Here is a 57,671-nt window from a genome sequence, read left to right on the forward strand (position 1 = left end):
CGTGGTAGACACGGATGGTCTTGATCGACACTCCGACGTAGCCGGCCAGCTGCCCGATGGTGATCACCCGACCATCGTCCCACTTGACCTTTCCCCAGGGGCAAGGTCGCACCATGGCGTCATGGAGAACACGAACATCGATCGAGAGACCCTGCGCGAGCTGGCCGACGAGGGCAACGAGACCGCTCTGGATCGGCTGGCCGACCTGGCTGACAAGGCCGGCGACCTCGAAGAGCTGAGCGAACTGCTGGACGAGGGGTCCCTGCACGCGGGGTTCCTGCTCACCCGGCGGGCGGTTGCCGCCCAAGATCTGCGGGAGCTGCAGCGGATCTCCGATGCCGGGTATGACGAGGCCGGGGGCGAGCTGGAGCGGCTGTTGAAGGCTTCGGCTGTCGAGCACCGGGGCTGACCTGCGCATCGGTGTCAGGTGGCAGCCAGGCGCGGGAAGAACGGCGGGGATCTGTCAGCCATCCGCATCGACGAGGACTGCCTGGCGATCTCCGCGTACGCGGGGCCGCCGGCCAGTCCCAGCGCGATCTGCTGACGTTCGGGCTGAGTGAGTCCGCCTCCCGGCATCACGGTCGCCTTCGGCCTCCGTGGCGCCGCGAGCATAGCGTTCACCGGCAGTTCATTGCAACGAAACGAGGGAGGGTCGTTGCGTTAGATTCAGAACCGTTGCAATGAAATCTCGCAACTGACCTGCAATTATGGCTATTTCACGCAACTGGAGGCTTGCCGGTTCATTGAACGCAACGTAGCTTTTCCTTCATCGGAAACAGCGAGGCGAAGAAGCGCCCGCTACAGACGAAGGAGGAGCACCATGCAGAAGTTCGGCACAGCCGCCGCGATCGTCACCGTCCTCGCCGTCCCCGCGGGACGCATCCGGCTCATCGCCGCCGACCGGGCCGACACCACGGTCGAGATCCTGCCCGCCGACCCGTCCAAGAGCCGCGACGTGAAGACGGCCGAGCAGACCGAAGTCGCCTACGCCGACGGTGTCCTGCGGATCGAAGTCCCGAAGACGAAGAACGGGATCTTCGGAAACACCGGATCCATCGAGGTGACGGTCCAGCTGCCCGCCGGCTCCCGCGTCGAGGCCGAGGCCGCCGCCACCGAACTCCGCGGCGTCGGACGGCTCGGCGACGTGAGCTTCGAGGGCGCCTACGGCCAGATCAAGATCGACGAGGCCGCGAGCCTCCGCCTCACCGCGACCGACGGCGACGTCGAGGTCGGCCGGCTGGCCGGCTCCGCGGAGATCAGCACCGCGCGGGGCGACATCCGCATCGCCGAGGCGGTGGGTGGCACGGTCACCCTGAGCACCCAGAAGGGCGACATCTCGGTCGGCGCCGCCGCCGGCGTCTCCGCCTCCCTGGACGCCGGCACCGCCTACGGCCACATCAGCAACGCCCTCAAGAACGACGGCACCCCCGGTCTGAGCATCCAGGCCACCGCCGCGTACGGCGACATCACCGCCCGCAGCCTCTGACCCGCAACTCCTGACCCGCAGTCCCCGACCGTCAGCCTCTGAGGAGAGCTCATCATGACCAACCCGGCTATCGCGGCGAACGGGCTGCGCAAGTCGTACGGCGACAAGACCGTCCTCGACGGCATCGACCTGACCGTCCCCGAGGGAACGATCTTCGCCCTGCTGGGCCCGAACGGCGCGGGCAAGACGACCGCCGTGAAGATCCTGTCCACGCTCATCACCGCCGACGGCGGGCAGGCCCAGATCGCGGGCCACGACCTCGCCACCACCCCGCAGTCCGTGCGCGCCGCGATCGGTGTGACGGGGCAGTTCTCCGCAGTCGACGGCCTGATCACCGGCGAGGAGAACATGCTCCTCATGGCGGATCTGCACCACCTCTCCAAGCAGGAGGGGCGCCGGGTCACCGCCGAACTCCTGGAGCGCTTCGACCTGACGGAGGCCGCGTCGAAGCCGGCCTCCACCTACTCCGGGGGCATGAAGCGCCGTCTGGACATCGCCATGACCCTGGTCGGCAGCCCGCGGATCATCTTCCTCGACGAGCCCACCACCGGCCTGGACCCCCGCTCCCGCCACAACATGTGGCAGATCATCCGCGAGCTGGTCACCGGCGGGGTCACCGTCTTCCTCACCACCCAGTACCTCGAAGAAGCCGATCAGCTCGCCGACCGCATCGCCGTCCTCAACGACGGAAAGATCGCCGCCGAAGGCACCGCCGACGAGCTCAAGCGCCTCATCCCCGGCGGCCACATCCGCCTCCGCTTCACCGACCCGGACGCCTATCGCGCCGCAGCCACCAACCTCCACGACGCCACCAGCGACGACGAGGCCCTCGCGCTGCAGATCCCCAGCGACGGCAGCCAGCGCGACCTGCGCTCCATCCTCGACCGGCTCGACTCTGCCGGCATCGAGGCCGACGAGCTCACCGTCCACACCCCCGATCTCGACGACGTCTTCTTCGCCCTCACCGCCACCACCAACGTCCCCGCCCAGTCGAAGGAGTCCGTCCGATGAGCTCGCTGTCCCTCGCCGCCCGCGACACGTCCACGATGCTGCGCCGCAACCTCCTGCACGCCCGGCGCTACCCCTCCCTCACTCTGAACCTCCTGCTCACGCCGATCATGCTGCTCCTGCTCTTCGTCTACATCTTCGGCGACACGATGAGCGCCGGCATCGGCGGCGGCGACCGTTCCGACTACATCGCCTACCTGGTCCCCGGCCTGCTGCTGATGACGATCGGCTCCACCACGATCGGCACCGCGGTCTCCGTCTCCACCGACATGACCGAGGGCATCATCGCCCGCTTCCGCACCATGGCCATCCACCGCGGCTCCGTCATCACCGGCCACGTCATCGGCAGCGTCCTGCAGTCCGTCATCAGCGTCGTCCTCGTCGGCGCCGTCGGCGTCGCAATCGGCTTCCGCTCCACCGACGCCACCGCCCTGGAATGGCTCGCCGCCTTCGGACTCCTCACCCTCTTCGCCCTGGCCCTCACCTGGATCGCCGTCGGCATGGGCATGGTCAGCCCGAACGCCGAGGCCGCCAGCAACAACGCGATGCCGCTGATCTTCCTCCCGCTGATCTCCAGCACCTTCGTCCCCGTCGACCAGATGCCCGGCTGGTTCCAGCCCATCGCCCAGTACCAGCCCTTCACCCCCGCCATCGAAACCCTCCGCGGCCTGCTCCTGGGCACCGAGATCGGCCACAACGGCTGGCTCGCCGTCGCCTGGTGCCTCGGCCTCGCCGCCCTCGGCTACTTCTGGTCCAAGGCGGTGTTCAACCGCGACCCCAAGTAGGAGCCGTGAACACGCGGGCCACCACTCGCAACGCGTCCCACCCGAGGGCGGTGTACCCCCGACACCACGTCGGCGTACGCCGCCCCGTCCGCGTCCTCGGCCCCCGCAAGTCCACCGGCATCAGGTGGTCGCGCCGGCCGCGAGGTCCGGAACGGACGGCGGGGCCCCGGCGGCCATCCGCAGCGTGACCGTCATGGTCAGCCCGCCTCCGGGGGTGTCCTCCGCCGTGACCGTGCCTCCCATCGCCTCCACGAAGCCCCGCGCCACCGCCAGGCCGAGACCGACGCCCTCACCCCGCGGGGCGTCGCCGTACCGCTGGAAAGCGCCGAAAATGCGGTCCTTGGCTTCGTCGGGGACGCCGGGGCCGCGGTCGACGACTCGTAGTTCAACTCGGTCGGCCAGGGCGCTCGCCGAGACGAGGACGGGTTGCCCGGGCGGGCTGTACTTGACGGCGTTCTCGACGACGTTGGCGACCGCCCGTTCCAGCAGGCCGCGGTCGACCGCCACCATCGGGAGCGTCTCGGGGATGTCGAGTTCCACGCTGTCCTCGGGGACTCCGAGCAGGGCCATCGGGACGACCTCGTCGAGGTCGGTCTCCCGGATGACGGCGGTGACGGTCCCGGTCTCCAGGCGGGAGACATCCAGCAGGTTGCCGACGAGGTGGTCGAGGCGGTCGGCGCCGTCCTCGATGCCTTCGAGGAGTTCGGCCCGGTCGTCGTCCGACCACTCGACATCGTCGGAGCGCAGCGACGAGACCGACGCCTTGATGCCGGCGAGCGGTGTTCGCAGGTCGTGGCTGACGGCCGCGAGAAGCGACGTACGGATCTTGTTGCCCTCCGCGAGCTTCCGGGCCTCCTCCGCCTCGCCGACGAGCCGCTGCCGATCGAGGACGACCGCGGCCTGGGCGGCGAAGGCGCCGAGCACGCGCCGGTCCTCGGCTGGCAACACCCGGCCGGACAGGGCAAGGGCCAGGTGGTCACCGACGGGCATGTCCACATCCGCGTCCTCCGGGCGATCAGCCGGTCGGTGGCCGACGACGGCCACGCAGGACCACGGCTCCGTCTCCTCGGGACGTTCCAGGAGCGCGACCGACTCCATGGAGAAGGTCTCCCGGACACGTTCGAGGAGCGCTTCGAGCGTCGTCTCGCCCCGCAGGACGCTCCCGGCGAGGAAGGACAGGGTCTCCGACTCGGCCCGCAGGCGGGCGGCCTGGTGCGTCCGGCGCGCGGCCAGGTCCACGACCGAGGCCACCGAGATCGCCACCCCCACGAAGATCGCCAGGGCGACGATGTTGCGCGGGTCGGCGATGGTGAGCTGGTGTATCGGCGGGGTGAAGAACCAGTTCAGGAGCAGCGATCCGAAGGCCGCGGAGGCCAGGGCCGGCTTGAGCCCGCCCAGGAGCGCTGCCGCGACAGTAAGCGTGAGGTAGAGCAGGACGTCGTTGGCCAGTCCCACGTCGGGGGCGGCGGTGCTGAGGAGCAGAGTGAGCAGGGCCGGGCCGGCCAGGCCGACGAGCCAACCCCAGATGGTCCGTGACCGGCCGAGCCGGGCGCCCCCGGGACCGGGCAGCCGGCGGCCCTTCGCCGCCTCGTCGTGGGTGACGATGTGGACATCGAGGTCGGGCCCGGATTCGCGGGCGACCGTCCCGCTGACACCGGGGCCGAAGAGGTACTGCCAGGAACGGCGCCGGCTCACGCCGAGCACGATCTGGGTGGCGTTCACCCCGCGCGCGAATTCGAGCAGCCCCGCGGAGACGTCGTCACCGACGACATGGTGGAAGGTGCCGCCCAGATCCTCGACGAGGGTCCGCTGGACCGCCAGCTCCTTCGGGGAGGCTGAGGTCAGACCGTCGCTGCGCGAAATGTAGACGGCGAGGACCTCGCCACCCGCGCCCTTCTCGGCCAGCCGTACCGCGCGGCGTATCAAGGTCCGTCCCTCCGGGCCGCCGGTGAGGCCGACGACGATCCGCTCGCGGGATCCCCAGATCTTCGAGACGCGGTGCTCGGTCCGGTACTCCTGGAGGTACTCGTCGACCCGATCGGCCGTCCACAGCAGGGCCAGCTCACGCAGGGCAGTGAGGTTGCCGGGGCGGAAGTAGTTGGAGAGGGCCGCGTCGACCTTGTCCGACTTGTAGATGTTGCCGTGCGCCATGCGGCGGCGCAGCGCCTGGGGCGACATGTCGACCAGCTCGATCTGGTCGGCGCGCCGGACGATCTCGTCCGGGACGGTCTCCTTCTGCCGGATACCCGTGATGGCCTCGACGACGTCCCCGAGGGACTCCAGGTGCTGGATGTTGACCGTCGACACGACGTCGATACCAGCCGCGAGCAGCTCCTCGACGTCCTGCCAGCGCTTGGCGTTCCGCGAGCCCGGCACGTTCGTGTGCGGCAGTTCGTCGACGAGCGCGACGGCGGGCCGCCGGGCCAGGACGGCGTCCACGTCCATTTCCGTGAAGGAGGTGCCGCGGTACTCGATCGTCCGGCGCGGAATCATCTCCAGGCCGTGCAGCATGACCTCGGTCCGGGGCCGGTTGTGGTGCTCCACGAACGCGACGACACAGTCCGTGCCGCGCTCGACGCGCCGGTGCCCCTCGGAGAGCATGGAGTACGTCTTGCCGACTCCCGGCGCCGCTCCCAGGTAGATGCGCAGCTTTCCGCGTCCCATGTACTGCGTCTCTCCTACGGTTCGAACCGGTAGCCCATACCGGGTTCGGTGATCAGATAGCGAGGATGCGACGGGTCCACTTCCAGTTTGCGCCGCAGCTGGGCCATGTAGACCCGGAGATAGTTCGTCTTCGTGCGGTAGCTCGGGCCCCATACCTCCTGGAGCAGTCGGCGCTGGCTGATGAGCCGCCCCGGGTTGCAGATCAGTATTTCCAGCAGATGCCATTCGGTCGGGGTGAGCCTTACGTCCCGTTCCGCACGCCTCACCTTCTTGGCCACCAGATCGACGGTGAAGTCGTCGGTGCTGACCCGACCCCCCTCGACCCGGTCGGGCACGGGCGCCTCGGCCGTACGGCGGGTGGCGGCCCGCAGCCGGGCCAGGAGCTCGTCCATGCTGAAGGGCTTGGTCATGTAGTCGTCGGCGCCGGCGTCGAGGGCACGGATCTTGTCCTCGGAACCGCTGCGCGCCGAGAGGACGAGTACGGGCGAACGGCTCCAGCGGCGCAACGCCTTGATGACGTCGACGCCGTCCATGTCCGGCAGCCCAAGGTCGACGATCAGCACGTCCGGTGGTTCGGAAGCGGCGAGTGACAGTGCCGTGGCGCCGTCCGGCGCCGCGTCCACCACGTATCGGCGCGCTTGCAGGTTGATCACCAGCGCTCGTGCGAGCTGTGAATCGTCCTCGACCACCAGCACCCGCGTCATCGGCGTGCTGCCTTCCTCTTGTACGTGCGGTTCGTGTAGTCCAACGTGCTGCGGGAGCCGACGGGCCCGTGTCGTTCCCGGGGTCCGCCGGCTCCCATGCCGCTTCGATAAGGCCATCAGCCCTTGGTCAATTCCTTGAGTGCGATGTTGAGCTGGAGGACGTTGACGCGGGGCTCGCCGATGAAACCGAGGATGCGGTCGTCGGTGTGGTCGGCGACGAGCTTCTCCACCGCCGCGACGTCCAGCTTGTTCACCTCGGCGATCCGGTGGACCTGGATGGCCGCGTACTCCGGGGAGATGTGCGGGTCCAGGCCGGAGCCGGAGGAGGTGACCGCGTCGGCGGGCACGTCGGAGGGCTTGACGGTGTAGCCGTTCACCGAGTTGTCCTTGACCACGGCGGCCTTGGCGTCCTTGACCCAGGTGATCAGGTCCTCGTTGTCGCCGGAGCGGTTGGTCGCGCCGGAGAGGATGATCGAGTACTGGGTGTTGACGCTGTTGGAGCCCAGGCCGTTCGACGGGCGCGGCTGGAACCACTTCAGGTCCGGCGCCGCGGTCTCCTCCCCGTCCTTGAGGGGGAGGTTGTAGGTCTGGCCGATGAGTTCGGAGCCGACGACCTTGCCGTCCGCCTTGATCTCGGAGCCGTTCGCCTTGCCGGGGAAGGCCACTTGGGCGATCCCGGTGACGGCGAGCGGGTAGAGGACGCCGGTGATCACGGTCAGGACGAGGAGGGCGCGCAGGCCTGCCCAGAGCACGCGGCCGGTGTTCGCTGCTGAATTGTTCATCGCTGGTCAGCCGATTCCGGGGATGAGGGAGAGGAGCAGGTCGATGATCTTGATGCCGATGAACGGGGCGATCAGGCCGCCGAGCCCGTAGATCCCGAGATTGCGACGCAGCATCGAGTCCGCACTCGACGGCCGGTAGCGCACGCCCTTGAGGGCGAGCGGGACGAGGGCGATGATGATCAGCGCGTTGAAGATGACGGCCGAGAGGATCGCGGACTCCGGCGAGGTCAGGCCCATGATGTTGAGCCTGTCCAGGCTCGGGTAGGCGACCGCGAACATCGCGGGGATGATCGCGAAGTACTTCGCCACGTCGTTGGCGATCGAGAAGGTCGTCAACGCGCCTCGGGTGATGAGGAGTTGCTTGCCGATCTCGACGATCTCGATGAGCTTGGTCGGGTTGGAGTCGAGGTCGACCATGTTGCCGGCCTCCTTCGCGGCCGACGTTCCCGTGTTCATGGCCACGCCGACGTCCGCCTGGGCCAGCGCGGGCGCGTCGTTCGTCCCGTCGCCGGTCATCGCGACGAGCTTGCCGCCCGCCTGCTCCCGCTTGATGAGGGCCATCTTGTCCTCGGGGGTGGCCTCGGCCAGGAAGTCGTCGACACCCGCCTCCTCGGCGATGGCCTTCGCGGTCAGCGGGTTGTCGCCCGTGATCATGACCGTCTTGATGCCCATGCGGCGCAGCTCGTCGAACCGCTCCCGCATGCCCTCCTTCACGACGTCCTTGAGGTGGATGACGCCCAGGACGCGGGCGCCCTCACCGTCCTCCAGAGCCACCAGCAGCGGCGTGCCGCCGGCCTCGGAAATCCGGTCCGTGAGCGCCTGTGCGTCCTCGGAGACACTGCCGCCCCGCTCCTTCACCCATGCCACGACCGAACCGGTCGCGCCCTTGCGGACCTTGCGGCCGTCCACGTCGACGCCCGACATACGGGTCTGCGCGGTGAACGCGACCCACTCGGCGTGCGCCAGCTCGCCCTGGTGACGCTCGCGCAAGGCGTACCGCTCCTTGGCGAGGACGACGATCGAGCGGCCCTCGGGCGTCTCGTCGGCGAGGGACGACAGCTGGGCGGCGTCGGCGAGTTCGGCCTCGGTGGTGCCCTTGACGGGGACGAACTCGGAGGCCTGGCGGTTGCCGAGGGTGATGGTGCCGGTCTTGTCGAGCAGCAGCGTCGACACGTCGCCGGCGGCCTCGACCGCGCGGCCCGACATGGCGAGCACGTTGCGCTGCACGAGCCGGTCCATGCCGGCGATGCCGATCGCGGAGAGCAGGGCGCCGATGGTCGTCGGGATCAGGCAGACGAGAAGCGCCGCCAGGACGATCAGGGAGGTCTGCTCGTCGGCGCCCGCGTAGATCGCGAACGGCTTGAGGGTGACGACGGCGAGCAGGAAGACGATCGTGAGGGACGCCAGCAGGATGTTGAGCGCGATCTCGTTGGGGGTCTTCTGCCTCGCCGCGCCCTCGACCAGGTTGATCATCCGGTCGATGAAGGTCTCGCCGGGCTTCGTCGTGATCCTCACGACGATCCGGTCCGACAGCACCTTCGTACCGCCCGTCACCGCGCACCGGTCACCGCCGGACTCGCGGATGACCGGCGCCGACTCACCCGTGATGGCGGACTCGTCGACCGACGCGACGCCCTCGACGACGTCACCGTCGCCGGGGATGACGTCGCCCGCCTCACAGACCACCAGGTCACCGACGCGCAGTTCGGTGCCGGGCACCCGCTCTTCGTCCGAGCCGGTGATCCGGCGGGCGACGGTATCGGTCTTGGCCTTGCGCAGGGTGTCGGCCTGGGCCTTGCCCCGGCCCTCCGCGACCGCCTCCGCCAGGTTGGCGAAGATCGTGGTCAGCCACAGCCAGACGGTGATCGCCCAGCCGAACCAGTCGCCCGGGTTCCCGATCGCCAGCACGGTGGTGACCACCGAGCCGACCAACACCACGAACATCACGGGAGACTTGACCATCACGCGCGGGTCGAGCTTCCTGACCGCGTCGGGGAAGGACCTGACCAGCTGCTTCGGGTCGAACAGTCCCCCGCCGACGCGCCCGGGGGTGTGGTGCCCTGTGGGGACGTCCGGGTGCGGTGCCCGGGTGGGAGTGATGGTGCTCATGCTGCGAGCCCTTCGGCGAGCGGTCCCAGCGCGAGGGCCGGGAAGTAGGTGAGACCGGCGATGATCATGATCGTGCCGACCAGGAGGCCGGTGAAGAGCGGCTTCTCGGTCCGCAGGGTGCCCGCGGTCTCGGGCACCGGCGTCTGTTCGGCGAGCGAGCCGGCCAGGGCGAGCACGAACACCATCGGCAGGAACCGGCCCAGCAGCATCGCGATGCCGATGGTCGAGTTGAACCACTGCGTGTCGGCGTTCAGGCCGGCGAAGGCCGAGCCGTTGTTGTTGGCACCCGAGGTGTAGGCGTAGAGGATCTCGGAGAAGCCGTGCGCGCCGGAGTTCGTCATCGAGTCGCCCGGCGTCGGCAGGGCCATCGCCACCGCCGTGAAGCAGAGCACCAGCGCCGGGGTGACGAGGATGTAGCAGGCCGCGAACTTGATCTCACGGGTGCCGATCTTCTTGCCCAGGTACTCGGGCGTGCGGCCGACCATCAGACCGGCGAGGAACACCGCGATGACCGCCATGATCAACATGCCGTAGAGGCCGGAGCCGACGCCGCCGGGCGCGATCTCGCCGAGCTGCATGCCCAGCATGGTGATGCCGCCGCCGAAGCCGGTGTTCGAGGAGTGGAAGGAGTTCACCGCACCGGTCGACGTCAGTGTGGTGGCGACCGAGAAGATCGCCGACGCGCTGATGCCGAAGCGGGTCTCCTTGCCCTCCATCGCGCCGCCGGCCAGTTCGAACGCCGGGCCCTTGCCCGCGAATTCGGTCCACAGCATCAGGCCGGTGAAGACGAGCCAGATCGTCGCCATCGTGCCGAGGATCGCGTAACCCTGCTTGAGCGAACCGACCATGCGGCCGAAGGTGCGGGTGAGCGCGAAGGGGATGACGAGGATCAGGTAGATCTCGAAGAGGTTGGAGAGCCCGTTGGGGTTCTCGAAGGGGTGGGCCGAGTTGGCGTTGAAGTAACCGCCGCCGTTCGTGCCCAGCTCCTTGATGACCTCCTGCGAGGCCACCGCCCCGCCGTTCCACTGCTGGCTGCTCCCCATGAACTGGCCGACCTCGTGGATGCCGGCGAAGTTCTGGATCGCGCCGCAGGCGACAAGCACCAGCGCACCGATCACCGAGATCGGCAGCAGGATGCGGACGACACCACGGACCAGGTCGGACCAGAAGTTGCCCAGCTCACCAGTACGAGACCGGGCGAAGCCCCGTACGAGGGCGACCGCCACGGCGATGCCCACCGCCGCCGACACGAAGTTCTGCACCGCGAGGCCGCCGGTCTGCACGACGTGGCCCATGGCCTGCTCGCCGTAGTACGACTGCCAGTTGGTGTTGGCGACGAAGGACGCGGCCGTGTTGAAGGCCTGGTCCGGGTCGATCGAGACGAAGCCGAGCGAGCCGGGCAGCGAACCCTGCACCCGCTGAAGCAGGTAGAGGAAGAGAACGCTCACAGCGGAGAACGCGAGGACACCGCGCAGGTAAGCAGGCCAGCGCATCTCCGTGTCCGGGTTGGCGCCGATGCCCTTGTAGATCCACTTCTCGACCCGCAGGTGCTTCTCCGAGGAGTACACCCGGGCCATGTGGTCGCCCAGCGGGCGGTACGAGAGGCCCAGCGCGACGATCAGCGCGAGGAGCTGGAGAACCCCAGCAAGAACAGGACTCATGGTCGTGCCTCAGAACCTCTCCGGCTTGACGAGGGCGAGGACGAGATAGCCGAGGAGACCGGCGGCCACCAGCAGACCGATGATGTTTTCGGCACTCACAGCTTGGCCACCCCCTTGGCGATGAAGGCCACCAGCGCGAAGACCGCGACCGTGATGACGACGAAGGCCACGTCGGCCATCGTGAGCTCCCGGATGCAGGAAGAAGGAAGAACGGATTCTCGGACGAGACGAGAAAACCGCGTTTCAGCCAAGGAACGGCTCTCGTTAACGTCCCTCTTACGCCCCGCAGCGTGCTCTTGACGCGTCCCCTACGGCTTCATGGCTCCCGGCTCGGAACCAGGTCACTCCCCCGCCCCCTCGGCGCCCCGGAGGGTGCGGCTGTACCCCGGACATCAGCACGTCCAACCCCTGGCGGCTCGTCGCCATGACGACCCGGTCCCCGGCACGCAGTACCCTGCCGTGCACCGGCCGCCAGTCGAACCCGGGCATCCGGTCGAGGCGGAACCCTGCCAGGGTGTCCCCGGCTGGCGCCGGGGCACGGCCCCCGCCCCTACCGCGAGTACCCGCCACTCGTTCCCCCGGAACGCTTCGTGGACCGAGCGGCCCTCCAGCTCGGGGTGGCCGGCCACGTCGACGGCCGTGAAGAGCAGCGAACCGCGCTCGACCGGCATGACGCCCAGCACGTGGCGTCCCATCATCGCGGCGGCGAACGCCGGCGCCGCGAGGGCGGAGACGCTGCGGCTGCGGGTGAGCGCGCCGGGATACGAGGCGCGCATCGTGGCGGAGACCGTGGCGGCGAAGTCGTCGTCGTACAGCCGCACGACCACCGGATCGTCGGGTTGATCTCCCGGGCGGCCATCGCGATGTCGAGGTTCTCGCCGCGCGGGGCTCGTCGTGTTCGCGCAGCATGCGCATGACGGTGGCCGGGGCTGGGTGCTGGCCGCCCTTCTTGCCGGTTCGGATGACGAGGCGGGAGGCGATCTCGCGCAGCGAGAGGCGTTCGTCGTCGCGCATGCGCAGGGCGGCATGACCCGCTCAGTCGGTTTCGGATGTCTCTCGAGGGCGGGTGGAGTAGATCTTGTGCCAGTACTCGGCCGAGCGGACCAGGTCATCCATGACGTGGAGGAGGAACTGGCTCGTGTTGTGAAGTCGAGCGCCGGCGGGGGTGGTGGCGCCGAGTTTCCGGGCTCCGGTCGTGCAAGCCTCGGCGATCTGGGTCTGGTTGCGCGCGCTGGCCATGATCGATTGGAACACCACGTCGTCTTCGATGGCGTAGCGTTCGGCGCGACTGTGGGGGTCGCGTTCGCGTGTGACGAGTGCCTGGTTTTCCAGGTAGCCGATGGCCTTGGAGATGGAGGCGGGGCTGACGTGCAGGCGTCGCACGAGTTCCGCCGAGGTGAGGCTGCCGCTGTCGGTGGTGAAGAGCGCGGCGAGCACCTTGGCCATCATCGGCGGGAGCCCGGCCTGAACCATCAGTTCCACGCTCTGCGCGCCCACTTCGTCCACGAGCCGTGGATCGCGCCCGCCGAGGTCGACTCTTCCCGGTGAGGTTGTCGGCGCAGCGGTCCTGTCTTGACGCGCGTGTCGTGCGGCGGCTTGGTGGGCCGCCTCGGCGTGGTAACCGCGCGGCCCGCCGTTGCGCACCACCTCGCGGGTGACGGTCGAGGTCGGCCGCCCGATACGGCGGCCGATGGCGGCGTAGGTCAGCCCCTCGCGCAGTCCCGCGGTAATCTGCCGCCGGTCCTGGAGGGTGAGTCTGTCACCAGGCATCGAGTGTCCTCCGCTGTTGCCGTCGGAGCCAGCTAATGCAACGCAACCCGTTGCATTAGCTGCCATGCCTCATGCAACGATTTACCTCATCTACCTGGGAATATTCCGTTGCATCACGTTAACCTGATTAATGAGTTGATGTATGCAACGTAATTTTCACAGAGATGTGAAGGTCCGGAGCTCATCGACGGAAGCGAATCCCATGCCTACCGACCTCGTTCACGCCGCGCTCACGGCGGCCGCAGTACACAAGGCGTACGGCGACCACGTGGTGCTGAGCGGCATCGACCTCGACATCCCCGCAGGATCGGTCTTCGCGCTACTCGGCCCGAACGGCGCGGGCAAGACCACGATGGTGCAGATCCTGTCCACGCTCATCCGCGCCGACGCCGGGGAGATGCGGGTCGCCGGCCACGACGTGGTTCGGGATCCGGATGCGGTCCGTGCCGCGATCGGCGTCACCGGCCAGTTCTCCGCGGTCGACGGCTTCCTCACGGGCGAGGAGAACCTGCTGCTGATGGCCGACCTGCACCACCTTCCCCGCCGGGAACGACGGCAGTGCGTCACCGACCTGCTGGAGCGTTTCGACCTGGTGGACGCGGCCCGGAAGCCCGCGGCGACGTATTCCGGCGGGATGCGCCGCCGCCTGGACCTCGCGATGACGCTGGTCGGCCGACCCCGGGTGATCTTCCTCGACGAGCCGACCACCGGGCTGGACCCGCGCAGCAGGCAGACCATGTGGGAGATCATCCGCGGGCTGGTGACCGACGAAGGCGTCACGATCTTCCTCACCACCCAGTACCTCGACGAGGCCGACCAGCTCGCCGACCGGATCGCGGTGCTGCACCAGGGAAAGATCGTCGCCCAGGGCACGGCAGAGGAGCTCAAGCGGCAGGTGGGCGGCGGCCACGTCACGCCGCGTTTCGCCGATGCACGCGGCCACGACTGTGCGGCCCAGACCTTGGAGGTGGTGTCCCGCAACGATGAGGCTCTCACTCTGCAGGTCGCCAGCCAGGGCGACGTCCGGTCGTTGCGCGCACTCCTTGACTGGCTCGACCGCCACTCGATCGCCGTGAACGAACTCCAGGTCCACACCCCCGATCTCAACGACGTCTTCTTCGCGCTGACAGCCAACCCCGTCGCGGAAGCGGAACAGGAGCCCGCCCGATGAGCACCGCCACCCACGCGTTCACCGATTCGGCGACCATGCTTCGCCGCCAGTTGCGGCACATGCTGCGCTACCCGACGCTCACCCTCACCGCCGCCGGGGTCCCGGTGATCTTCCTGCTGCTGTTCGTCTACGTTCTCGGCGACATCCTCGGCAGCGGCCTCGGCGGGCCGTCGGGCGGCCGGGACACCTACGTGAACTACGTCGTCCCCGGCGTCATTCTGATGACCGCGGCCACCGCGGCCCAGGGCACGGCGATCTCGGTGGCCATGGACATGACCGAGGGCATCGTCGCCCGGTTCCGCACCATGGCCATCGCCAGGGTCTCGGTGCTCACCGGCCACGTACTGGGCAGCATGACCCAGACCCTGCTGAGCATGACCGTCGTCACCGGCGTCGCACTCCTGGTGGGCTTCGAGCCCACCGCGGACTTCGGCGAATGGCTCGGCGCGATCGGCATGCTCGTGCTCATCATCTTCGCGCTCACCTGGCTGTCGGTCGCGCTGGCCATCATGGCCAAGAGCGTCGCGGCCGCGAGCAACATGCTGACGCCATTGATGATCCTGCCGATGATGGGCAGCGGATTCGTCCCCACCGAATCGATGCCCGCCGGGCTCAAATGGTTCGCCGGCTACCAGCCGTTCACCCCCTTCATCGAGACCCTGCGCGGACTGCTGATGGGCACCCCGATCGGCAACAACGCGATTCTCACCATCGGCTGGTGCGCCCTGATCACCCTGGGCGGCTACCTGTGGGCCAAGAAGCTCTACAACCGCGAGCCCACCCCGTGAGCGGCTTAGTCGCCGGTTTTTGGACCACTTAGCCAGCCGAGACGAGTCCCCTTGGATACATGTGCGGGTGCTCCGGCTGTTGCCGGTGACCAGCGGCAGTCTCCGGTCTGCACGCCGACGCGACCGTCCCTTGTGGTCACGGTGAGCTGCACGACCGGCGTCATGCAGGCGGTAGGCACGAGGTCCGGCACCGCTGGCCCGGCATGCGCAGCACCCTTGCTCGCCACCAGGTCCCAGTCGCCGTCTACCAGCTTCCAGTTCGCCAACGGCTCTCTGGCGACCACTCTTGCTGCACGTGCTCCCCTTTGCCGCCGAACCTTGACCGCGCGTCATCGATCACCCGTTCCATGACCGTCTGCCGTCTCAGACGCGCAGGGCAGCGAGACGACCATGGTCAGTCCGCCGCCCGGGGTGTCCTCCGGGGTCAGCGTGCCGGACATGGCCTCGGTGAGGCCGCGAGCGAGGGCCAGGCCGAGGCCGACGCCCGTGGTGTTGTCCGTATCGCCCAGGCGCTGGAACGGCTCGAAGACCCGCTCCCGGTCACTCGGAGGGAGTCCGGGACCGCGGTCGACGACCCTCAGTTCCACCCGGCCGGCGAGGGCGCTCACGGTGAGCAGGACGGGGTGGGCGGTTGGGGCGTAGCGACTGGCGTTGCCCACCAGGTTGGCGATCACGCGTTCGAGTAGCGGTGGATCGGCGAAGACCGGCGGAGCCTGCTCGAAGCCGTGCAGGACGGGTCGGGGTGCGTCGGAGGGCAGGGTGTCGAGAGCGGCGGACAGGACTTCTTCCAGGGCCGTGGGGCGGAGTGAGAGGTTCAGGGCGCCCGCCTGGAGGCGGCTCATGTCGAGGAGGTTCTCGATGAGCCGGGCCAGTCGGGCCATGGCCTCGTCGGCGGTGGCGAGGAGTTCGTCGCGCTCGTCCGGGGTGAACTCGACGTCGGTGCTGCGCAGGGATGCGACGGCGGCCCAGCCGGCGGCGAGGGGGGTGCGCAGGTCGTGGCTGACGGCGGCGAGAAGGGCCGTACGCATCCGGTCGGCGGCCCGTACGGGCTCCACCTCGGCGGCGGCCTCGGCAAGCCGGGCGTGCTCGGCGGCCGCGGTGACGTGGGCGGCGAAGGCGGCGAGGACGCGGCGGTCCGAGGACGGCAGGGTCCGGCCGCGCAGGACGAGGAAGTGGCTGTCACCGACGGCGACCTGGCTGACGGCCGGCTCGCCCGCATGGGCTGCGGGAAGCTGTGCGGCCGGTACGAGTTCGGCGGACTCGGCGCCGAAGATCTCCCGGGTACGGGCGAGCAGATCGGACACCGTGTGGTCACCGCGTACCACCGACCCGGCGAGCGAGGAGAGGGTCTCGGCCTCGGCAGCGGCCCGGGCCGCGCGCCGGGACAGGCGCAGGGACCGGTCGACGGCGCCGGCCATGACGGCGGCGACGAGGACGAACACCGCGAGGGCGAGCATGTTGTCCGCGTCGGCGAAGGTGAAGGCGCCCACGGGTGGGATGAACCAGTAGTTGAGCAGGAGTGATGCGGTGACGGCGGCGACGAGCGCCGAAACGACCCCGCCGAGGCAGGCGACGCCGACGACGGTGACGAGGAACAGGAGCGCCTCGCTGGTCAGGTTGAACACGCCCCGCGTGTGGTCGAGGAGCACGGTGAGCAGGACCGGCAGGACGAGCCCGGCGAGCGGCCCGGCAACACGGCGCGAGACCGGCAGCGTATGGCGGCGGGAGGGCAGCAGTCGGCCGTGTCCCGCACGCTCGTGGGTGACCGTGTGGACGTCGATGTCGCCGGAGAGCGCGACGGTCGTCTCACCGATCCCCCGGCCCGTCAGGAAACGTTCGAGACGGCCGCGCCGACTGGTGCCGAGGATCAGCTGGGTGGCGTTCTCGGCCCGGGCGAACTCCACGAGGGCCGTGGGGACGTCGTCCCCGACGACGGTGTGGAAGGTGCCGCCGAGGCTCTCCGCGAGCTGCCGCTGACGGGCGAGGGCCGCGGACGAGGTGCCCGTCGCGAGGCCGTCGCTGCGGACGACGTGCACGGCGAGCAGCCGGCCCTGCGCGGTCCGGGCGGCGATGCGGCTCGCGCGCCGGATCAGGGTGTCGCCCTCGGGCCCGCCGGTGAGGGCGACGACGATCCGCTCGCGTATCTCCCACACGCCCCCGATGCCGCGCTCGGAACGGTACTTCCGCAGGGCCTCGTCGACCCGGTCGGCCACCCACAGGAGGGCCAGTTCTCGCAGCGCGATGAGGTTGCCCGTACGGAAGTAGCTGGCGAGGGCCGCATCGACGTCCTCGGGCGGGTGGATGTTGCCGTGGGCCATCCGGCGCCGCAGCTCCTGCGGATCCATGTCCACGAGCTCGATCTGGTCGGCACGGCGGACGACCGCGTCGGGCACTGTCTCGTCCTGCGGCACCCCGGTGATCTTCTCGACGACGTCGCTGAGCGACTCCAGGTGCTGGACGTTGACCGTGGTGACGACGTCGATGCCGGCCGCCAGCAGCTCCTCGACGTCCTGCCAGCGGTGGGCGTTGCGGTGGCCCGGCGCGTTGGTGCGGGCGAGGTCGTCGACGAGTATCAGGGCAGGTCTGCGACGCAGGGCCCGGTCGAGGTCCAGGTCGAGGTCGGAGCGGACACGGGCGTCAACGACGGCGCGGGACGGCACCAAGGCCTCCAGGCCGGCGAGCATCGCCTCGGTGTGCGGGCGGCGGTGGCAGTCGACGACGCCGACGACCACGTCGGCGCCGCGTGCGGCTCGGCGTCGGCCCTCGTCCAGCATCCGGTAGGTCTTTCCGACACCGGTGGCGGCACCGACAAAGACCTTGAGCCGCCCCGGACTGATCTCCGGGTCGGCGGACTCCGACGGTGCGGCACGGTTCAGAACTTCTCCGGACGGATCAGCGCGGCCACGAGATAGCCGACGAGGCAGACGGCGACGATCAGTCCGACGATCTTCTCCACGCTCACGAGCAACTCACTCCCTGGTGATTCCCGACGGGTGTCCTGCTGCGAGGAAACCCGGTGCGCGGCGCACGTACGAGCACCTTGACGGGTCCCTTGCGCCGTCCCAGCGGATGCTGACGGCGTCTTGTCGGATCCCTTGCGCGGAGCCGCTCGGTCACCGGAATTCGGCGAGGCGCGGTCGCAGCCCAGGACGGCCAGGACGGCGGCGGCGAGGAGGCAGGCCCGCCCAGGGCAGCCGCCCGGTGAGCGTGTCCCTGCCGTCGGCGGCGGCCGCGTCGAAGGCCCTGCTGTTGATGGCCGTGACCTCGTCGCGGGCTTTCATCCACGCGCCGAAATGGGCGTTGGACTTCCCCGGTTCCCAGCTGATGCAGAACGAGACGGCCTCCCGCTCCCTGCCGGCGGCGACCAGGGAGCGAATGGTGCGGTCGTCCCTCTGGTAGGCCGCGTACGCCTCGATGGTCCGCTCGGCGGCGGCCCGCTCACCGGGGAAGGTGATGTTGTCCAGATCCCGCCGGAACTCGCCGGTGAACCGCTTGTCCTCGTGGTCCTCCTGGTACGCCTTCCAGGTCTCGCCGAGCCGTGGCTCGTACGAGGGAAGGTCGGCACCCGTCATCCCGTACAGGCTCTGCGACTTGCCCAGGAACGCCGCCTCCTGGGCAACACGGCGGGCCCGGTCAAGGAGGTAGCGGCTCTCGTCGGCGTTGGCGTCGTAGGCGATCGCGCGAGCACGGGAGAGCGCGACGACCGAGTCGAAGGCGTCGCGGCGGGCCACCCTGAGCTGCTCGGAGGTGGCGGTGAGTGCCTGGGATCCGAGGAAGACGGCGAGGAGGGCGCAGGCGGTGGCAGCGACCAGGCCCGGGGTGAGGACGCGGCGGAAGCGGCGCGCGAGGTACCCCTGGAGCAGGGCGAGTACGGCGAGCACGGTGAGACCGAGGGCCAGGAGCAGGGGCACTTGTATGCCGAGGTCGGATCGTTCGGCCTCGTAGGCGTCCTCAAACTGACGGTTGGTGCCGTCGACGAGACTGCGGGCCTCGGGCAGCAACCGCTGGGTGAGCAGATCGTTGGCCGTGCGGTAGTTCTCGACGGCGTCCGGTTTGCCGCCGGTGCGGGTGTCGCTCTCCAGGGCGCGTCCGATGAACTCCTGGTACCGGGCGAAGTCGCCGGTGAGGCGTTCGACGGTGCGCTCGGCCCCGGCGTCGCCGTCCGCTGCCACGCCGAGGGTACGCAGGTCACGGCTGACGGCCTCGCGTGCCTCGTCGTACAGCTGGATGGCCTCGTCGTATGGGACGGTCATCCGGCCCTTGCCCGCGTCGCCGTTGGCGAGGAGGGAGTCGACGGCCTGGGCGTCCATGTCGTTGAGGGCGAGGTTGAGACCGGCGGCGCTCACGGTGCGCGGGGGCGTGCTGTCCGGTGACGGCGTCCCAGGTGTCGGAGGCGGCGAGTCCGGCCGTGATCATCAACCCGACGCAGGCTGCCGTGAGCAGCAGGATCGCCGTACGCACACGCAGCCGGGCGGGCAGCGTGCCCCACGAGCGGCGGCGCAGGGCCCGAAGGCGACTCCTCACGCGTTCGGGGGCGTTGCCGGCGGGGCTGGCGGACGGGCCGTCCGGGCCGCGACCCCCTCGTTGTCGCGGACCGGGACGGCCCACCGGTCGTCCAACCGTCGTGGGTGTGGTGGTGACGGTCCGGGCCGTCACGTCCGGACCGTGCGCGCTACCGGCAGTGGTGGCCACGCATCCCTCCCACCTCACACCTCGGACGGTTGTCCGATCCCCCGTGGTGAGGAGTCTGCGGTCGGTTCCGGCCACCGCCCGACGGCGTTGACGTGGCCCTGACGCTCCTTCGGTCCGATTTGACGTGGCCTTGACGGCGGCGGCCAACAGCCGTCAGAGAGGCGTCAATTCGGGTGTTCTGATGCGACTTCCGTCTCGTGGTGGGCCTAGCTTTCTTCTCGGTCGCTCACCGGCCGAGGACGTCAGTGGCCTGATCGTCCCGGACCGCGGGGGCGCGGCAGCCCACACCCATCCGGCCGCCGCGCCTCCGCTCCATGAGCGTCGCTGTCCGTCCGCAGCCACCCCGTGGGCGCCGGGAATTCCCCGTGCGCCCACGGGGCGCGGACGAGGACGGCCCGTGCTCTCCCGGCCTGCGCCGATCGGGCTGCCGGGCTTCATCAGAAGGTCTTCCGCGATGCATTCCCGCGCGCCCCAGCAGGCGCCTTCCGCTCCACCCATGTCGGCTCCGCCGTCCGCTCCGCCGCGCAACCCGGCCCCCGGGCCGAAGCGGCGGCGCTCCGCACGGAGCAGTGGCCTGCTCGATCCCGTACAGCTGGTGAAGTGTTTCCCCGAGGCCGTGCGCAAGCTGCATCCGCGGACTCTGGTGCGCAATCCCGTGCTGTTCGTCGTCGGGGTCGGTTCGGTGCTCACGACGCTGTCGGCGGTCTTCGACCCGTCCGTGTTCACCTGGGTGATCAGCGTCTGGCTGTGGCTGACGGTGATCTTCGCGAACCTCGCCGAGGCGGTGGCGGAGGGCCGCGGCAAGGCCCAGGCCGAGTCGCTGCGCCGGGCGCGTACGGACACGGTGGCGCTGCGGCTGCGCCACTGGCGGTACGGGACGGACCTCGACCGGGCGGAGACGGAGGCCGTCGCCGCCACCGACCTGAGGCTCTTCGACTTCGTGCTCGTCGAGGCGGGCGAGCTGATCCCGGCAGACGGTGACGTCGTCGACGGGGTCGCGGCGGTCGACGAGTCAGCCGTCACCGGAGAGTCCGCGCCCGTCATCCGTGAGTCCGGCGGCGACCGGACGGGAGTGACGGGCGGGACGACGGTCCTGTCGGACCGGATCGTCGTACGGGTCACCTCCCGCCCGGGCCACTCCTTCATGGACCGGATGATCGCCCTCGTCGAGGGTGCGTCCCGGCAGAAGACGCCGAACGAGATCGCGCTGCACATCCTGCTCGCCGCGCTCACCGTCGTCTTCGTCCTGGTGGTCGTCGCGATCCAGCCGATGGCCTCGTTCGCCGGCGCCGTCCCGTCCACCACCGTCCTCGTGGCCCTGCTCGTGACCCTGATCCCGACGACCATCGGCGCGCTGCTCTCGGCGATCGGCATCGCGGGTATGGACCGGCTCGTGCAGCGCAACGTCCTCGCCATGTCGGGGCGCGCGGTCGAGGCGGCGGGGGACATCACCACCCTGCTCCTCGACAAGACGGGGACCATCACCCTGGGGAACCGGGAAGCCGCCGACTTCGTGCCCCTGCCGGGGGTCGAGGAGGCGCAGCTCGCGAACGCCGCGCAGCTGGCCTCACTCGCCGACGAGACCCCGGAGGGCCGGTCCGTGGTGGTCCTGGCCAAGGTGCGGTACGGGCTGCGGGCTCCCGCCGAGGGCGAGTTGGCGAATGCCCGGTTCGTGGAGTTCAGCGCGCAGACCCGGATGAGCGGCGTCGACCTGCGCTGGGGCAACGGCGCCGCCTGCCACCTCCGCAAGGGCGCGACGGCGCAGGTCATCGCCTGGGTCGAGATGTACGGGGGCAAGGTGCCGGGCGAGGCGCGCGCCTGGAGCGACCAGATCTCGGGCGCCGGAGGCACCCCGCTCCTGGTGGCCGTCAACGACTGGGACGGGCCCCGGGTCCTCGGGATCGTCCACCTCAAGGACGTGGTGAAGGACGGCATCAAGGAGCGGTTCGCGGAACTGCGCCGGATGGGCATCCGTACGGTGATGATCACTGGCGACAACCCGCTGACCGCGCGCGCCATCGCCCACGAGGCCGGTGTCGACGACTACCTGGCCGAGGCGACCCCCGAGGACAAGCTCGCCCTCATCAAGAAGGAGCAAGAGGGGGGCAAGCTCGTCGCGATGACCGGCGACGGGACGAATGACGCCCCCGCGCTCGCGCAGGCCGACGTGGGCGTGGCGATGAACACGGGCACGTCGGCCGCGAAGGAGGCCGGCAACATGGTCGACCTCGACTCCAATCCGACCAAGCTCATCGAGATCGTCGAGATCGGCAAGCAACTCCTCATCACCCGAGGCGCCTTGACGACCTTCTCGATCACGAACGACGTGGCGAAGTACTTCGCCATCATCCCGGCCATGTTCACGGGCGCGTACCCGGGGCTCGAAGCACTGAACATCATGGGGCTGCACAGCCCCACGTCGGCGATCACCTCGGCCATCATCTTCAACGCCCTGATCATCGTGACGCTGATCCCCCTCGCGCTGCGCGGCGTCCGCTACCGGCCCGCCTCCGCGCACGACCTGCTGCGCCGCAATCTCCTGGTGTACGGCCTCGGCGGACTCGTCCTGCCCTTCCTCGGCATCAAGGTCATCGACCTGCTCGTCTCCACCGTCCCCGGCCTCGGGTGAACCTTCATCAGTAGGGCGTCAGGGAACCGTCGTTCGCCTTGTCCGAGACCTCCGGCGCGGGTTCGATGGGAACCATGAACAGCGCGTGGCTCCTGACCGACCGGCCGCCCCATCGGGCGCCCCGTCGTGAGCCCCGCTGTCCGGAGACGTCCGCCCGCCGCTGACGTACCTCCGCATCACCCCGGGGCGTCGTGACATCCCTTGTCCGGCGCCCCTTCTTCGTACCCGTACACACCTTTCACTCCCGAGGGACCGACCAGTCATGTCCGTATCCGATCTTTCCTCCCGCACCGTCCTGGTGACCGGCGCCACCTCCGGCATCGGCTACCAGACCGCGCGGCTCCTCGCCGAACGCGGCACGACGGTGCTCGTCCACGGCCGCACGGCCGAGGAGGCGCACGCCGCCACCGACCGGCTCGTCACCCTCGCCGACGTCGACGCGTCCCGACTGCGCGCGTTCGGCGCGGACTTCACCCGCCTGGAAGAGGTCGAGCAGCTCGCCGCCCGGATCCTCGCCGAACACCCGCACCTCGACGTCCTCGTCAACAACGCGGGCATGGCGGCGCCCGAGCGGCACACCGTCACGGCCGACGGCAACGAGATCGCGTTCCAGGTCAACTTCCTCGCGCACTACCTGCTCACCCACCTACTCGAACCGGCGCTGACCACCGGCCCCGGCGGCCGGGTCGTCAACGTCTCGTCCTCGCTGCACCGCACCGGCTCCATCGCGTGGAACGACCCCAACCGCGTGCGCCGCTACTCCCGTCTCGCCGCCTACGCCCAGTCGCAGCTCGCTCTGACGGTCTTCGCGGCCGACCCGCGCGTCACCGCCGTCTCCGTCCACCCCGGCATCTGCGCCACCAGCCTCCTCCCCCTGTACGCCCACGAGGGCGTCGCACCGGCCGAGGGCGCCGCGCACGTCGTGCGGCTCTGCGACCCGGCCGTCGAGATCGTCAACGGCGCCTACTACGACCGCGACCACCGGGTCGCCCCCGCGCCCGCCGCCTCCGAGGCCCGCACCGTCAAGCGCCTCACCAAGCTCGCCGACCTCCTCGTCGGCCAGAGCGCCTGACCGGCCCCGAAAGGACGACTCCTCATGTCGAAGCGCGCTCGTAAGCGGCGGGACCGCCGCAAGAAGAAGGCGAACCACGGCCGCAAGGCCGGACAGCGCTGACTCAAGGGGGGCGGCCCGCATCCGGGCCGCCTCCCTTCCCTTTCAGGCCGCTCCCCTTTCCCCTTCCCATACTTCCCGTACCAGGAGGTCCTGTGATCCCGCACCCGTCCCACCAGCCCCCCGCCTCCGTCCGCGCGTTCCTCTCCGGTGCCCCCGGTACGGCGGCTCTCGCCGAGCACGTCCTCGCCACGGGACACGGACGGTGGTGGACCGACCGGGCCGACCGTCCGCGCGTGGTGGCGGTCTCGTGCGGCGACCATGCCCTCCTGGCCGGCGATCCCACCGCCGTGACCCCGGCGGAGCTGGCCCCACTCGCCGGGCACTACATCGACACGGCCGACCGCTTCCTGCCCACCCTCGGCGCCGCCTTCGAGCAGCTCGTACCGTGGGAGCGGATGCTCTACATCCACCGCGCCGAGGCCCTCGCGCCCCGCGTCCCCCGGGACGTGACCGTCCGGCGCCTGAACCCCGAGGACGCCCCTGCGCTCGCCGCGCTCGACCCGTCCATGGCCTGGATCCACGGGAGTTGGGAAGGGCCTACCGCCCTCGCCGCATCGGGCGCCGGCTGGTTGGCGGTGCGCAAGGGCCGGGTCATCGCCGTGGCGTGCAGCCGGTACATCGGCAGCCGCTACGAGGACGTCGCCTGCGCCACCTCGCCCGACGAACGCCGCCAGCACCTCGCCCTGGCCTGTGTCTCCGGGCTGACCGCCGACATCGCGGCGCGCGGCCGGCTCGCCAGCTGGTCCTGCTCCCGCGACAACCGCCCCAGCCGCCTCCTCGCCTGGACTGCGGGCTTCCGACTGGCCCACGAATACGTCCACCACATCGCCGGCCCCGTCAGCCACGCGTCACGATTGGCCGAGGCGGCATAGACACCCATCAGGCCGACGACCAGGAGCAGGATGGCGCCACGTCAAGCCTCCGCCCGGTGCGGCGTGGGCGGCACCGGGCGGAGGGGTATGTGACGGATCTCTGACGGCCAGGAGCGGGAAGCGGTCAGCAGCGGAAGCGAAGCCGGCAAACGACGGCGTTCGTGTCGCGGCGGACGGCATGGGCGACGACCGCCCCCCGCTGGTTCTGCAGTGCGCGCTGCCACAGGTGCTCGGGCTCGGCCTCCGGGATGAGAACGGTGACCCGGGTCCCCGGTTCGGTCGTCCCCAGGTCACGTATGTAGGCGGTGATGGGCCGGCCGAGAGAGCGGCGCTCGGCAGCGAGCCGTACGAGGGGGACGCCTGGGTTCCACAGGGCCCAGTCGCGCTCCAGCGCCTCGGTGGCGGCCAGGTCTTCGGGGTCCGTGTGGCAGACCGTGAGGGCGCGGACCTCGTCGCCGAGGGAGACAGCGGCGGTGAGGGCCTCGCTGGTGAGCCGGGTCAGGGAGGATACGGGCACGAGGACCAGGGAGCGTTCCCGATGCGGAGGCTCGGGGATCCGGCCGACGCCGAGGCGCTCGCCGATCCGCCCGTACGCTCGGTGCACCGCCTCGAAGACGAGGACGAGGACCGGCAGGGCGATCACGATCAGCCAGGCGCCGTCGTGGAACTTGGTGGCGGTGACGACCACGGCGGAGACACCGGTGAGGATGGCGCCGAGACCGTTGAGCAGGGCCTTCGCCGCCCAGCGGGGGCCGCGTTCGCGGCGCCAGTGCAGGACCATGCCGGTCTGGGCGATGGTGAGGCCGACGAAGACGCCGATCGCGAAGAGCGGGACGAGAGTGTTGGTGTCGCCGCCGGAGAAGACCAGCAGGGCGGCGGAGACGACGGCGAGCCCGACGACGCCGTGCCGGTGCACCTGGCGGTCGGCCTTGAGGCCGAAGACGTGCGGCAGGTAGTTGTCGCGGGCGAGCAGCTTCAGCAGGACGGGCAGCCCGCCGAAGGAGGTGTTCGCGGAGAGCGCCAGTAGCACCATGGTCGCGAACTGGATGACGTAGAAGGCCCAGTTGTGGCCGAGGGAGGCGTCGGCAAGCTGGGCGAGGACGGTGACGCCCTCGACCGGCTGGAGGCCGAAGCGGGAGATCAGTACAGACAGGCCGATCAGCATCACGCCGAGGAGCGCGCCGAGTGCGACCTCCGCGCGCATCGCCCGCTTGGCGGCGGGGGCGCGGAAGGACGGCACGGCGTTGGCGATGGCCTCGACTCCCGTGAGGGCGGAGCAGCCGGAGGCGAACGCCTTCAGCAGGAGCAGCGCGCCGACGGTGGTGGCGTTGTCCGCGAGGACGGAGGCGTGACCGGCGGACGCGGCCGTGGAGACCGGGCCGTCGCGGAAGAGACCGACGACGATCATGACCAGGATCGCGCCGATGAAGACGGCTGTCGGGACGATGAACGCACGCGCCGAGTCGACGATGCCTCGCAGGTTCACCGCCGTGATCAGCACGAGAACCGCCAGGCATATCCACAGCCGGTCGCCATACAGCTCAGGGAAGGCGGAGGTCAGGGCGGCGACGCCGGCGGTGACGGCCACGGCGACGTTCAGGACATAGTCCAGGACGAGCGAGCCCGCGGCGACCAGGCTGGTGCGACGACCGAGGTGCGTCTTGGCCACCGCGTAGGAACCGCCGCCGTCCGGGAAGGCGGCGATGACCTGCCGGTACGAGGCCACGAGGACGGCCAGCAGGCCCGCGATGGCCAGAGTGACCGGGAGCGTGAAGCCGAGCCCGTAACCGCCGGCCGTCGCGAGGACCAGGACGATCGCTTCGGGGCCGTACGCCACGGAGGCCATCGCGTCGAGCGAGAGCGCGGCGAGGCCGGTGACGGCCGTCAGCTTGTGGCGTACGCCGGTGTCCGGGGGCTCCTCGGCGACGGGCGTGGCACCGTTCTCGGTGGTCAGAGCGGACATACGGGTGGTCTCCTTCGTACTCAGGTCCGCTCAGGGTGTGCCCCGGCCAGCGGGCTCCCCGCTGTTCCTGGCGCGTTCTTGCCGCCCGGTGGTGCTCTCTTCACACCTTCTTGACGCGAGCGTTCAGGAACAATGGGCGCCCACGGGGCTACGGTCATGACATGAACCGGAACAGCGTGCGGATGTCCGCCGACAGCCGTATGCGACGCATGTCGCTGTCGCTCGCCGCCGCGGCGCTGCCCGTCAGCGTCCTCGGAGTCGCCTACGACACCATGTGGCTGCTCGGCGTAGGAGCCTGGTTCCTCATCGCGGCCGTCCTGATCGAGCTCGTCTACCGCCCGTGATCCAGACGCGCGTCAGTGCCTTCCGGTCTCACAGAGCACCGGCGCCCTTGGTGGGTGGGCACCAGGGATGAGCCCGACCGGTGCATCTTGACGCTTTCCTGACGTGCCCGCCCCGATCGGTCGTTGGCGCGTTGTTTACGCTGGCCCGGCCCGTCCGCACGACGGGCGGAACCCCTCATCCAGCACAGCTCAGGAGTACCCCCATGGCCACCACACCGGACGCGCGCACCGGACGACTGCGCGCGTGGATGCTGGAGGGCCTCTCCGACATGGGGAAGGGCAAACCCTCCCGGCCCAGGGAGGCGGCGCCGGACGCCGGACACAAGGGGCAGCGCTGGTGGCGGGTGATGTGCCTGACGGGCGTCGACTACTTCTCGACCCTCGGCTACCAGCCCGGCATCGCCGCCCTGGCCGCCGGGCTCCTCTCACCCATCGCGACGATCGTGCTCGTGATCGTCACCCTGGCCGGTGCCCTGCCCGTCTACCGGCGGGTGGCGGAGGAGAGCCCGCGCGGTGAGGGCTCGATCGCGATGCTGTCCCGGCTGCTGTCCTTCTGGAAGGGCAAGCTGTTCGTCCTCACCCTCCTCGGCTTCGCCGCGACCGACTTCCTCATCACCATCACTCTGTCCGCGGCGGACGCCTCCACTCACCTGGTGGAGAACCCGCACCTGTCCGAAGCCCTGCACGACAAGCAGGTCGTGATCACGATGGTGCTCATCGCGCTGCTCGGCGCGGTGTTCCTCAAGGGCTTCCTCGAAGCCATCGGCGTCGCCGTCGCCCTCGTCGGGCTGTACCTCGCGCTCAACGCGGTCGTCGTGGTCACCGGCCTCTGGCACGTCCTCACCGAGGGCCACGTCGTCACCGACTGGACCGCGGCCCTGACAGCGGAACACGGCAACGTCTTCGCCATGATCGGCGTCGCCCTGCTCGTCTTCCCCAAGCTCGCGCTCGGCCTGTCCGGCTTCGAGACCGGCGTCGCCGTCATGCCGCACGTCCAGGGCGACCCCGGCGACACCGAGGAGAAGCCCACCGGCCGTATCCGGGACACGAAGAAGCTGCTGACGACGGCCGCGCTGATCATGAGCGTCTTCCTGATCACCACGAGCTTCATCACCACCGTCCTCATCCCCCACGAGGAGTTCGAGTCCGGCGGCGACGCCAACGGCCGCGCGCTCGCCTACCTCGCCCACGAGTACCTCGGCAACACCTTCGGCACCATCTACGACGTCTCCACCATCGCCATCCTGTGGTTCGCCGGCGCATCGGCCATGGCCGGTCTGCTCAACCTGATGCCCCGCTATCTGCCCAAGTACGGCATGGCCCCGCACTGGGCCCGCGCCGTGCGCCCCATGGTCATCGTCTTCACCCTGGTGGCCTTCCTGGTCACCTGGATCTTCGACGCCGACGTCGACGCCCAGGGCGGCGCGTACGCGACCGGTGTCCTCGTCCTGATCTGCTCGGCCGCCATCGCCGTGACGATCGCCGCGCGCAAGGCCGGCCAGCGCGGCTGGACGATCGGCTTCGGCGTGATCTCGGCCGTGTTCCTCTACACCACTGTCGTCAACGTCATCGAGCGGCCGGACGGCGTGAAGATCGGTGCCTGCTTCATCGCCGGCATCATCCTCATCTCCCTCCTTTCCCGCCTCGGCCGCGCCTTCGAGCTGCGCGTCACCCACGTCGACCTCGACGAGATGGCCGAGCGTTTCATCCAGGACATCTCCCGCCGGACGCCGCGCTTCATCGCCAACGAGCCGGACAACCGGGACATCGCCGAGTACCGCGACAAGATCGAGCAGATCCGCGCCGACAATGACCTCCCCACCACCGAGGACTTCGTCTTCGTCGAGGTCACCGTCACCGACCCCTCCGAGTTCGAGGCCGGCCTGACCGTCCGCGGAGAGGTCCTGCACGACCGCTACCGCGTCCTGACGGTGGAGAGCTCCTCCGTCCCCAACGCCCTGGCCGCCCTCCTCCTCCACGCCCGCGACCTCACCGGCGTCCGCCCCCACGTCTACTTCGAGTGGACCGAGGGCAACCCCTTCGCCAATTTCCTCCGTTTCTTCCTCCTCGGCCAGGGCGAGGTCGCCCCCGTCACACGCGAGGTCCTGCGCGAGGCGGAACCGGACCGGGACCGCCGCCCCCGCGTCCACGTCGGCTGAAGGATGGACGCGGGCAGGCGGCGGCCCGCGCACCGGACAACAACTATCCACGATTCCCTGAATTCAGGAATCGATGTACTGTCATGGGGTGCTGACCGCCGCCTCTGACATCGACGTGCTGGCCCGATTCGGCCGCGCGCTCGCCGACCCGATCCGCTGCCGGATCCTGCTCGCCCTGCGCCAGGATCCGGCCTACCCCGCCGACCTCGCCGACGCCCTGGAGATCTCCCGTACCAGGCTCTCCAACCACCTGGCCTGCCTGCGGGACTGCGGCCTGGTCGTCACCGTGCCGGACGGGCGTCGCACTCGCTACGAGCTCGCCGACGCACGCATCGGCCACGCCCTGGACCATCTTCTCGCCGCCGTTGTCGCGGTCGAGTCGGACAAGACCTGCCCGGACGCCGCCACGGAGGGCTGCTGCTGATGGCCGCGATACCCCTCGGGCCGTCCCCGGCCCGCCGCGACGTGCTCGCCAAGCGCATACGGCTGCTGGTCGCCGCCACGATCACCTACAACGTCATCGAGGTCGCCGTCGCGATCACCGCCGGCACGATCGCCTCCTCCACCGCCCTGATCGGCTTCGGCCTCGACTCCGTCATCGAGGTGTCCTCCGCTACCGCGGTCGCCTGGCAGTTCTCCGCCCGCGACCACGCCGCCCGCGAAGCCCGGGAGAGGACCACCCTGCGGATCATCGCGGTCTCCTTCCTCGCCCTCGCCGCCTACGTGAGCGTCGACGCCGTCCGGGCCCTTCTCGGCACCGGCGAGGCCGACCGTTCCATCCCCGGCATCGTCATCGCCGCCCTGTCCCTGGCGATCATGCCGTTCCTCTCCGCCGCCCAGCGCAAGGCGGGCCACGAACTCGGCTCCGCCTCCGCGGTCGCGGACTCCAAGCAGACCCTGTTGTGCACGTACCTCTCGGCCGTCCTTCTGGTCGGTCTGGTCCTCAACGCCACTCTCGGCTGGTCCTGGGCCGACCCCATCGCCGCCCTCGTGATCGCCGCCATCGCGGTCAAGGAAGGCCGCGACGCCTGGCAGGGCAAAGGCTGCTGCGCACCCGCCGCCCACACCCCGACCTCTGTTGAGCCAGCCGTCGTCGATACGGATCCATGTGGCTGCAAGCCCGGCTGCGACTGCTGCTCGTGATCACCGCCCGCCCTTGATCGGCACTGTTCTCGTATGGCTACCGCCAGGTGGTGTGTGGCGCTGAGGAACTACTCGAGGGTGCGGTCGCGCTGCTGGGCCCGGCCGAGGTCTTCTGCCGAACCGACCTCGACCAGGCAGGCAGGCAGGCAGGTCAGTCGTCGATCGCCTGGTAGAGGGTGGTCCAGAAATCCTGCATGGCCCGCGCCGAGTCCGGGGTGGACATCCCGGTCTGGGTGAGCAGGATGCCGACGAGCTGGTTGTCCGGGTCGGCGTAGGTCGTGGTGCCGGCTCCGCCGTCCCAGCCGAACTGGCCGATGGGCGCGTAGTCACCTCGGTAGGTGCGCACCGTCATCCCGAAGCCCCAGCCGCCGGTCTGCCCCTGGCCGTGTGACAGATGGACGACGCTGCGCGCCCAGGCCTGAAGGGCGGCCGTCTGCTCGGGCGTGAGACGGTTGGTGGTCATCAGCTCGACGGCCGGCCGGGACAGGATCCGCTCGGTGCCGTGCATCCCGTGGTTGAGCAGCATCCGGAAGTAGGCGTGGTAGTCGTCGACGGTCGAGTCGAGTCCGCCGCCGCTGGACTGGAACGCCGGAGGCTTGCTGTGGTGCCCCCCTTCAGCCGGGTCCTCCACGATGAACTCGCCGGTCTGCGGATCGGGGGCGTACAGGGGCGACAGCCGGTGAATCTTGTCGGCGGGCACGTGGAACCCGGTGTCCTTCATCCCCAGCGGATCGAAGATGCGCTCGCGCAGGAACGACTCGAACGACCGGCCGGTGACCCTGGCCACCAGCACCCCGAGCACGTCGTCGCTGACGTTGTACAGCCACCGCTCTCCTGGTTGGTACATCAGCGGAAGCGTGCCCAGGCGGCGCATCCACTCATCCGGCTCCACCGCCGGCAGCATCCACCCGTTCTCGCCGTAGACCTTCCGCTCGAAGTACGCGCTCATCATCGGGGAGCCCATCGCCGTGGTGTCCAGTCCGAGCCCGCACGTGGAGGTGAGCAGGTCCCGCACGGTGATCGGACGCCGCGCCGGGAGGGTGTCGTCCAGCGGACTGTCGGGCTGCTTGAGCACCCGCCGGTCGGCCAGTTCCGGCAGCCACTGATCTATCGGGTCGTCAAGTCGCAGCCGGCACTCGTCCAGCAGGACCATGGTCGCGGCGACCGCGACCGGCTTGGTCGTCGAGGCCATCCGGAAGATGGTGTCCCGGCGCATCGGTGCGCCGCCGTCATGGCGCATCGTCCCGATCGCTTCGACATGGGTCTCCTCTCCCCGGCCGACCAGGGCGACGAGCCCGGGGATCTTCCTGGACTCCACATGCCGTTCCAGTACCTCGCGCAGGCGGCGCAGCCCTGCTTCGGATAGGCCGTTGTTGCTGTTTCCCCTCACGAATCTCCTTGCACGCGTTGGTCGGTCTCGACGGTGCCGCAGGCATGCGGCGAGCGGCGGCCGGCCGGGCATGGACCCGCGGCCGCGTGGTGCAGACGGGCGATGAACGTGACGCTCGGCCCCCGAGGGATGCGCTGAGACGTGATCAGACCGTCGCGTCTTCTGTGCCGGTCTCGTTGCCGGCCGCGCGCTCGACGTCGTCGGTCAGCTGCTTCCGGGCACGGGCGGGGACGTAGCCACCCTCGGAGTAGTTCCGAGCGAACGCGTCGACGAACTCCACCGGGTCCTCTCCGACGATCGCGCGGATCGGCGTTCCGTCCACCATCGCCTGCTCGAACAGGTCGGCGAGGTCTTCGAACATCGCCGCGTTGCTGTCGCCGTCGGTCGGCACGAAGTGCATCAGGTACCGCTCGATCGCTTCGAGCGCCGTGCGGTAGTTCTCGGGAAGCTCCTTGGCACGCGCCTTGTACGCCCTCCAGCGCTTCTTGGGCCCGATCATCTTCGCGATGAACCCGGTCTTCTCACCCTCGGACATGGTCACTTACCCCCTTCGCGGAGCTGTTCCAGTCGTTCCGTGAGGAAGCTCCATGTCCTCCAGAACTCTTCGAGGTACTCCCGCCCGCGCGCGTTGAGGGAGTGCACCTTGCGTGGCGGCCCCTTCTCGGAGGGGACCTTCTCCACGTCGACGAGACCGCGCTTCTCGATCCTGAGGAGCAGCGCGTAGATGGTCCCTTCGGCAATATCGGAGAAACCCTGTTCTCGCAGCCGCGCCGTGATCTCGTAGCCGTAGGCCGGCCGGCCGGCCAGGGACGCGAGGATGATGCCCTCCAGCGTGCCCTTGAGCATCTCCGTCTCAAGTTTGGTCATGGAACACCTCCTTCCTGAGCTATTCAGCGTTGTTGAGTACCGGTATACAGTAACGCTGACTACCAGTACTTAGCAAGACAGAATAGTGAGGCCCTCGGTTCAGCACCTGCGACTCCCGCGGTAGACCTGCCGCTTCGGGCGCCGCGCATAGCCCGGCGGGCACGATCGTGGGGGTACCGCGGTCTCCATCGACGGCCTCCTTCGGGCGGCCTGGGGGAATGCGGCTACCGAGGGCTCACCGTCGACCACTCCGGGTCGGGCGCTGGATCCGACTCGGAGAGAATCCGTGCCCTCCAGCGCCGGGGCTCCTGGCTGAACTTCTGACGATTCAGCTTGAGCAGCCGTGCACGTTGACGGTCGCCTCGTCGGTGAGCATGCCGAGGAGTTCGTGCAGACCATGGGCTGACGCGACGAAGCCACTCACTTGGTGGGCTCGCGATCGTAGAGCTTCTTGGCCCATAGGTAACTGCCCAGCGTGATCAGGGCGCACCAACCGGTGCTCATGATTGCGCTGTTGTCGGTCGGGGTACCCATCAGCAGCCCGCGCAGGGTCTCGATGAACGGGGTGAACGGCTGGTAATCGGCGAACCATTTCAGCCCGGCCGGCATCGAGTCGGTGGGGACGAACCCGCTGCCCATCATGGGCAGGATCATCAGCGGCGTCAGCATGTTGCTCGCGGTGGCGACGCTCTTGGCGACCATGGCCAGTGCGACCGACAGCCAGGCGAGCGCGAGGATGATCATGACGAGAACACCGATCGCGCCGAGCCATTCGCCGAAGTCCGCGGTCGGCTCGAATCCCACCAGCAGCGCGACGCCGATGACGGCAGCGATGCTCAGCAGGGTCTGGATCAGGCTGCCCAACACATGGCCGGTGAGCACCGAGACCCGGGCGATGGCCATGGTGCGGAACCGGGCGACGATGCCCTCGGTCATGTCGATGGCCACCGAGATCGCCGTGCCCTGGGCCGCGGTCGCGACAGTCATCAGGATGACGCCGGGGACGACGTAGGCGACGTAGGCGTCCCGGCCGCCCGACGGCCCGCCAAGGCCGCTGCCGAGGATGCCGCCGAGGACGTAGACGAACAGCAGCAGGAAGACCACCGGAACGCCGGCGGCCGTCAGGATGAGCGTCGGATAACGCAGCATGTGCCGCAACTGGCGGCGCAACATGGTCGCCGAGTCGGCAAAGGCGTGGGAAACGGTGGTGGAGACGCTGCTGGAAACGGTACTCATCGGGCGGGCTCCTGTTCCGTGACCGGGTTGCCCGTCAGGGCGAAGAAGACGTCATCGAGGTCAGGGGTGTGGACCTGCAGTTCCTCCACGGGCAGCGAGGCGTGGTCGAGCCAGTCCAGCAGCGCGCGCAACGACCGGACATCGCCCTGGCTGGGGATCTGCAGGGTGCATGTCTCATCGTCGCGGGACACCACGTCCAGCGTCCGGGCCGCCTGGTCGTAGCCGCGCGGGTCGGCGAACCGCAGGGTGATGTGGCCGCCGCCGACCTGCCGCTTGAGCTCCTCCGGCGAGCCGTCCGCGACCAGCTTTCCCTGGTGCAGCACCGCGATCCGGTCAGCGAGCCGGTCGGCCTCCTCGAGGTACTGAGTGGTGAGGAAGATCGTTACGCCCTCATCGGTCACCAGCCCGCGGATGATCTCCCACATGGTCCGCCTGCTGCGCGGGTCCAGCCCGGTGGTCGGCTCGTCGAGGAAGATCACACGGGGTCGGCCGACCAGCGTCATCGCAAGGTCCAGGCGGCGGCGCATCCCGCCGGAATACGTCGCCGCGGGCTTCCGGGCCGCGTCCACCAGATCGAACCGCGCCAGCAGGTCCGCGGCACGCCGCCGCCGTTCCGTGCGGGGCAGGCGGTTCAGGTCGGCCATCAACAGCAGGTTCTCCTCGCCCGTGAGGAAGCCGTCCACCGCCGAGAACTGGCCGGTGACGCCGATCGCGGCACGGACCGCATCCGGATGCCGGACCACGTCCTGGCCCGCGACCCGCATGTCGCCGGCGTCGGCGCGGATGAGCGTGGACAGGATCTGCACCACGGTGGTCTTGCCGGCGCCGTTCGGGCCGAGCAACGCGAAGACAGATCCCGCAGGGATACCGAGGTCGATGCCGTCGAGCACCACATGGTCTCCGTACGCCTTGCGTACCGCAGTCGCCGCGACCGCAAGGTGACCTGGATCCGTAGTCATGACTTCACTCCCGTTGGTGAGATCCGGCGCTACACGAACACCTTTACATCTCAGCGAAAGTTACGTTGCATGCACAAACTCGTCAATCACATTCACGTAATGCAACGGCATAGCTGCAGGTAAGAGCGGCCAAATCATTGCATCACCTCTGTCGACTAATGCAACGCCGTTGCGTTGCATTAAGCTGGCCTCGACGCCGACAGCGGAGGACACGCGATGCCTGGTGACAGACTCACCCTCCAGGACCGACAGCGGATCGACGCGGGGCTGCGCGAGGAGTTGACCTACGCCGCCATCGGCCGCCGCATCGGCCGGCCGACCTCCACCGTCACCCGCGAAGTGATGCGCAACGGCGGACCGCGCAGCTATCACGCCGAGGCGGCCCACCGAGCCGGCACACAACACGCGCGCCGGCAGAACAGCACTCCGCCGACACCGTCACCAGGCAGGGCCCACCTCGGCGGGCGCGATCCACGACTCGTGGACGAGGTGGACGCGCAGAGCATGGAACTGATGATTCAGGCCGGGCTCCCGCAGATGATGGCCAGGGTGCTCGCCGCGCTCTTCACCACCGACAGCGGCAGCCTCACCTCCGCGGAACTCGTGCAGCGCCTGCACGTCAGTCCCGCCTCCATCTCCAAGGCCGTCGGCTACCTGGAAAACCAGGCACTCATCAAGCGTGAACGCGACCCCCACAGCCGCGCCGAACGCTACGCCATCGACGACGACGTAGCGTTCGAGTCCATCATGGCCGGCGTGCGCGCCCAGACCGAGATCGCCGAAGCGTGCAAGATCGCAGCCCGGAGGCTGGGCCCCACCACCCCCGCCGGAGCCCGCCTGGAGAACACGAGCCAGTTCCTCCTCCACGTCATCGACGATCTGGCCCGCTCGGCCCAGCACTGGCACAAGGTCTACCCCACCCATCCTCGGAAGACGTCCGAAACCGACGCCTGAACCGATCACGTTGGCCGCAGAGGGCGGTAAATCCGATCTTCCTCGGTGTGGCGTTGATCCGGCCGATGATCACGGCCTGGAAGCAGGACCGGGTGGCGCGGTCGGCGACCGGAAATCCCGGGCCCGAGGCGGGCGGGCCAGGATCCTGAGCGGGGCCAGGGGGTTCTCGCTGCCAGTCATGCCAACCGACAACGCATGTGAGCTGGATCATGGTTGAGATTGACTTTAGGGCAGGGTGGAGGCTCGTCACAGCGGCGCGACGCCGACCCGGGCACAGCCCATGTGAAGGAGCGATCATGTCCACCAACCTTTCCGGACAGGGACAGAATCGTCCGGAGCTGCAGAAGGCAATCGAGGACTTGGTCGAGTCCGGTTTCGTCGGGGTCCAGCTCCGGGTGAACGACGAGCAGGGCGAGTGGGTCGGCAGCGCCGGTGTACGCGAGCTGGGCCAGAGCGCCAAGCCGCTGACGAACGGCCACTTCCGCATCGGCAGCAGCACCAAGAACTTCGTCGCCACCTCGGTGCTCCTGCTGGTGGCCGAGGGAAGGATCAGTCTGGATGCCCCGGCCGATGACTGCCTGCCCGAATTCGGTCTCGACCGGCGGATCACGGTGCGGATGCTGCTGCAGCACACCAGCGGGATCTTCAACCACACCGGCGAGCTCTACGAGGACGGGACGATCGTGCTGGGGGTCCCCTGGCAGGGCAAAGAGTGGGTGGACAACCGGTTCAAGACCTACCGGCCCGAGGAGCTGGTACGGCTGTCGTCGTCCAAGCCGGCGCGGTTCGCACCGGGTACGGGCTGGAGCTACGCCAACACCAACTACGTCCTGGCCCGGCTGGTGATCGAGAAGGTCATCGGCCGTTCGTTCGCCGAGGAGTTGCAGCGGCTGATCCTGGGGCCGCTGGGGATGACCGGCGCCGGGCTCCTCGCCGGAGATCCCCGAGCCGTACAACCACGGCTACTACCGCTACGAGGACGCCGGGCAGGTGCGGACGGTCGATGTCACCCGTCAGAACCCGTCCTGGGTGGGGGCCGGTGGTGACATGATCTCGACCACCAAGGATCTGCACACGTACTTCTCCGCGCTGATGGGCGGCAAGCCCCTGCCGGCCGAGCTGCTGGCCGAGATGCGCACGCCGGAGGCGACGGTCGGCTACGGCCTGGGCGTATTCGCGCAGGAAACGGAGGGCGGCACCGTCTTCCACCACAACGGCGCCACCATGGGCTCGGCGGCGCTGATGTACAGCACCCCCGACGGCGGAAAGACCCTGACGGCCGGGCTTACCTGGGTGGACGACGCCGACCTGTCGATAGCACCGGCATTCCAGACCGCCCAACAGCGTTTCGTCGGCGAAGTGTTCTGCGGCAAGCTGAGCTGATGAGTAACGGAGTCACGATCGGGCAGGCGTCGGCGTCACGGTGAAGACGGTGCGGCACTACCACAAGCTCGGCCTGGTCGCGGAGCCGGAACGTGACAGCTCCGGCTATCGGCGGTACGGATCCGGCGAGTTGCTGCAGCTGGTGCAGGTACGGACGTTGGCCGTGGCGGGCGTGCCGCTGGCCGAGATCGGGCCCATGCTCGGCGCCGGCGCCGAGCAGTTCGGCGCCGCGCTCGCCGACGGCGACCGGGCCCTGCTGCCCGACCGCGCCTGCGCGATCCTGGACCGGATGCCCGGCCTCGGCTTCAGTCCCGACTATGTGGCCGCGCAACGCGAGGCCCTGGTACTGGCCCGGGCGCTGGTGCCGGAGGGCTTCGACGGCTTCCTGACCCAGCTCGAACACGGGCTGGGCGACCCCGAGTACATCGACCTGACCAAGCGCGGCCGGGAGGCCGAGACCTGGGAACCGGACGACCCGAGGATCGAAGAACTCGCGACGGCCATGGCCAACCGATACCTCGCGAACCCCGCGCTCCTGGGGGATCACTCCAGCCTGCAGGCATGGGCCAAGGCTTCCGCCCAGTACAAGCTGATCAACAACCACCGTGAGGGCCATGCACCGATCTCAGCCCGGCTGATCGCGCTCACCGAGACCAAACTCCGCTCGGCAGGCGTACCTGTCCCCCACCGATGAGGTCCTGGAACACGAGTCGGGATCGGTCACCGCAGCCCGCCGGGCCGGCTTCCGCAGCTCCGTACGAGCGTCGCGCAGCTCGGCCATGCGCCGCTCGGTCTCCGCCAGATGCCGGTCGATGAGCAGAACGCCTTCGACACCCTCAAGAAGATCCCCCGGGACGCCCACCGTAGGGGCGGGGTGGCCCACGACCCCTTCGGGGATGTCGTCCCACCGGATGACATCCCCAAGCGGATCACCATCCCCACGCTGGAGGAGATCCGCGCACTCAAAGAGGCCGCGTCCGAGGCTCTCGTCGTCATCATCGACCTGATGTCCGGCTGTGGGCACCGGAACGGTGAGGCGTACGCAGCCAACCTCGAAGGGATGGTCGCGGACGACGTGTACCGCATCACCGAACAGATCGAGGGGAAGACCCGCCAGCGCGCTCCGCTCAAGCACCGCAGGCCTGGCGACTCCGCGAGGTCCCCATGCCGGACACAGTCCGGGAGTCCCTACTCACGTACGCACACGACGTCGGCGCGGACCAGAACGGCTTCCTGCTGCGCACTCAGCGCAGCCCCTACTGGGCGCGTACGACCATGCCAATGCTGGTGCACAGCACGACTGCGGAGTGGCACGCCTCCCTGCAACCCGGGACCGAATTCGCGCTACACCATCCGATGACTTCCGGGCGACATAGGGTTATTGATCACATCAAATTCCTATGTATCCACCTATCTAGATCTTCTAGGTATCGATCACTGCCCGGACAGCCACCGGGTCGCCGTATTGAAGTCGAGGAGAGTGGAGAAGATGACGACATCGCCAAGCTGGCGATCTGTTCTGGCCTCAGCCGCCACAGTCGCTACGCTCGCCGTAGCACCGCTGGCAGGCGCGGGGAGCGCCCTCGCCATGGACGACTCCTACCCACCTCATCCGACGGCGCCGGGGCATCCCTACCCGCCGAAGCCGCACCATCCTTACCCGCCGAAGCCACCGAAGCCGCACCACCCGGACAAGCCGGATCACGGGAACCACCCGCACGATCCTCACCTCGCGGACACCGGTGACGACAACAGCAAGCTGATTTTCGGTGGTGCCGCGGCCGCTCTGGTCGCGGCAGGTGCCGGCACCATGCTCGTCGTGCGCCGCCGTCGCCACTCATGACGGCACCACAACCACGTCGTATGACATTCCGCGGGCGTCCCGGGTTCGCCCGGGACACCCGTCGGGTGCGTCGGCGCATCCACGGCCCTCTGGCCAGGAAGGCACTGCTTGCCGCCGCCGTTCTTCCCCCGGCGGCGGCCGCCTGGATCGTTGCCACGGGCTGGCTCGCCGCCAACGAGCTCCGCGCCGCCCACCACGACCTGAACGCGCTCCGAGAGTCGGTCGCGGCCTCGACGTCAACGGGGCCCAGCCACGCCCCTGCGGTCGCCGCAGGGTCGGCCGCCGAGCCCGATCAGGAGCGATTGCTGCGTTCGGCGGCAGCGCATGCCGCACGCGCACACGACCTCACCACGGGACCGGCCTGGTACACCGCCTCCCAACTGCCCTTCCTCGGACGGCCCTTCGAGACCGTGCGCGGCATCGCCAACGCCTCGCACAGGCTGGCCGGAGACGTCCTGCCGCCGCTGGTGCGAGCCGTCCCCCGACTCTCGGCGGACGCTCACGCAAGCGGCGTCCCACATGCTCTCCTGGAGCTGGAGGGCGAGGCACCCGCGTTCGCCCGAGCCGCGCGTGTCGCGGCCAAGGTGCGGGACGACACCACCCGTCTCCCCCGCTCCAGCTGGCTGCCGGCGGCCGACCGTGGCCGGGCGCAGCTGTCGGATCAGCTCGACCGTCTCGTCCCGGGGACGCGCGACGCCGCCGTCGCGGCCAGCGTGATGCCGTCGATGCTCGGGGCGCACGGGCCACGGCGCTACTTCCTCGCCTTCCAGAACACGGCCGAAGCCCGGGGCACCGGCGGCCTCCCGGGAGCCTTCGCCGTGCTGCGGGCCGACCGTGGCCGGCTCTCCTTCGAGCGCTTCGGCAACAACACCGAGCTGGACGGCATCCGCGCGTATGTGAACCTCGGAGCCGAGTTCGCCGACCGGTACGGGAACAACGAGCCTGGCAGCGCCTGGGCGAACTCCAACATGAGCCCGCATTTCCCGTACGCGGCCCGCATGTGGTCCGCGTACTGGCGCGCGCACACCGGCCAGCGCATCGACGGCGCGATCGCCATCGACCCCGGCACGCTGAGCCTTCTTCTCCGCGTCACCGGGCCGGCCCGTCTGCCCGACGGCACCGCCCTCACCGCTGACAACGTCATGGACCTCACCGAGCGGACCAGCTACGCGATGTACGCGGACACCGCCGAGCGCAAGGCGTTCTTCGTCGAGGCCGCGCGGGCGGCCGCCGAGCGGCTGATGGGTGCGGTCGAGGACCCGAAGCTGCTCCCCGCACTTCTGAACGCCGTCCGCGATGTTCAGCAGGAAGGCCGTATGCAGGTGTGGAGCGCGGACCCGGCCGAGGAGCAGCTACTGGCGCAGGGGGCCTTCGGAGGCACACTCCCCGACACACCCGGCCCCTTCGCAGGGCTCGTGGTGAACAACGCGGCCGGCACCAAACTGGACTACTACCTGGACCGAAGCCTCGTCTGGGCGCCGGGTGCATGCACGGACACCGGCCGATCGGTCACCGCGACTGTGACGCTCACCAATCGGGCGCCGACCTCGGGCCTGCCCGAGTACGTCACTCAACGGGTCGACGCCCCGCCCTACCGGACGCTCCCTGGCGACAACCGGCTGCTGGTCGATTACTACGCCGGCCAGGGAGCGACCCTGGAGCACGCCACGCTGGACGGCCGCCGGGTCGAACTGATCCCCGGCGTCGAACGCGGCCACCCGGTCTACACACTCGACCTTGAGCTGCCCCGGCAGTCCAGCCGCACGCTGGTGCTGCACCTCCGCGAGCCCGAAGCGGACCGCGCCCCGACGATTCTCCGGCAAGCCCTGGTGACGCCGCTGCAGGCCACGGTGAAGCAAGCCGCTCCATGCCCTGCCTGAGAGCGATCCGGAGTACATGTCGACGTACCCAAGGAGCCGATCGGGGGAACAACCCCCGAAACGCTAGGAAAGCCAGGCATTTCGGTCTCCTCGAATTCTAGGCTGACACGCGATCTCCGGCGTCCGCACAACCGAGACCGCCACGTTCTCGTCAGCCACGTGTCGCTGCACCGACCGGGTCCCGCAGCGGATGGAGAGGATTCATGCGCCAGGAAAAGGCAGAGAAAGGGGGATGTCCCCTCGGCCTCCCCGCTGCGGCGGTGGGCGCCGAGGGCGCTGCCGACAGCGGAGAAGAGGCAGAGTCAGCGCTCGGCAGTGCGGCACGCGGGCTGCACATCGTCCTGGTCGCGTACGGCTGCGATCCCACGCGTGGCAGTGAACCGGCCGTGGGGTGGGGCTGGGCCGAAACGCTTGCGGGACGTGGCCACACCGTAGAGGTTCTGACCCACCCCGACCGGGACAACGAGCGCCAGATCAGGCGTCGGGTGGCGGAGCTGGGGGAGGTGGGGAAGCGGATCAAGCCGCACGTCATCCCGGTGCCGGATCTCCCGTCCTGGGCTGCTGCGCTGCCGGGCTTCGTGCGTGACAGCGCCCGGGAGTTCCTGCGCTACAACGGCTGGCAGCGCCGGGCCTTGGCCCATGCGCGGAGCCACGGGCTCGACGGGGCCGACCTCGTGCACCACGTCTCGTACGTATCCCTGCAGGGTGGTTGTGCGCTGTACCGCTTGGGACCGCCTTTGGTGTTCGGCCCCGTCGGCGGTGGTCAGACTGCACCGCACAGCCACCGGCGATACCTGGGCCCGGCGTATCTGCAGGAAGTGGTGCGGACCTTGCGGGTTCGCTACCTGGGCCGTCGGCCGTTGTGCCGTGCGACGCTTCGCGAGGCGGCGGCTGTACTGGTCACCAACTGGGACACGGACCGGCGGGCTCGCCGTATGGGCCGCACTGATACACGTCTGATGCTGGCCGACGGCATCCACGATTCGGTGATCCTGGAGCCGCTGGAGGCTCAGCCGGTCCGGTCCGCACTTCACCCGCCGACCATTCTGTGGGTGGGCGGGCTGACGGCGCACAAGGCGCCGGAGCTGGCGCTGCGGGCGATGGCGCATGTCCGGTCGGAACATCCGGGGGCGCGCCTCGTATTCTTCGGCGACGGGCCGCTGCGGCTCTCCCTGGAGCGACTCGCGCGACGTCTGGGGGTGGGCGAGTCCGTCGACTTCCGTGGTGAGGTGCCCTGGACAGAGCTCCGCACGGCCTACGACGCCGCCGACGTCTTTCTGATGACCAGCCTGCGGGACTCGTTCGGCACCCAGTCACTGGAAGCATGGGCGAGAGGCTTGCCCGTGGTCCATATCGGTCACCAAGGCATCGGTGATTTCTCGGCCCCCGGCGGCGCGGTCTCCGTGCCGCTCGGCGACCCCGCCGATCTGCCGCAACGCCTCGCGGGCGCGCTCAGCGCCGTGCTCGGCGATGATCGAACACGCCACGGCATGCGCGGAGCGGCGTTGGCGTGGGCGCGGAAGCACACATGGACGGCGAAGGCCGAAGCCGCCGAAGAGCTCTATCGCCAGGTCCTGTCCACCGGAAGGCCGCCTGCCACGGCCTCTGCCGAAGACCGTCCCGAGGGGGGCGTGGCCGAGGCCGCCGCCCTCTCGGCGACCACCTGACACAGGAGGTGCAGCGGATGCCAACACCAGAACCGACGCTCGACGTGACCGGAGTGGCCCCTCTGCAGCGCATGAGTTCCTGCCTCTGCGGTGGCGTTGCAGGACCCCGGATCGCCGTGTGGTCGCCCCGCCTCGGGGAAGCCGGCCTCGGATGACCGTGTTGCGGGTCGCCGTCGTCCACAGCTTCTACTCGTCCGGACAGCCCAGCGGCGAGAACGAGGCCGTGCGCGACCAGGTTCGCGCCCTGCGTTCCGCCGGACACGAAGTGGCCGTCATGGCCGCCCACACCGACGAGCTGGCCCGTGGCCGCCTCTACCCGGTGCGGGCGACCGCGACCGTCGCCACCGGCAGGGGCCGGACCCCGATCGCCGAACTGCGGGCCTTCGCCCCTGATCTGGTGCACGTCCACAACCTCTTTCCGAACTTCGCCCGCGGCTGGGTGCGTGCGTGGAACGGCCCATTGGTCGCCACCCTGCACAACTACCGTCCCCTGTGTGCCGGCGCGACCCTGTACCGCGCCGGCGCCCCTTGCACCAGTTGCCTCGACGGTGACCGCTGGGCGGGTGTCCGGCACGGCTGCTACCGCGACTCCCGGCTCGCCACCGCACCTCTGGCCTGGGCCAACAGGAGGGGGGCGACGGGCGATCCGCTGCTTCGCCGCGCCGACCGACTGGTCGTGCTCTCCGAACTCAGTCGCAGGATGTACCTCCAGGCAGGGATCGCCGCCGACCGCATCGCGATGATCCCCAATTTCGTCGACGAGCCCGACCTCGGCACTGACGGTGCATCAGACGGGCGATGGGTCTTCGCCGGTCGACTCAGCGCGGAGAAGGGCGCCCTGGACCTGCTCCGTCGCTGGCCGGAGTCCGAGCCGCTGGACATCATCGGCGACGGCGAACTCCTCGACCGGGCCCGGGCCACGGCACCCTCGTCGGTGCGGTTCCTCGGCCGACTGGACCGCGCGGAGCTGCGCCGACGGCTGCCTTCGTACCTCGGCCTCGTCTTCCCCAGCCGCTGCCTGGAGGGCGCCCCTCTGGTGCAGGTCGAGGCGCTGGCTGCCGGGCTGCCCATCCTCGCCTTCGACGGTTCGTCGGTCGCCGAGTCCGTTCGATCCCTCGGGACCGGTGCGGCCGTCGGCTGGGAGGAACCGCTGCCACCCGTCCTGGCCGACGCAGCCGAACGGTTCCCCGCCCTGCGTGCGCACTGCCGCCGTGTCTTCGACACGTACTTCACCGAACACGCCTGGCTCCGGCAGGTCGAGCGGCTCTATCACGACGCGCTGGGTGTCAGCCCGCTCGTCCGGTGATCAGTCCGCGGGAGACGGCCGCCGCGTACAACGGGAGCCTGCGGCGCAGCACGACGCACACCAAAGCCACCGGAACCATGCCCAGCAGACCATGCGCGACCCGGGCCAGCGGCCCGTTGCCGTAGCCCGCCGCCAGATACCCGCTGCCGTACAGCGCGGCGCCGACGGCCGCATGGACGGCATACGGCCGGACGATCGCCGACATATGGCACAGCCCTGTCCGGTGCCAGCGGACGAGTTGCTCCAGATGCCCGACGCCGGCCGCGACGGACGCCGCCACGGCGACGAGCGCCATGCCCTGGCCGGCCACCACCGCCAGCCCCACGAAGACCACCGTGGCCGCCAGTACGAGCAGTTGGGTCTGCAGCAAGCTGCCCATCTCCCTGCGGATCTCGTCCGCGGCATAGCTGACCTGGCAGAGCAGAACAAGCGGGGCGCCTGCCGCCAGGACCGGCACCAGCGCACCCGCCGCTTCCCATCCGGGCCCGAGCAGGAGGGCCAGCGCGGCCGGGCCCACCCCCGCCAGCACGCCGAAAGTGGCGAACGCGACCGCAGAGGTCGCGCTGAGCACATCGGGCAGCACCGTGCCGAGCCTCCGTCCTCCTCCGTTGATGCGGGCCAGTGAGGGCATGACAGCACGCCTCAGGCTCTGGCACAGCACCGCGACCGGCAGGCCCACCGCGAGCGTCGTGCGGGAGAACTGACCCGCTGCGGCCGGTCCGAGGAACCGGGTGACGGCCAACAGGGTGACATCAGCCGCCGTCATCTGGATCATTCCGTAGCCGGCGAAGGCTCCGGAGATGCGGAGCATCTCGCGAGGCGGCACGTGGGGACCGTCCGCGAGCGGCAGGCGTGCCAGCCACACCGCGGCCACCGCGAGCGTCACCGAGGGGGTCATCACCTGGGCGACCACCAGTCCGTACGGACTCCAGCCGAGACCCAGCAGGCCGGCGCCGACCACCATGCCGGCGAACTGGGCCACGGTCTCGGTGACAGCACAGAACCGCGCCTGATCCAGGCGGCGCAGCGCCGCGACGGCCACCTGCGAGGCCGGCTGGGTGAGGAAGTACACGCCGTAGAGCTGCACCATCGGAGCAACCTCCGGTAGCCCCCACACGGCGGCCGCCAGCGGCGCCACCGCCTGGCTCACAGCACAGCAGAGCACACCGCTCAACATGGAGACGCGGTACGCGCACCGGACGGTCTGCCGGGTCAGCTCCTCGGCACGCAGCAGATAGGTGGCAAGTCCCGCTCCGGCGACGTACCCGAGCACGGTGGTGGCCGCGGCGGCTGCGGCGAAGGCACCGAAGCTCTCGGGAAGAACCACGCGAGCGGTGTAGGCGGTGTAGCAGAGCTGGAGCACCGTGGCGGCGATCGCCGAGGCGTAGTTCCAGCCCAGGGCGACCAGTGTGGTGCGCGCCTCGGGTGCTGCGGTGTCTTTGGACAAGGGCTCCCCCATGTCTCGGTGCGTGCCGCGGGCGGTGCGGACCGCGGAAACCGTCAGGGCGAAGGGCGACAGGTGGCGGGGCGGCACGAACAGACGGTCCCGGGTCCCCTGTGTAGTCGGAATCCTCCGTCAGCAGCGGGCGCTCTCCCACGAACGACATCCCATGACGCACGACATTCTCGAGTTGGTGCCGTACCTCGTTCGTGGGAGGAGACGCACCGTCACCGAGCGGCATCCGGGCAGCACATCAGCTGCCACCAGGACAGACGTACGCAGCAGACACGCCCGAAGGCACCCTTCTACTGACCGGACCATCGGTAACATGCCCGTTATGTCACGAGCTGTTGCGACGCGATCGGTAGTGGACGAGCGACCGCGCTTGCCCCTGATCGCCATGGCGGCTTTCTGGACTCTCGTGGGAGGCATCCCCGCGCAGTTCGGACTGAACGGCCCTGCCACGGTACTGATCTTCTTGGCTGCCGTGATCGCGCTGCCCTACGCCACGCTACGTCGGCCCGTCACCACTCTCACCCCCCGCTCCGCCGCTCTCCGGCCAGGGGCAGGGGTACCACTGCCCCTGTGGCTCTTCGCCGGCCATGTGATCGCCTCCGAGATCCATCAGCGGACCTCGGCCGGGGCCCAGAACACCTTGGTGTACTTGTCCTTCGTCGCCGTGGTCGCTCTGGCCTCCGCGTGGACCTCGGAGGAGTCGCCTCTGCTGCTCCTGCGCTGGCTGCGCGCCGCGGCCGTGGTGGCCGCCATCGGCTATCTGGTGACGGTGGTTCTGGTCGGGCCGGGGAACGGCGTCCTCTATCCCGGGCGTCTGTTCGGTGAGGTCATCTGGATCGGGATGGTCGCCGCCGTGCCGCTGGCGGAGCGTTCGCGCTGGGGTTGGCTCGCGCCGTGCCTGCTGGTGATCGCCGACATCCTGTCCCTGTCCCGGACGTCCGCCGCCGTGTGTCTGGTGCTGGTCCTCGGGGTGGTGCTCAAGGGCCGCGGTCGGGGTGAGTTCCGTCGGGCCGCCCTGCTCGCCACGGTGGTCGCAGCTGCGGCGTACGTCCTCGTGGACTGGTACCGGCCGCTGCAGGACCGCTTCACCCAGAACGACAGGCAGACCTTCGCAGGGCTGGAGATCGGCACCTCGGGCCGTTCGTGGCTCTGGGAGACCACCTGGGCCTCCATCGAGGAGGCTCCGTGGCTCGGCCACGGCATCGGCAGCGTGGAACGCGTTGTCGGCCATCCGCACAACGACTATCTGAGGCTGTGGCACGACCTCGGACTGCTCGGGCTCGTCCTGTGGACGCTGGTGATCCTCGTGATCGGCCGCGGGGTGTACCGCCGCAGACGCGCCGCGGCGAACGACGACGACTGGGCGATCCACCAGGCCGCCCTGCTCGCCGTCGTGGGGCTGAGCCTCAATGTCGCCACCTCCAACCTGCTCGTCTACCTGTTCGTGATGATGCCGGTCGCGGTGGTCATCGGTACCAGCATGGGTCGGTCCGGGAGCGACCTGAATCCCCGTCAAAGACACCCAAGTTCCTCACCTCCGAAGGGGTGCACGTTGGATCTGCGTGGTTTCCTCAAGGCCCTGCGACTGCGGTGGATCTCCATCACCGCTCTCGCTCTCCTCGGCCTCGGCGCCGGAATCGCCTTCACCTCGTTCTCGACTCCCCAGTACCGCGCCACCAGTCAGATCTTCGTCTCCGCCCGAACCACGTCGGACATCACGGAGCTCAATGCGGGCAACGCGTTCTCGCAGGCCCGGGTGGAGTCCTACGCCGACATCATCACCAGCCCCCGGATCGCCGAACTCGTCGTCAAGCGGCTCAGGCTGCCGATTGCGCCGGCCCGGCTGGCCGAGAACATCAGCGCCGAGGTCAAGCTCGGCACGGTGCTCATCGACATCACCGTCACCGACCCCAAGCCGTCGCTGGCCGCACGGATCGCCAACACCGTCGCGGACGAGGCGAGCAGGCAACTGGTCAAGCTCGAGACACCGCTCGGGGAGGAGACCTCCCCCGTGACCATCGGCGTCACGCGCGAGGCCGAGCCGCCCACCACTCCGATCAGTCCGAGGCCCCTGCTCAACGCCTTGGTCGGACTGTTCGCAGGGCTTCTCGCCGGCGTCGGCCTCGCCGCACTGCGTGACACCCTCGACACGACCCTGCACACCGGCTCCGCGATGGCCGAGGCGACCGGACTGGCGGTATTGGGCGCCATCCCGTACGACAAGGAAGCGCCGGACAAGCCACTCGTATCCGGCCCTGCGGCCCACGGTGCCCGCGCCGAAGCCTTCCGACTGGTGCGCACCAACCTGCAGTTCGCCCAGGTCGACCACAGGCCACGGGTGATCATGGTGACCAGCCCGCTGCCGGGCGAGGGCAAGACCAACACCGCCACCAACCTCGCGCTCTCCCTGGCCGAGACGGGTGCCAGAATCTGTCTGGTCGACGCCGACCTGCGCAACCCATGTGTCGCCAAGACCTTCGGACTCGTCCAGGGCGCCGGTCTCACCAGCGTGCTCATCGGCGCGGCGACCGCCCACGACGTGCTGCAGCAGGTCGGGGAGCAGGGCCTCAACGTGCTCGCTTCGGGGCCGATTCCGCCGAACCCGGCAGAGCTGCTCGCCTCCGACCGGATGCGGCAGATCCTCAAGGACCTCGCCGAGGACTTCGACACCGTCGTCGTGGACAGCGCCCCCCTGCTGCCCGTCGCCGACACCGTGGGGCTCGCCCCGATCGTCGACGGAACGGTCCTCGTGGTGCGAGCCCGGCGCACTCCGGCCGAGCGTGTGAAAGCCGCGATCGACGCCCTGCACTCGGTGAGCGCACCGGTCCTCGGCAGCGTGTTGAGCATGGCCCAGCTGACTGGCAATGGGTACGGATACGGGTATGGATACGGGGAGCTTCCCTCCGGCTCGGAGGACGCTCTCGTACCACCTCAGAAGGCGGAAGCCGACGCGATCGGAACCGCGAAGTGACCGTGTTCACGGTGCTGTTCGTCTGCACCGGCAACCTGTACCGATCGCCGATCGCCGAACGGCTGCTCCCCGTGCATCTGGGCGCGGCCGCGCGTGGGTTCCGGATCGCCAGCGCCGGAACGGCGGCGCGACCGGGGGCTCCGATGAGCCCCCGGAGCGCGGCCGTGATCGAGGACCTCGGCGGCCGGGCGGCCGGATTCACGGCCCGACGACTGTCGGCCGAGCTGATCGACTCGGCCGACGTGGTGCTGGGGCTCGCGCGGGAGCACCGCGAGGCCGCGGTACACCTGCGGCCTGCGGCGCTGCGGCGCTGTTTCACGCTCGAGGAGTTCGTGCGCCTCACGGGTGGAGGGCGTCTCGCCGGCGGTGCCGGGGACGTGGTGGCCTGCGCTGCCGCGGCCCGCGGCAGGACCGCCCCCGTGGCACCGGAGTCGGACGACGTCGAGGACCCCGACGGCCGCCCCCCCGCCGAATTGCGCGACTGCGCCGCTCGGATCGACCGGGCGCTGCGCCAGGTGGCGGCAGCGCTCACGGCTGGTCAGGACCTGCTGCTGAGCGGTTGACCCACGCGCGCGACGACACGGGCAGCTCTTCGCCCGACGCGGAACAAGGCGGGGTGCAGCCCGGAAAGGATGGTCTCCAGCCGGTCCACACTGGTCCGGCTGGAGACCACGAGCCGATCGATCCGCAGCGGGTGGCGGGCCCCCGGAGCGGCAAGTCGGTGGTTGTACAGGAATCCGGAGCGATACCCGGCCTGTGAGAGGAAGCGGTGGGCCCGCTCGTCGACGTTGCCATTGGGGTACGCGAAGGAGGACGGCGGGCGTCCGAGCAGCTCCGTCAGCCGCTCGTGCGCCTCCAGTACCTCCGTGCGCACCTGATCGTCGTCACAACGGTCGAGGCAGGGGTGGGTCAGCGTGTGGTTACCGACGACGACGCCGCCCTCCTCCAAGGCACGACACTCGGCGGCGGTGAGCTGCCGCGGGCGCGGGCTGGGCACGGTGGCCGTCGCCCGCAGCTCCGCCAGGGCGAGCTGTCGGTCACGCTCGGACAACTGCTTCAGGGTGTGCGGGGTGAACTCGGGCCGGGTGGGTGGGATCCGGTGAGTGGTGCCGCCATGCCGGACGAGGTGCTCGGCCTCGTCCCACCAGAACGGGGCGCTGGCACCCACCAGCCCCGGAATGACGAAGCAGACGGCCGGAATGCCGCGCTCCGCCAGCATCGGCAGGGCGTGCGTGTACACGCTGCGGTCACCGTCGTCGAAGGTGACGAGCACGCTGTGGGCGGGGAGCGTCCGGCCGCCGTGGGCCGCCTCCTCGACCTGCTCCAGGGACACCGGCACGAACGAGCGCTGCAGCAAGTCGAGGTGAGCCGCGAAGGTCGTCGGGTCCTCCACGCCGTGGTAGCCGAGGACGGCCAGCCGGCCCGCTGCCCGGCGGTGGAACCACGCCTGGGCCGGCGAGCGGCGCAGCATCGTGTCCGGCCCCTGCCACGAGTCGTACCGCGCGTACCAGCCGGCGAGCCTGACCCTGACCGCCGGGTTCACGTCCGGACCAGGGCGGGGAACGACGCGCCGATGCCGACGCCCCGGTACCAGTGGTCGTGCGGCTTCTCGTTGAAGTGGAGGAACTCGCGCTGCTGCTCCTCGGCCCAGCGCGACAGCTCCTGCCAGCAGTAGGTCTTCGTCGCCACCACGACCGCACCCGGTGCCAGCAGAGGGGTCGCTGCCGCGAGTTCCGCACGCTCGTGTTCCGGTGTGTAGCCCGTGTCCACGAAGAGGAGATCGATCGGCTGGCGCCGGGCCACCGGACTCGCGAGGAACTCGAGCGAGTCACCGACCACATGCTCGATCACCCGGTCGTACGGAGGAAGAATCAGTTCGCCCGAGCGGTCGTCGATGTCGACGGTCGCCAGTCGGCCCCGGCCGTTCTTCAGCATGGCGGCCGCGATCACCGCGCTGCCCATTCCGCGATTGGTGCCGGTCTCCACCACGAACTCCGGACGGAGCGCACGGACGATGGCGTACCAGCCGATCCGCCGGCCGTATCGGACCACCCGGTCGGTGATGGCGCTCCGGCTGCCGTGGGCCAGGCCGTCGGCGATGATCCGACGCAGTTCGGCATCCTCCTGAAGCTCCGCCAGGTAGGCGCGCACGACGTCCACTCGACTGCCCGTCACCGTGCTCACGAACCAGGCCAGGTGCTCCATGTTCAGCGGTTCGAGATCGTAGGTGTAGTGAACGTACTCACGAGAACGCACCAGCCAGGAAGCCGTCTGCTTGGCGACACTGGCGTTGTGCCGAGCCACTTTCGCGAGCCGTCCCGGAAAGGCGGCGTAGTGTGCCATCGGGCTTGCTGCGATTCGGCGGGCCAGCTCATTGCTCTGCATGACTACTCCTAATGAGTCTTCTCCGACTCCACTGCCGATTCCTTGACTTGCCGTTCACTGCGTTCATGGCAATTTATCCAGCATGGAAAGAAAGTCCCGATCGACACGCCACCTCGCGGACCGCCCGCAAGTGGTTCTCCTGGTGCCGTTCCTCTCCGAGTTCCGGCGCTCCTTCTATTGCCGCCTCGAAGAGGATCTGGAAGCCCGTGGAATCCGCCTCGTGATCGCTTACGGTGCGCCGTACAGCGGCGATCAGGAAGCGCGCCGAGACGTCATCCACATGGACGGAGCTGTACGGCTGAAACAGTGGAGCGCGTGGGTGGCGGGCCGGCCGCTGGTACACAAACGTCTGGGGGCCCTCGCCCACTCGGCGGATGTAGTGGTGGTCGACCAGTCGCTTCGGAACATGGAGCTGTATCCCCTGCTCCTACGGCAATTGACGGGTCGTGGGCCGACCATCGCGATGTGGGATCACGGTCGTACCTACACCCGCCCGCAGTCCGGGCTGGAACAGTCCCTCAAGTACTCCCTCACCCGACGGGCCCGGTGGTTCTTCTCCTACACCGCAGGGGGAGCGCGAGCCGTCGCCGAGCACCGTTTCCCTCGCCAGCGTGTGACGGTCGTCCAGAACGCCGTCGACACCAAGGCGCTCGGCGACGCGTACCGGAGTGTGACCGAGCACCAGACCGCCGAGCTGCGCCGGAAGTACGACCTCACGGCCGGTCGCACCGGCCTGTTCGTCGGAGCCCTCAGCTCCAGCAAGCGCATCCCGTTTCTCGTGGAGGCGGCCGAGAGGATCGCCGACCGCCTCCCCGGCTTCCGACTGCTGGTGGCGGGAACCGGTCAGGAGCAGCGGATCGTCGATGCCGCGGCGGCACGGACTCCTGTCGTGATGCCCGTCGGTCAGGCGTTCGGTGATCACAAGGCGCTGCTGGGCACGGTGTCCGACGTCATGCTGATGCCCGGCCTGGTGGGGTTGTGCGCGGTCGACTCGTTCGTCCTGGAAACACCCATCGTCACGACTGCGTGGCCCTGGCACGCCCCGGAGTTCGAGTACCTCGAACACGGCCGCAACGCCTTCGTCGCGCCGGACGACCCGGGGCGGTACGCCGCTTCCGTGGCGGAGCTGCTCGGCAGCTCCGAGCGACTCGACGCCATGCGCCAGGAATGCCGGAGGGACGCCCGGCGGTACACCGTCGAGGAGATGAGCCGACGGTTCGCCGACGGTCTCGTCAGCCTCCTTGAGGACAGACACAGATGACCCGAACCGCGATCCCACCGGCGCCCGCCACAGCCGGCTTCGAGGTGCACCGCACGCCGAGCAGCCTGGCGCCGTGGGAAGACGCTTGGCACGACCTGGTGGCGGGTGTGCCGGGCTCCTCGTACTTCGTCACGCCGGACTGGGTGCTCGGCTCGTGGCAGGCCATGGATACGGCCGCCACCGCCGAGGTGGCCGTGTGGACCGGACCCGGCGGGCGCGTGGAGGCGGTGGTCCCCCTGGTGCGCGTCCGGGAACGGCTGCATCGCCGACTCCCACTCCCGGTGACCTGTTGGACCCTGCTCGGATCCGGCACCGACGCGGCGGACCATGGACTGTTCCCCACCCTGCCGCACCGCCGCGACGAAGTCCGCGCCTGGCTTGGGGCGCGTACCGGGCGCAGCAGTGGCTGGTTCCCCGCGATGGACCCCGAGGCGGACATCGGGCTGCTGTCCCCCGGGACCCGCCGGATCGCCCGTACGACCTGCCCGCGCCTTGCGATCGGCCCGAGTACCGCCGTCGGTTCCCCTAGTTTCCGGCAGCTCATGGCGCGGCGCCGACGGCAGCTCGCCGCGGCCGGCGTCTCCTTCCGCTGGGTGCCTCCGCAGGAGATGACGGCCGAGGTGATCGACACCGTCATCGGGCTCCACCAGGCACGGCAGAAGGTGAAGGGCACCACGACGTCCTTCGGGCCCGGCAGACGTGCCTTCCACCTGCGGCTCCAGGAGCGCGCGGCTCCCGGGCGCGGGCCCGCTGCCCTGCTCGCCGAGCGCGAGGGCAGCGCGGTGGGTGCCGTCTACGGGTTCCTGTGGCAGAAGACGTTCGCCTATTACAACGGTGGCTGGGACGAGGCGTACGCGCGGATGAGTCTCGGCACCGTCCTGCTTCACCAAACCATTGCCGCGATGGCCGAGGCGGGCGTGGAGACCTTCGACTTCCTGCGCGGCGACGAGGGGTACAAGTACCGGTCGTTCGGCGCACGGGACCGCCAGGACGAACAGTGGCTCAGGTCCCGCAGCCCGATGGCACTGCTCGCGGGCACAGCGCTCCGTCTACACCAACGACGATGCGGCTGAATTCGCCCGCCTTCAAGGTGCGGCGTCCGCAGTCGAGTAGGGATTGCGAGAAGGCGCTACCGCCCGATCAACCCCTTCGTGACGAATGTCGCCACGTTTCCGCGAACGGATGCAACATGCACGTCAAGCGCCTCATCGATGTGACCGGCAGCATTGTTCTGCTCCTGCTGGCCGCCCCTCTGTTCTGCGTCATCGCTCTCGTGATCGCCGCGAATTCACCGGGCGGCGTGATCTACCGACAGGTCCGGGTCGGGCTGAACGGGCGTCCCTTCGAAATGCTCAAATTCCGCACCATGCGGGTCGGGGCACACACCGAGAGGGCCTCGCTCGCAGCACTCAACGAGACGGACGGCCATCTCTTCAAGGTCCGGGACGACCCGAGGATCACTCCGGAGGGGAAATGGATGCGGCGGCTCTCACTGGACGAACTTCCCCAGCTGGTGAATGTGTTGCGCGGCGAGATGTCACTCGTCGGACCACGCCCACTGCTGCTCTCGGATTCCGGCTACACCGGCGACGCCCGCACCCGCCTCTCGGTAACGCCGGGGCTGACCGGATTGTGGCAGGTGAGTGGCCGGTCAATGCTTGCCTGGGAGGAAATGGTCCGGCTCGACCTGCACTACGTCAAACACCAATCCCTGACCCTGGATCTCGCCATTCTCGTCCGAACGGTCTCGGCGGTCCTGAGCTCCAAGGGCGCGTACTGAACGGAGCGCCGCTCGGATACGGGTACGCGGCGATGCCGGGCGGCACCATGGCAGTCGCCGCCCGGCATCGAATCGACCCCGCTCAGGGCTGTCCCGTAAATGATCTCCGAGTCGCCTCGGGCATGGTTGATCGCGGTCAAGCCCGTTGGTCTTACCGACGGCGGCCCTGGCGCCGGATTCCTGCCACGCCTTGCAGTCGTTGCGGTTCCCGGCGAGCGGCCGGCCGACTATGACGACCAGCGGGTGTCGGCGTCGATGACGACCTGGTGGTTGGTGGAGTACCGGTAGTTCTTCGACCGCTCGGCGATGGTGTGGTCACGGGTGGGGACCAAAGTGCCGTCGACGATGAGCACCGCGTCCTTGGCGAACCGCTTGCGGGACTGGAGCGCGAACAGCGGCCCGAGGTGGTCGATGATGCGGTCCGCCGCCGACTTCGACAGCCCGAGCAGCGGCGCGAGCTGCCGCATGGTCAGGTTCGTTCGCCAGTACGCCGCGACCAGCAGGGCCCGGTCCTCCAGCGGAGGACTCCACGGCCTGCTCTTCCGGACCGCGTCCGCACCCGCACCCGCACCCGCGCGACGCAGCACCTTCACCAACTTCCCGAAGGCACGCGGGCTCAGCCCGGAGAACGGGGATATCCAGGAAGGCTCCGACGCCGTGATCACACCATTCACTGCGTGATCATTCCACTGCTTCAGGTTCCCCCTGCTCGAACGCGATGCGGCAGCGTTCCACCTGGTCGGCCACCTGGTCCATGAACCAGCGCATGACCTCGTAGGGGACAACGCGCTCGTCAGGGCTGCCGTGCCGGAGGCTCGCGGGTGTCCCGGCTCTCACATGGGTGCGTCCGGCCTGATCGACAAGACACCCCCTAAGGGGTCTATGGACGGGGGACCGTACGAGGAAGCGCGAACCGCGGGGCCACGACGGTCCTCAGGGCATACCGCCTGGGATCAGCCTCGGTGGCCGCAAGGCCGTACGCGCCACATAGGGGGGGTTGTTCCGAAGATAGCGCCGCCAGAGCCGGCGGGGCTCCTTGAACAGCCTGTACGACCACTCCAGCCCGCGCTCCCGCATCCACTCGGGGGCCTGGGGCATGAGACCGGCATGGAAGTCGAACGCGGCACCCACTCCGAGCAGGACGGCGGCGTCGAGCCTGGCACGGTGCTCGGCCATCCACCGTTCCTGCTTCGGGGTGGACAGCCCGACCCAGACCAGATCGGCCCCGCTGTCGTTGATACGGCGTACGACGTCCTCGTCCTCCTCGACCGTGAGCGGCCTGAAGGGGGGCGAGTGGGATCCGACGATCTTCAGCCCGGGGTACCGGCGGACCAGATCCTGTTCGAGTAGTTCGGGGACACCCTCCGCACCACCGTAGAGATACGAGGACCAGCCGCGCTCGGCGGCCTGCGACAGGACGGAGAGCATCAGGTCCGCGCCGCGTACCTGGCGCATCCAGGGTGCACCGGCACGGTGCCCCGCCCAGACCATCGGCATGCCATCGGGGACAGTGAGCCCCGAGGCGTTGTGAATGCGGCGGAGGGCGGGGTCCCGCTGGGATTCCATGACACCGTGGACTCCCGTCACACAGACGTAGGACCGCTCACCGGACTCGATCCAGCGGGCGATCGACGCGACCGCCGAGTCCGGGTTCACCGCGCTCACCCCCACACCCAGCACATCGACCCTCATCGGGGTTCCCGGCCCACTCGTCAGCACTGATGGGACCGCCCTTCGAGCTGGGCCTTCACCTGGTCGTACACCCAGCGGTAGGTTGCTTCCAGACCCTGAACGAGAGACGTCTCCGGGGTCCAGCCGAGTTCCTTGCGGATCCGGGTGTTGTCACTGTTGCGACCGCGCACCCCGAGCGGGCCCGGGACGTGGCGGTGCCGCAGCCTGACACCGGCGATGTCCTCGACGATCGCGTACAGCTGGTTGATGGACACCAGACGGTCCGAACCGATGTTGAGCGGCTCGACGCACTCGCTGCGGGCGAGCCGCAGGGTGCCGTCGACGCAGTCGTCGATGTAGGTGAAGCTGCGTGTCTGCTCGCCATCGCCCCAGATCTCCACTTCGGTGTCTCTGGTGAGCACGGCGAGGGCGACCTTGCGACAGGCGGCCGCCGGCGCCTTCTCACGGCCGCCTGTCCAGGTGCCGTACGGGCCGTAGACGTTGTGGTAGCGGGCGGTGCGAGTGGCCACTCCGTAGTCCTCGCGGAAGTGTCGTGCCATGCGCTCGCTGAACAGCTTCTCCCAGCCGTACCCGTCCTCGGGCATGGCGGGATAGGCGTCCTCCTCCCGCAGGGGGAGCACGTCGGTGTCGGTCTGCTTGTGGGCGGCGTAGACGCACGCGGACGACGAGTAGAAGTAGCGGCCGACGCCCGCTTCCCTGGCGGCGAGCAGCATGTGCGTGTTGGAGAGCACGGAGAGCATGCAGGCGGCCTTGTTGTTCTCGATGAAGCCCATGCCGCCCATGTCGGCGGCGAGGTGGTAGACCTCGCGGGCACCGCCTTCCAGGACATCCGTGCAGGTGTCGAGCAGGGAGACGTCCCCCTCCACGTTCTCCGCGTCGTCGTGTACCTGGTACCACTCGTGGAGCGGTTTGCTGTCGACGGCCCGCACGCTGCACCCCTCGGCGAGCAGTGCTCGGGTCAGATGCCCGCCGATGAATCCCCCGGCTCCCGTGACCACCGCATCGATGTCACCCACTGTGTTGCTCCTTGGCGTTCGCTGACGAAGGACTTGAGCTACGGTTACGCTCGATCTGCCCTTTTAGTCGCATTGCAGGAGCGCGCTGGATTGAGCCCACCCGGCTGGCGGAGCGACCCCGGAAGTAGTCGGCCCCCGGATCAGTCATGGTCGGAGCCTTGCCCGATCCGGATGGGCGGGACGTGGTGGACCGCCGCTCGCGGTCAGGGGTGTCGCGGAACTCGCCGATCGAGGAGCGGAGCATCTCTCCGGAGGACAGCTCCTGCGGAGGCGACTCGCCTGCCGCCTCACCCAGGGGACCGGCGGGCTGCTACTCGACGAGCCGACGACTGCCTGGAGGGTCAGGCTCCGGGTTGGCGAATCGGTGAGCTCACCGGCGATTCCTATTGCCGCGAGGTCGGTCAACTCGCTTAGCGGCTCGGCCGCCTGCTCGTCCTGGACGGCGGTTCGGGCAACACCCAGGAGTGCCCGGCGCTCGGCACCGTCGCACTCGGCTCGCACCAGACGCAGCTTCATGACGATGTCTTCGCCGTAGTCGTCCTCGGCGTTCCGCTCGGCCTGCGCAATGGCCACTTCCGCGACTCCCCGACCCCACAAGGCTCACAGGAGTGAGAATCGCCCGGATCCGGCCGATGACGCACCGGTGCGCGCCCCAGACTTCGCGTCGATAATTGCGCCATGATGCGCATTCGCAAAGCTCATCCCCTCGCCCCACACCTGACGAACCATCAGGAAGGTCGGCGTCGAGTCAGCATCAGTACCGCCCGGAACCGCCCCCAGCAGTCACGAACCGCCAAGATCGACAATTCACACCACATGCTCTGACCTGCAAAAACCCTTGCTCAGCGGCTCGCCTGCGAATCTCATCAGGAGGTACCCATGAGGATGCTCATCAATGTTCCGGAGACCGTCGTGTCCGACGCGTTGCGCGGGATGGCCGCCGCCCATCCCGAGCTGACCGTGGACGTCGAGCGGCGGATCGTCCTGCGACGGGACGCGCCCGTGGCCGGGAAGGTGGCGCTGGTCTCCGGGGGTGGGTCCGGGCACGAGCCGTTGCACGGGGGGTTCGTGGGGCCCGGGATGCTCTCGGCCGCGTGTCCCGGGGAGGTGTTCACCTCGCCCGTGCCCGATCAGATGGTGCGGGCAGCGGCGGCGGTCGACAGCGGTGCCGGGGTGTTGTTCGTCGTCAAGAACTACACCGGTGACGTGCTCAACTTCGAGATGGCGGCGGAGCTCGCCGAGGACGAGGGCATCCAGGTCGCGAAGGTCCTGGTCGACGACGACGTGGCGGTGACGGACAGTCTGTACACGGCGGGGCGGCGCGGAACCGGGGGCACCCTGTTCGTGGAGAAGATCGCGGGGGCGGCCGCCGAGGAGGGCGCCCCGCTGGAGCGGGTGGAGGCGATCGCCCGGCGGGTGAACGAGCGGTGCCGGTCCTTCGGTGTGGCGCTGAGTGCCTGTACGACCCCTGCCAAGGGCAGCCCCACCTTCGCCCTCCCGGACGGTGAGCTGGAGTTGGGCGTGGGGATCCACGGCGAGCCGGGCCGTGAGCGGCGCGCCATGATGACCTCGCGGGAGATCGCGGACTACGCCGTCGATCTCGTGGTCGAGGAGCTCCGCCCCTCGGGTCCGGTGCTCGTGCTGGTCAACGGGATGGGCGGGACCCCCCTCCTGGAGCTGTACGGCTTCAACGCCGAGGTGCAGCGCGTGCTGGGCGAGCG

Annotated in this window: 49 protein-coding genes and 4 pseudogenes (2 of these 53 running past the window's edge); 28 read left to right on the forward strand and 25 right to left on the reverse strand. The window is 69.3% G+C overall.

All coding sequences use genetic code 11. The features are described 5' to 3' along the window. Positions 1-67, reverse strand: partial view of a MerR family transcriptional regulator gene (locus OG580_RS02070; protein ID WP_267041912.1) — the 5' portion only. It extends 656 nt beyond the left edge of the window; only the first 67 of its 723 coding nucleotides appear in the window; the start codon lies at positions 65-67; its stop codon lies off the left edge, out of view. A gap of 54 nt (positions 68-121) precedes the next feature. On the opposite strand from OG580_RS02070, the gene OG580_RS02075 reads away from it, so the two are divergent. Continuing rightward, positions 122-409 (forward strand): hypothetical protein, encoded by a 288-nt coding sequence (locus OG580_RS02075; RefSeq protein ID WP_267041913.1) that lies wholly within the window; start codon positions 122-124, stop codon positions 407-409. A gap of 77 nt (positions 410-486) precedes the next feature. Here the strand turns inward: OG580_RS02075 and OG580_RS02080 are convergent. Continuing rightward, a pseudogene (locus OG580_RS02080) lies at positions 487-576 on the reverse strand (MarR family transcriptional regulator); the annotation flags it as partial. Positions 577-820: 244 nt separating this feature from the next. Here OG580_RS02080 and OG580_RS02085 point away from each other — a divergent pair. From OG580_RS02085 to OG580_RS02095, 3 genes are read left to right on the forward strand one after another with little or no spacing between them, the layout of a single operon-like run. Next, on the forward strand, positions 821-1,486 hold the full coding sequence (locus OG580_RS02085) for a DUF4097 family beta strand repeat-containing protein (RefSeq protein WP_267041914.1): 666 nt from the start codon (positions 821-823) through the stop codon (positions 1,484-1,486). A 54-nt stretch (positions 1,487-1,540) separates the two neighbouring features. Further along, a complete protein-coding gene (locus OG580_RS02090; RefSeq protein WP_267041915.1) occupies positions 1,541-2,497 on the forward strand; it encodes an ATP-binding cassette domain-containing protein in 957 nt (318 codons plus the stop codon). Then, positions 2,494-3,279: an ABC transporter permease gene (locus OG580_RS02095; RefSeq protein WP_267041916.1), complete on the forward strand. Its 786-nt coding sequence runs from the start codon at positions 2,494-2,496 to the stop codon at positions 3,277-3,279. Before OG580_RS02090 ends, OG580_RS02095 begins: the two co-directional genes overlap by 4 nt. 120 nt (positions 3,280-3,399) lie before the next feature. Here the strand turns inward: OG580_RS02095 and OG580_RS02100 are convergent, their stop codons facing one another. The 7 genes from OG580_RS02100 to OG580_RS02130 form a co-directional block, all read right to left on the reverse strand. Then, positions 3,400-5,943 carry a sensor histidine kinase KdpD gene (locus tag OG580_RS02100; RefSeq protein ID WP_267041917.1) on the reverse strand — a complete coding sequence of 848 codons (2,544 nt, stop codon included), beginning with the start codon at positions 5,941-5,943 and terminating at the stop codon, positions 3,400-3,402. A 14-nt stretch (positions 5,944-5,957) separates the two neighbouring features. Next, positions 5,958-6,647, reverse strand: coding sequence for a response regulator (locus tag OG580_RS02105; protein WP_267041918.1), 690 nt, complete (start codon positions 6,645-6,647; stop codon positions 5,958-5,960). Positions 6,648-6,763: 116 nt separating this feature from the next. Continuing rightward, positions 6,764-7,429: a potassium-transporting ATPase subunit C gene (locus OG580_RS02110; RefSeq protein ID WP_267041919.1), complete on the reverse strand. Its 666-nt coding sequence runs from the start codon at positions 7,427-7,429 to the stop codon at positions 6,764-6,766. Between the two features lie 6 nt (positions 7,430-7,435). Next, a complete protein-coding gene (gene kdpB, locus OG580_RS02115; protein WP_267041920.1) occupies positions 7,436-9,538 on the reverse strand; it encodes a potassium-transporting ATPase subunit KdpB in 2,103 nt (700 codons plus the stop codon). Further along, positions 9,535-11,199, reverse strand: coding sequence for a potassium-transporting ATPase subunit KdpA (kdpA, locus tag OG580_RS02120; protein WP_267041921.1), 1,665 nt, complete (start codon positions 11,197-11,199; stop codon positions 9,535-9,537). The genes kdpB (OG580_RS02115) and kdpA overlap by 4 nt, the downstream gene beginning before the upstream one ends. Before the next feature lie 9 nt (positions 11,200-11,208). Beyond that, complete coding sequence (kdpF, locus tag OG580_RS02125) at positions 11,209-11,298, reverse strand: K(+)-transporting ATPase subunit F (RefSeq protein ID WP_056647661.1); 90 nt, start codon at positions 11,296-11,298, stop codon at positions 11,209-11,211. Continuing rightward, positions 11,295-11,450: a hypothetical protein gene (locus tag OG580_RS02130; protein ID WP_267041922.1), complete on the reverse strand. Its 156-nt coding sequence runs from the start codon at positions 11,448-11,450 to the stop codon at positions 11,295-11,297. The genes kdpF (OG580_RS02125) and OG580_RS02130 overlap by 4 nt, the downstream gene beginning before the upstream one ends. A 388-nt stretch (positions 11,451-11,838) precedes the next feature. Between OG580_RS02130 and OG580_RS02135 the strand changes: the two genes are divergently transcribed. Then, positions 11,839-12,042, forward strand: a complete 204-nt coding sequence (locus OG580_RS02135; RefSeq protein WP_231076035.1) for a hypothetical protein — start codon at positions 11,839-11,841, stop codon at positions 12,040-12,042. Positions 12,043-12,234: 192 nt separating this feature from the next. Here OG580_RS02135 and OG580_RS02140 read toward each other — a convergent pair whose 3' ends face one another. Next, positions 12,235-12,969, reverse strand: coding sequence for a GbsR/MarR family transcriptional regulator (locus tag OG580_RS02140; RefSeq protein WP_267041923.1), 735 nt, complete (start codon positions 12,967-12,969; stop codon positions 12,235-12,237). Positions 12,970-13,171: 202 nt separating this feature from the next. On the opposite strand from OG580_RS02140, the gene OG580_RS02145 reads away from it, so the two are divergent. Both OG580_RS02145 and OG580_RS02150 read left to right on the forward strand, forming a co-directional pair. Then, positions 13,172-14,140, forward strand: a complete 969-nt coding sequence (locus OG580_RS02145; RefSeq protein WP_267041924.1) for an ATP-binding cassette domain-containing protein — start codon at positions 13,172-13,174, stop codon at positions 14,138-14,140. Then, positions 14,137-14,928, forward strand: a complete 792-nt coding sequence (locus tag OG580_RS02150; RefSeq protein WP_267041925.1) for an ABC transporter permease — start codon at positions 14,137-14,139, stop codon at positions 14,926-14,928. Before OG580_RS02145 ends, OG580_RS02150 begins: the two co-directional genes overlap by 4 nt. A gap of 329 nt (positions 14,929-15,257) precedes the next feature. On the opposite strand, the gene OG580_RS02155 is transcribed toward OG580_RS02150, so the two are convergent. From OG580_RS02155 to OG580_RS02165, 3 genes are all read right to left on the reverse strand, one after another. Further along, entirely contained in the window at positions 15,258-17,804 is a 2,547-nt protein-coding gene (locus OG580_RS02155; RefSeq protein ID WP_267047858.1) for an ATP-binding protein, read from the reverse strand. Then, on the reverse strand, positions 17,801-17,890 hold the full coding sequence (gene kdpF, locus OG580_RS02160; RefSeq protein ID WP_267041926.1) for a K(+)-transporting ATPase subunit F: 90 nt from the start codon (positions 17,888-17,890) through the stop codon (positions 17,801-17,803). Before kdpF (OG580_RS02160) ends, OG580_RS02155 begins: the two co-directional genes overlap by 4 nt. Before the next feature lie 151 nt (positions 17,891-18,041). After that, on the reverse strand, positions 18,042-19,274 hold the full coding sequence (locus OG580_RS02165) for a hypothetical protein (protein ID WP_267041927.1): 1,233 nt from the start codon (positions 19,272-19,274) through the stop codon (positions 18,042-18,044). Between the two features lie 842 nt (positions 19,275-20,116). On the opposite strand from OG580_RS02165, the gene kdpB (OG580_RS02170) reads away from it, so the two are divergent. The 3 genes from kdpB (OG580_RS02170) (at position 20,117) to OG580_RS02180 (ending at position 24,295) form a co-directional block, all read left to right on the forward strand. After that, on the forward strand, positions 20,117-22,249 hold the full coding sequence (kdpB, locus tag OG580_RS02170) for a potassium-transporting ATPase subunit KdpB (protein ID WP_267041928.1): 2,133 nt from the start codon (positions 20,117-20,119) through the stop codon (positions 22,247-22,249). Between the two features lie 262 nt (positions 22,250-22,511). Then, positions 22,512-23,321: an SDR family NAD(P)-dependent oxidoreductase gene (locus OG580_RS02175; protein WP_267041929.1), complete on the forward strand. Its 810-nt coding sequence runs from the start codon at positions 22,512-22,514 to the stop codon at positions 23,319-23,321. Positions 23,322-23,515: 194 nt separating this feature from the next. Further along, positions 23,516-24,295, forward strand: a complete 780-nt coding sequence (locus OG580_RS02180; RefSeq protein WP_267041930.1) for a GNAT family N-acetyltransferase — start codon at positions 23,516-23,518, stop codon at positions 24,293-24,295. 124 nt (positions 24,296-24,419) lie between these two features. Here the strand turns inward: OG580_RS02180 and OG580_RS02185 are convergent, their stop codons facing one another. Then, a complete protein-coding gene (locus tag OG580_RS02185; RefSeq protein WP_267041931.1) occupies positions 24,420-26,258 on the reverse strand; it encodes an APC family permease in 1,839 nt (612 codons plus the stop codon). Positions 26,259-26,419: 161 nt separating this feature from the next. On the opposite strand from OG580_RS02185, the gene OG580_RS02190 reads away from it, so the two are divergent. From OG580_RS02190 to OG580_RS02205, 4 genes are all read left to right on the forward strand, one after another. Then, on the forward strand, positions 26,420-26,602 hold the full coding sequence (locus OG580_RS02190) for a hypothetical protein (RefSeq protein ID WP_267041932.1): 183 nt from the start codon (positions 26,420-26,422) through the stop codon (positions 26,600-26,602). A 203-nt stretch (positions 26,603-26,805) separates the two neighbouring features. Next, positions 26,806-28,761: an amino acid transporter gene (locus OG580_RS02195; RefSeq protein WP_267041933.1), complete on the forward strand. Its 1,956-nt coding sequence runs from the start codon at positions 26,806-26,808 to the stop codon at positions 28,759-28,761. Positions 28,762-28,849: 88 nt separating this feature from the next. Beyond that, positions 28,850-29,185 (forward strand): helix-turn-helix transcriptional regulator, encoded by a 336-nt coding sequence (locus OG580_RS02200; RefSeq protein ID WP_267041934.1) that lies wholly within the window; start codon positions 28,850-28,852, stop codon positions 29,183-29,185. Further along, positions 29,185-29,904, forward strand: a complete 720-nt coding sequence (locus OG580_RS02205) for a cation transporter (protein ID WP_267041935.1) — start codon at positions 29,185-29,187, stop codon at positions 29,902-29,904. Before OG580_RS02200 ends, OG580_RS02205 begins: the two co-directional genes overlap by 1 nt. Before the next feature lie 151 nt (positions 29,905-30,055). On the opposite strand, the gene OG580_RS02210 is transcribed toward OG580_RS02205, so the two are convergent. The 5 genes from OG580_RS02210 to OG580_RS02230 all read right to left on the reverse strand — a co-directional run bounded on the left by OG580_RS02210 (position 30,056) and on the right by OG580_RS02230 (position 34,356). Continuing rightward, the gene (locus tag OG580_RS02210; RefSeq protein WP_267041936.1) at positions 30,056-31,294 is read right to left on the reverse strand and encodes a serine hydrolase; all 1,239 of its coding nucleotides are present in this window, start codon (positions 31,292-31,294) and stop codon (positions 30,056-30,058) included. Between the two features lie 145 nt (positions 31,295-31,439). Further along, positions 31,440-31,829 carry a DUF1048 domain-containing protein gene (locus OG580_RS02215; RefSeq protein WP_267041937.1) on the reverse strand — a complete coding sequence of 130 codons (390 nt, stop codon included), beginning with the start codon at positions 31,827-31,829 and terminating at the stop codon, positions 31,440-31,442. Positions 31,830-31,831: 2 nt separating this feature from the next. Further along, positions 31,832-32,161: a PadR family transcriptional regulator gene (locus OG580_RS02220; RefSeq protein ID WP_267041938.1), complete on the reverse strand. Its 330-nt coding sequence runs from the start codon at positions 32,159-32,161 to the stop codon at positions 31,832-31,834. 420 nt (positions 32,162-32,581) lie between these two features. After that, entirely contained in the window at positions 32,582-33,397 is an 816-nt protein-coding gene (locus tag OG580_RS02225) for an ABC transporter permease (protein WP_267041939.1), read from the reverse strand. Beyond that, positions 33,394-34,356, reverse strand: coding sequence for an ATP-binding cassette domain-containing protein (locus tag OG580_RS02230; protein WP_267041940.1), 963 nt, complete (start codon positions 34,354-34,356; stop codon positions 33,394-33,396). Before OG580_RS02230 ends, OG580_RS02225 begins: the two co-directional genes overlap by 4 nt. Positions 34,357-34,572: 216 nt before the next feature. Between OG580_RS02230 and OG580_RS02235 the strand changes: the two genes are divergently transcribed. The 7 genes and pseudogenes from OG580_RS02235 (at position 34,573) to OG580_RS02265 (ending at position 43,389) form a co-directional block, all read left to right on the forward strand. Further along, entirely contained in the window at positions 34,573-35,310 is a 738-nt protein-coding gene (locus OG580_RS02235; RefSeq protein ID WP_267041941.1) for a helix-turn-helix domain-containing protein, read from the forward strand. A gap of 296 nt (positions 35,311-35,606) precedes the next feature. Then, a pseudogene (locus OG580_RS02240) lies at positions 35,607-36,693 on the forward strand (serine hydrolase domain-containing protein). A gap of 49 nt (positions 36,694-36,742) precedes the next feature. Continuing rightward, a complete protein-coding gene (locus OG580_RS02245; RefSeq protein ID WP_267041942.1) occupies positions 36,743-37,387 on the forward strand; it encodes a MerR family transcriptional regulator in 645 nt (214 codons plus the stop codon). 894 nt (positions 37,388-38,281) lie between these two features. Continuing rightward, a complete protein-coding gene (locus OG580_RS02250) occupies positions 38,282-38,536 on the forward strand; it encodes an LAETG motif-containing sortase-dependent surface protein (protein WP_267041943.1) in 255 nt (84 codons plus the stop codon). A 65-nt stretch (positions 38,537-38,601) separates the two neighbouring features. Further along, positions 38,602-40,416 (forward strand): DUF4012 domain-containing protein, encoded by a 1,815-nt coding sequence (locus OG580_RS02255; protein ID WP_267041944.1) that lies wholly within the window; start codon positions 38,602-38,604, stop codon positions 40,414-40,416. A 203-nt stretch (positions 40,417-40,619) separates the two neighbouring features. Continuing rightward, the gene (locus OG580_RS02260; protein ID WP_267041945.1) at positions 40,620-42,083 is read left to right on the forward strand and encodes a glycosyltransferase family 4 protein; all 1,464 of its coding nucleotides are present in this window, start codon (positions 40,620-40,622) and stop codon (positions 42,081-42,083) included. A 151-nt stretch (positions 42,084-42,234) separates the two neighbouring features. Beyond that, positions 42,235-43,389 carry a glycosyltransferase family 4 protein gene (locus tag OG580_RS02265; RefSeq protein WP_267041946.1) on the forward strand — a complete coding sequence of 385 codons (1,155 nt, stop codon included), beginning with the start codon at positions 42,235-42,237 and terminating at the stop codon, positions 43,387-43,389. Here OG580_RS02265 and OG580_RS02270 read toward each other — a convergent pair. After that, positions 43,370-44,923: an oligosaccharide flippase family protein gene (locus OG580_RS02270; protein WP_267041947.1), complete on the reverse strand. Its 1,554-nt coding sequence runs from the start codon at positions 44,921-44,923 to the stop codon at positions 43,370-43,372. The two genes, OG580_RS02265 and OG580_RS02270, sit on opposite strands and share 20 nt — an antisense overlap. 571 nt (positions 44,924-45,494) lie before the next feature. Here OG580_RS02270 and OG580_RS02275 point away from each other — a divergent pair. Both OG580_RS02275 and OG580_RS02280 read left to right on the forward strand, forming a co-directional pair. Further along, positions 45,495-47,816, forward strand: a complete 2,322-nt coding sequence (locus OG580_RS02275; protein ID WP_267041948.1) for a polysaccharide biosynthesis tyrosine autokinase — start codon at positions 45,495-45,497, stop codon at positions 47,814-47,816. Next, entirely contained in the window at positions 47,813-48,379 is a 567-nt protein-coding gene (locus OG580_RS02280; RefSeq protein WP_267041949.1) for a low molecular weight phosphatase family protein, read from the forward strand. Before OG580_RS02275 ends, OG580_RS02280 begins: the two co-directional genes overlap by 4 nt. Here OG580_RS02280 and OG580_RS02285 read toward each other — a convergent pair. Further along, positions 48,355-49,359, reverse strand: a complete 1,005-nt coding sequence (locus OG580_RS02285) for a polysaccharide deacetylase family protein (RefSeq protein ID WP_267041950.1) — start codon at positions 49,357-49,359, stop codon at positions 48,355-48,357. The genes OG580_RS02280 and OG580_RS02285 overlap by 25 nt on opposite strands. Beyond that, a complete protein-coding gene (locus tag OG580_RS02290) occupies positions 49,356-50,201 on the reverse strand; it encodes a class I SAM-dependent methyltransferase (RefSeq protein ID WP_267041951.1) in 846 nt (281 codons plus the stop codon). Before OG580_RS02290 ends, OG580_RS02285 begins: the two co-directional genes overlap by 4 nt. Positions 50,202-50,607: 406 nt before the next feature. Between OG580_RS02290 and OG580_RS02295 the strand changes: the two genes are divergently transcribed. The 3 genes from OG580_RS02295 (at position 50,608) to OG580_RS02305 (ending at position 53,242) form a co-directional block, all read left to right on the forward strand. Continuing rightward, a complete protein-coding gene (locus tag OG580_RS02295; protein WP_267041952.1) occupies positions 50,608-51,462 on the forward strand; it encodes a glycosyltransferase family 4 protein in 855 nt (284 codons plus the stop codon). After that, a complete protein-coding gene (locus OG580_RS02300; RefSeq protein WP_267041953.1) occupies positions 51,459-52,535 on the forward strand; it encodes a GNAT family N-acetyltransferase in 1,077 nt (358 codons plus the stop codon). Before OG580_RS02295 ends, OG580_RS02300 begins: the two co-directional genes overlap by 4 nt. A gap of 116 nt (positions 52,536-52,651) precedes the next feature. Next, positions 52,652-53,242 (forward strand): sugar transferase, encoded by a 591-nt coding sequence (locus OG580_RS02305; RefSeq protein WP_267041954.1) that lies wholly within the window; start codon positions 52,652-52,654, stop codon positions 53,240-53,242. Between the two features lie 147 nt (positions 53,243-53,389). Here the strand turns inward: OG580_RS02305 and OG580_RS02310 are convergent. The 3 genes and pseudogenes from OG580_RS02310 to OG580_RS02320 all read right to left on the reverse strand — a co-directional run. Next, positions 53,390-53,916 (reverse strand): annotated as a pseudogene (locus OG580_RS02310) (transposase family protein); the annotation flags it as partial. A 259-nt stretch (positions 53,917-54,175) separates the two neighbouring features. After that, entirely contained in the window at positions 54,176-54,934 is a 759-nt protein-coding gene (locus OG580_RS02315) for a WecB/TagA/CpsF family glycosyltransferase (RefSeq protein WP_267041955.1), read from the reverse strand. A 20-nt stretch (positions 54,935-54,954) separates the two neighbouring features. After that, complete coding sequence (locus tag OG580_RS02320) at positions 54,955-55,950, reverse strand: NAD-dependent epimerase/dehydratase family protein (RefSeq protein WP_267041956.1); 996 nt, start codon at positions 55,948-55,950, stop codon at positions 54,955-54,957. 196 nt (positions 55,951-56,146) lie between these two features. Here OG580_RS02320 and fecE point away from each other — a divergent pair. Continuing rightward, a pseudogene (fecE, locus tag OG580_RS02325) lies at positions 56,147-56,305 on the forward strand (Fe(3+) dicitrate ABC transporter ATP-binding protein FecE); the annotation flags it as partial. 524 nt (positions 56,306-56,829) lie between these two features. Further along, on the forward strand, positions 56,830-57,671 hold the 5' portion of the coding sequence (gene dhaK, locus OG580_RS02330; protein ID WP_267041957.1) for a dihydroxyacetone kinase subunit DhaK. Its footprint extends 151 nt past the window's final position; the window shows 842 of its 993 coding nt (coding positions 1-842); its start codon is at positions 56,830-56,832; its stop codon lies beyond the right edge, outside the window.

It is taken from the genome of Streptomyces sp. NBC_00094 (assembly GCF_026343125.1).
In the GTDB taxonomy this organism is placed as follows: Bacteria; Actinomycetota; Actinomycetes; order Streptomycetales; family Streptomycetaceae; genus Streptomyces.

Excerpts from the sequence above, each read along its gene's own strand:
- OG580_RS02075 (WP_267041913.1), top strand. The coding sequence starts at position 122 with ATGGAGAACACGAACATCGATCGAGAGACCCTGCGCGAGCTGGCCGAC.
- OG580_RS02085 (WP_267041914.1), top strand. The coding sequence starts at position 821 with ATGCAGAAGTTCGGCACAGCCGCCGCGATCGTCACCGTCCTCGCCGTC.
- OG580_RS02090 (WP_267041915.1), top strand. The coding sequence starts at position 1,541 with ATGACCAACCCGGCTATCGCGGCGAACGGGCTGCGCAAGTCGTACGGC.
- OG580_RS02095 (WP_267041916.1), top strand. The coding sequence starts at position 2,494 with ATGAGCTCGCTGTCCCTCGCCGCCCGCGACACGTCCACGATGCTGCGC.
- OG580_RS02100 (WP_267041917.1), bottom strand. The coding sequence starts at position 5,943 with ATGGGACGCGGAAAGCTGCGCATCTACCTGGGAGCGGCGCCGGGAGTC.
- OG580_RS02105 (WP_267041918.1), bottom strand. The coding sequence starts at position 6,647 with ATGACGCGGGTGCTGGTGGTCGAGGACGATTCACAGCTCGCACGAGCG.
- OG580_RS02110 (WP_267041919.1), bottom strand. The coding sequence starts at position 7,429 with ATGAACAATTCAGCAGCGAACACCGGCCGCGTGCTCTGGGCAGGCCTG.
- kdpB (WP_267041920.1), bottom strand. The coding sequence starts at position 9,538 with ATGAGCACCATCACTCCCACCCGGGCACCGCACCCGGACGTCCCCACA.
- kdpA (WP_267041921.1), bottom strand. The coding sequence starts at position 11,199 with ATGAGTCCTGTTCTTGCTGGGGTTCTCCAGCTCCTCGCGCTGATCGTC.
- OG580_RS02140 (WP_267041923.1), bottom strand. The coding sequence starts at position 12,969 with ATGCCTGGTGACAGACTCACCCTCCAGGACCGGCGGCAGATTACCGCG.
- OG580_RS02145 (WP_267041924.1), top strand. The coding sequence starts at position 13,172 with ATGCCTACCGACCTCGTTCACGCCGCGCTCACGGCGGCCGCAGTACAC.
- OG580_RS02150 (WP_267041925.1), top strand. The coding sequence starts at position 14,137 with ATGAGCACCGCCACCCACGCGTTCACCGATTCGGCGACCATGCTTCGC.
- kdpB (WP_267041928.1), top strand. The coding sequence starts at position 20,117 with ATGTCGGCTCCGCCGTCCGCTCCGCCGCGCAACCCGGCCCCCGGGCCG.
- OG580_RS02175 (WP_267041929.1), top strand. The coding sequence starts at position 22,512 with ATGTCCGTATCCGATCTTTCCTCCCGCACCGTCCTGGTGACCGGCGCC.
- OG580_RS02185 (WP_267041931.1), bottom strand. The coding sequence starts at position 26,258 with ATGTCCGCTCTGACCACCGAGAACGGTGCCACGCCCGTCGCCGAGGAG.
- OG580_RS02190 (WP_267041932.1), top strand. The coding sequence starts at position 26,420 with ATGAACCGGAACAGCGTGCGGATGTCCGCCGACAGCCGTATGCGACGC.
- OG580_RS02195 (WP_267041933.1), top strand. The coding sequence starts at position 26,806 with ATGGCCACCACACCGGACGCGCGCACCGGACGACTGCGCGCGTGGATG.
- OG580_RS02205 (WP_267041935.1), top strand. The coding sequence starts at position 29,185 with ATGGCCGCGATACCCCTCGGGCCGTCCCCGGCCCGCCGCGACGTGCTC.
- OG580_RS02215 (WP_267041937.1), bottom strand. The coding sequence starts at position 31,829 with ATGTCCGAGGGTGAGAAGACCGGGTTCATCGCGAAGATGATCGGGCCC.
- OG580_RS02220 (WP_267041938.1), bottom strand. The coding sequence starts at position 32,161 with ATGACCAAACTTGAGACGGAGATGCTCAAGGGCACGCTGGAGGGCATC.
- OG580_RS02225 (WP_267041939.1), bottom strand. The coding sequence starts at position 33,397 with ATGAGTACCGTTTCCAGCAGCGTCTCCACCACCGTTTCCCACGCCTTT.
- OG580_RS02230 (WP_267041940.1), bottom strand. The coding sequence starts at position 34,356 with ATGACTACGGATCCAGGTCACCTTGCGGTCGCGGCGACTGCGGTACGC.
- OG580_RS02235 (WP_267041941.1), top strand. The coding sequence starts at position 34,573 with ATGCCTGGTGACAGACTCACCCTCCAGGACCGACAGCGGATCGACGCG.
- OG580_RS02250 (WP_267041943.1), top strand. The coding sequence starts at position 38,282 with ATGGACGACTCCTACCCACCTCATCCGACGGCGCCGGGGCATCCCTAC.
- OG580_RS02260 (WP_267041945.1), top strand. The coding sequence starts at position 40,620 with ATGCGCCAGGAAAAGGCAGAGAAAGGGGGATGTCCCCTCGGCCTCCCC.
- OG580_RS02265 (WP_267041946.1), top strand. The coding sequence starts at position 42,235 with ATGACCGTGTTGCGGGTCGCCGTCGTCCACAGCTTCTACTCGTCCGGA.
- OG580_RS02290 (WP_267041951.1), bottom strand. The coding sequence starts at position 50,201 with ATGCAGAGCAATGAGCTGGCCCGCCGAATCGCAGCAAGCCCGATGGCA.
- OG580_RS02295 (WP_267041952.1), top strand. The coding sequence starts at position 50,608 with ATGGAGCTGTATCCCCTGCTCCTACGGCAATTGACGGGTCGTGGGCCG.
- OG580_RS02300 (WP_267041953.1), top strand. The coding sequence starts at position 51,459 with ATGACCCGAACCGCGATCCCACCGGCGCCCGCCACAGCCGGCTTCGAG.
- OG580_RS02305 (WP_267041954.1), top strand. The coding sequence starts at position 52,652 with ATGCACGTCAAGCGCCTCATCGATGTGACCGGCAGCATTGTTCTGCTC.
- OG580_RS02315 (WP_267041955.1), bottom strand. The coding sequence starts at position 54,934 with ATGAGGGTCGATGTGCTGGGTGTGGGGGTGAGCGCGGTGAACCCGGAC.